Consider the following 55690-nt stretch of genomic DNA (forward strand, 5'->3'; position numbering starts at 1 on the left):
ACCTCGTTGAGGTTGATCGCCTTGGCCGAGCCGTTGGTGAGCTTGAGCTGGAAGCGGACGTACTCACGACCCGCCATCACGCCGGGGCCGTGACCGGTCTCGGTGGCCCGGTTGGTCTTGACGATCTCGAGGCGGACACCGTCGGGGTACTTCACCGGCGCGCTGAACTTCGCCGCGGGGGCCGTCACCGACGGCGTGGTGGCGCCACCGGAGCGCTTGACCTTGGGCACGGACTGCACCGGCTGGGGCAGCGGCGGCGCCACGGTGGCGGACGTCGTCGGGCTCTGCGAGGGCTCGGTCGTGGCCGAGCCCTTCGTCGTGGCCGACGAGGTGGCCGAGGCGCTCGGCGTGCTCGTGCCCGAGGAGGACACCGCACCGACGGCGCCGGTCCGGCTCGCGGCGGTCGGCGTCGTCGGGTCGGACGAGCAGCCGGACACGAGGGCGGCACCGACGAGGCCGACGGCGAGGGCAGCGGTGAGGCGACGCAGGGACATCAGTACGCCCCGGTCCCGCGCAGCACGGCCTTGGCGGTGCGGACGATGATCTGCAGGTCGAGCAGCAGCGACCAGTTGTCGACGTACCAGAGGTCGAGCCGCAGGGACTCGTCCCAGGAGAGGTCGCTGCGACCGCTGACCTGCCACAGACCGGTCAGGCCGGGCTTGACGCGCAGCCGGCGGGTGGCGTCGGCCTCGTAGCCGGCGACCTCGGACGGCAGCGGCGGACGCGGTCCCACGAGCGACATCTCGCCACGGATGACGTTGATGAGCTGGGGCACCTCGTCGATCGACAGACGGCGCAGGATCCGGCCCACCGAGGTGATGCGCGGGTCGCGCTTCATCTTGAACAGCACCGTGTTGCCGGCGTCGACCGCGGTGACCAGCTCGGCCTTGCGCTGCTCGGCGTCGACGCACATCGTGCGGAACTTGAGCATCTGGAAGGTCTCGCCACGGGCGCCGACCCGGGTCTGGCGGAAGATGACGCCACCGGGTGAGTCGAAGCGGATGGCGACCGCGATGGCGAGCAGGACCGGGGCGGCCAGGAGCGACAGGGTGATCGCGAGCACCAGGTCGACGGTGCGCTTGAAGAGCCGGCGGGCGCCGGACATGGCCGGGCGCTCCACGTGCAGCAGCGGCATCCCGGCCGAGGGGCGGATGCTCAGGCGCGGGCCGGCGACCTCGAACAGGCCGGGGGCGATGACGAGGTCGACCTCGCGCTCCTCCAGGCTCCAGGCCAGGCGGCGCAGGCTGGGGCCGCTGAGCTCGGGGTCGCTGGACACCGCGACGACCTCGGCGTCGAGCAGGTCGATGGCGTACATCGCCTCGTCGGGGTACCCGAAGACCGGCACCCCCTCGATCTCGGTGGAGAAGTCGCCCTCGGTGTGGATGCCAGAGACGCAGGCACCCACGACCTGCATGCCCTCGCCGGGAGCGCGGCGCAGCTGGCGGATGAGGGGGGCGACAGTGCGGACGTTGCCGATCACCACGGTGCGCTGGGAGTCGACCCCCACCTCGCGGCGGGCGAGCAGCCCGCGGCGCAGGAGGTGGCGGCCGAGGAGGCCGAAGAACAGCAGCGGCGGTGCCGCACTCAGGACGAGACCGCGGGCGATCTCGGCGTGCACGAGCCAGGAGAGGACGGCGACGGCCACGACGAGGGCCACCACGGCCCGGCCGACGGCACGGTACTCGTCGGCGGTGATGCCGAGGTAGCGCCGCTCGTACCCGTGGCACAGCAGCAGCGCGAGGTACCAGGCGCCCGGCAGCGCGAGGGCGGCGAGGCCGCGGTCCAGCAGCGGCGCGTCGCCGAGCGGCACGAGCGTGCAGAACACCCCGGCGAGCACGGCCACACCGAGGTCCATGGCCACGGCCCTGCGGCGGTAGCGCAGGTACCAGGACTGCTTGGCCGGGTGCTCCGGAGCGACCTCGGACCAGTCCTGCGTGCCGACCACCCCGGCCGTGCCGATCGCCTCGGCCGGCGTCCGGAGTCGACCGAGCCCGTCGTCCGACTGCGCCTCGACCGACGTCGGCTCCGACATCGACGACACGGAATCCGCCCCCGCGAGATCCGTCATGACTTGTACCCCTTGCCCATCCGTTTCGGCCGAAGGTAGACCCCCACGGTCCACCTGTTAATGGGTCATGGAGAACTCATCAACCGGCTTCGTCAGCCTTGCAGGACAACGGTTTCGACCTGTACGCCGCGCAACGGACGGTGTTCCACCCCAGGTGGTGTAGGGCCGTCTACGTAGACACCTCATACCGATGGTGGAGTTCGCGAACACGAACCGTTCGCCCGGCCCCGCACGGACGAACAGGCAGAGTGCAGCGGACGTTCGACTGACGTAGGCCTACGGATAAGGAACTAGTCCCAAAAATAGTCACTGCCCGCTCCGTGGGGCGGACAGCCGATCGCCCGTCCACCCCGTCAGGCCGGACCTCCGAGTGGCCTTCGGCGACCCGTGGGCGACTCTCGGCAGCCCTCAGGCCGGGCTGTGGAACTTCTGCTGGGCGGTCTGCAGGCCCTCGGTCACGATCATCTCGGCGGCGTCGGCGGCGCTGTCCAGCAGGAACGGCAGCTCCTTGCGCTCGGTCGGCGAGAAGTCGCGCAGGACGAAGTCGGCGGCGTCCATGCGACCGGGCGGGCGCCCGATGCCGACGCGCACGCGCAGGTAGTCCTTGGTGCCGAGCGAGGAGCTGATCGAGCGCAGTCCGTTGTGGCCGCCCTCACCGCCGCCCTTCTTGAGGCGGACCTCCCCCGCGGGGATGTCGAGCTCGTCGTGGATCACCACGAGGTGGTCGGGGTCGACGGAGAAGAACGACATCAGCGCCTTCACCGGTCCGCCGGACTCGTTCATGTAGGACAGCGGCACCCCGACGACCGCGCGCGGCCCGGGCGCACCACCGGGCAGCATGCCGATCCTGATGGTCGCTGCGACGGCCCGCGCCTTGTGCTTGGTGAGCGAGGCCGAGCCCCGACGGGCCAGCTCGTCGACCACCATGGCGCCCACGTTGTGGCGGTTCCCCGCGTACGTCGGTCCGGGGTTCCCGAGCCCGACCACCAGCCACGTCCCGTCTGCACTCACGGGCGTTGAGTATGCCGGAAGGCCGGGTCCGTGACGGACCCGGCCTTCCGGTGTGGTGCGGGGTGGAGCAGCCGGAGCGGCTCCGGGTGGCGCGGCGGCAGCCNCCGCGCCGGAGGGACTCAGGCGTCCTCGGAGTCGGCCTTCTCGCCGTCCGTGGACTCGCCCTCGGCACCCTCGGAGTCGCCCTCGGCAGCGGCGGCGTCCTCGTCGGACTCCTCGCGCTCGATACCGGCCTCCTCCTCGGCCTCGGCGAGCTCGGCCTCGAGCTCCTCCTGGGAGATCTGCTGGGTGATGTTCACGACGAGCGTCTCCTCGTCGACGACCAGCGTGGCGCCGCGCGGCAGGGTGACGTCGGACGCCTTGATCTGCGTGCCGGCTTCGAGGCCCTCGACGGAGACGACGACGTTCTCGGGGATGTGCGTGGCCTCGACCTCGAGCTGCAGGGTCTGCGAGTCCAGCGTGACGACGGTCTCGGGAGCGGCCTCGCCCTCGATGTGCACCGGCACGTCGACGGTGACCTTCTCGCCCTTGCGGACGACGACGAGGTCGACGTGCTCGATGACCGGCTTGATGGCGTCGCGCTGCACGTCCTTGGCCAGGGCGAGCTGCTCGTCACCGTCGATGACGATGGTGAGCAGGGCGTTGGCGGTCTTGAGCGCCATCATCGTCTCGTGGCCGGGGAGGGTGATGTGCACCGGCTCGGCGCCGTGGCCGTACATGACGGCGGGGATCTTGTGGTCGCGGCGGATCTTGCGCGCCGCGCCCTTGCCGAACTGCGTGCGCTTCTCGGCGTTGAGCGTGAGGTTGGTGTCAGACACGGGGACTCCTGGGGACTCGAGTATGCGGTGGGCCTCGACGCGGGGCGCAGCACGGAGACCACACCGCGTCGAATTACGGACGTGCCGGCCTGAGCCGTGCAGTGTCCCTCGCCGAGGCAACCCGGAGAGTCTAGGCGACGCCTGCGGGCAGAGGGAAATCCGCGTCGTCGGCTGCGGCGGTGGCCCGCGCCGAGCGTTCGCGGCGCAGCTCGCCCACCCGGACGGCCACCACTCCCCCGACGATGCAGACGCCTCCGAGCAGCTGCACGACGCCGGGCAGCTCCCCGAGCAGGACCCACGCGAAGAGCACCGCGAAGAGCACCTCGGTCAGCCCCACGAACGACGCGACCGTGGAGCCGAGGATGCGCGCGGCCGTGACCCCGAGGAGGTATGCCGCCGCGGCGGCCACCAGGGCCAGCTCACCGATGGCGACCCACCAGGGGACCTGCGCACCGCGCAGCACGACGTCCGTGGCGACGAAGTGCATGGGCAGGATCCCGACCGCACCGAGCAGGCCGAGGGCCACGGCACCGGCGCCCATGCCGAGCCCGGCGAGCGCAACCGGCGGAAGGTGGCTCTCCTCGGCCGCGAGGACGAAGAAGGTGGCCAGTCCAGCCGCAGCCAGCAGTCCCCAGCCCACGCCGACGAGGTCCGGCGCGGCCTGGCCACCGAGGTCGAGCACGAGCACCAGGCCCCCGATGGCCAGCACCACGCCGAGGCCGGTGAGGGCGCTGGGTGCGCGGCGGGTGCGGGCCCAGACGAAGAGGACGACGAGGACCACCCCGAGGTACTCGAGGAGCAGAGCGACCCCGACGTCGAGGCGCTGCACCGCGTAGAAGTAGGCGACCTGGCAGCCGGCGACCGCCACGGCGCCGTACGCGAGGACGGCGCCGAGGTTCTCGCGCACGAGGTGCCACCGGCCGCGCAGGGCGAGCACCGTCGGCACGGCGAGGACCAGCGTCGCGCCGGCGACCCGCAGGAGCACGATGGCCCCGGAGCTCCAACCCTCGACGAGCAGCGACTTGGCGAACGGGCCGCTGCTGCCGAACGTCGCCGCCGATGCGAGCGCGAGCCACAGGCCGACACCCTTCGACCGAGCCGCCATCTGTCTCCACCCTCATTCGCGTCAGGGGCAATCTGCCTTATGCTCCTGACGCTAGCGATCGCAGATGACAGGAGTCAAGATGCTGTTCGCCCATGACACCGAGGCGGCCCTGCGGGGGTGCGCCGCGCTGGTCAACACGGCGCAGACGCTGCCCACGGACACCGACGACCTGCAGACCCTCGACGAGCTCGATGCGTTCGTGCAGGAGTGGCAGTGGACAGGGTCGAGGGCCCACGACGCGGCTGAGCTCGAGGCGGTCAGGGCGCTGCGGCCACGCCTGCGCGAGCTGTGGGCCGTCGACACCGAGGGCGCGGTCGAGCTGGTCAACGCGCTGCTCGCCGAGGCGGACGCCCTGCCCCAGCTCGTGCGGCACGACGGGTGGTCCTGGCACCTGCACGCGACCCCGCCCGAGGCACCCCTGGCGACGCGGATGGCGGTCGAGGCGGCGATGGCGATGGTCGACGTGCTGCGCGCCGACGAGCTCGAGCGGCTGCGCACGTGTGCGGCCGACGACTGCGAGGACGTGGTGGTCGACCTGTCCAAGAACCGGTCGAAGCGCTACTGCGACGGCGGCTGCGGCAACCGCGCCAACGTCGCCGCCTACCGCGCGAGGAAGGCCGCGACCGACTGACCCGCGTCGGGCGCGGCGATGCCCGGGTCAGGCGTGGCCGTCGAACAGGCTCGTCACCGAGCCGTCCTCGAAGACCTCCTGGATCGCCCGGCTGATGAGCGGGGCGATCGACAGCGTCGTGAGCTTGTCGAAGTCGTGGGCGTCGTCGATCGGCAGCGTGTTGGTCACGATGACCTCCTGCGCGGTGCAGGCCTTGAGCCGCTCGATCGCCGGGCCGGACAAGATGGCGTGCGTCGCCGCGATGACGACCCCTGCGGCCCCGTCGGCCATCAGCGCGTCGGCCGCCTTGGTGATCGTGCCACCGGTGTCGATCATGTCGTCGACGAGCACGCAGATGCGGCCCTTGACCTCACCGACGACGCGGTTGGCGACGGTCTCGTTGGGCCGGTTGATGTCGCGCGTCTTGTGGATGAAGGCCAGCGGCGCGTGGCCGAGGCGCTCGGACCACTGCTCGGCGACCTTGATCCGACCGGCGTCGGGCGAGACGACAGCCAGCTTCTCGTGGCCGTACTTCTCGCGGACGTACTCCGACAGGATCGGCAGCGCCATGAGGTGGTCCACCGGACCGTCGAAGAAGCCCTGGATCTGTGCGGTGTGCAGGTCGACGGCCATGAGGCGGTTCGCCCCGGCTGTCTTGAACAGGTCGGCCATGAGGCGGGCCGAGATCGGCTCGCGGCCGCGGTGCTTCTTGTCCTGGCGGGCGTACCCGTAGAACGGCAGCACCACGGTGATCCGCTTGGCGGAGGCGCGCTTGAGCGCGTCGATCATGATGAGCTGCTCCATGATCGCCTCGTTGAGCGGGGCGGTGTGGCTCTGGATGACGAACGCGTCCGAGCCACGCACCGACTCCTCGTACCGCACGTAGATCTCGCCGTTGGCGAAGTCGTACGCGCTGGTCGGCACGAGCTCGGTCCCGAGCATGCTCGCGACCTCCTCGGCCAGACCGGGGTGCGCCCGGCCGGTGAAGACCATCAGGTTCTTCTCGGTGGTCTTGAGGATGCCGGTCACGCCTGGCCCTGCCCTTCCGTGGAGTTGTCGGTATGCCGCGTGGGCGCCTGCGCGTCCTGGGCCGCCTTCGCGGCGGCGTCGGTCTTCGTGCCTGCGCGGGCGCGGGCGACCCAGCCGTCGATGTTGCGCTGCCGGCCGCGGGCGACCGAGATCTGCCCGGGCTCGACGTCGCCGGTCACGGCCGACCCGGCGCCGACGTACGCGCCGTCGGCGATGGTCACCGGTGCGACGAGCACCGAGTTCGAGCCGACGAAGCTGTGCCTGCCGATCGTCGTGTGGTGCTTGGCGACCCCGTCGTAGTTGGCGAAGATCGTGCCGGCACCGATGTTGGCGCCCTCACCGATGGTGACGTCGCCGGCATACGTGAGGTGCGGGACCTTCGCGCCGTCGGCGATCTTGGCGTTCTTCGTCTCGACGAAGCCGCCGATCTTGCCCTTGGCTCCGAGCTCGGTGCCGGGGCGCAGGTAGCTGAACGGACCCACGGTGGCACCAGCGCCGATGACGGCCAGCACGGCCTCGGTGCGCTTGACCTCGGCGTCCTCACCCACCTCGGTGTCGGTGAGCGTGGAGTCCGGGCCGATGACCGCGCGGGCGCCGATGGTGGTCGCGCCGAGCAGCTGGGTCCCGGGCAGGACGGTCGCGTCGCGGCCGATGGTCACGTCGGTGTCGATCCACGTGGTGTCGGGGTCGATGATCGTGACGCCCTCGCGCATCCAGCGCTCGGTCGTGCGGCGGTTGAGCTCCTTGCCGAGCCGGGCGAGCTGGACGCGGTCGTTCACGCCCTCGGTCTGCCACAGGTCCTCGATGAGGTGGGCGCTGACCCGACCGCCGGCGCCGCGCGCGATGGCAAGGACGTCGGTGAGGTACTTCTCGCCCTGCGCGTTGTCGGTCCCGACCTTCGCGAGGGCCTCGCGCAGCACCGCAGCGTCGAACGCGTAGATCCCCGAGTTGATCTCGGTGATCGCCCGCTGCTCGTCGGTGGCGTCCTTCTGCTCGACGATCCCCTCGACGCCGCCGTCGGCGTCACGCAGGATGCGGCCGTACCCGGTCGGGTCGGACAGGTGCGCGGTGATCACGGTCGCAGCGCTGCCGGAGCCCACGTGCTCGGCCAGCAGCGACACCAAGGTGTCGCCCGCGAGCAGGGGCACGTCGCCATACGTCACGAGGACCGTGCCGTCGAGGTCGGCGGGGAGCACGTCGAGAGCGCACTCGGTCGCGCGGCCGGTGCCCTTGACCTCGTCCTGGTCGGCGATGACCGCGGAGGCGTCGACCTCGGTGACGTGCGCCGCGACGAGGTCGCGCTCGTGCCGGACGACGACCGCGAGGTGCTCCGGCTGCGCCGCGCGGGCCGCGGCGATCGCGTGCCCGACGAGGGTCCGACCCCCGATCCGGTGCAGGACCTTGGGGGTCGAGGACTTCATCCGGGTGCCCTCACCTGCGGCGAGGACGATGACTGCAGCGAGCCTGGGGGTGCCGTGGGGGACGTTCACGCGCGAGAGCTCCAGAGATCTGGTCGGGTGCGACGGGACGGGCGTCATGCTACCCGCCGGTCGGGCCCTGTCCTCTCCACGGCCGCCGGGGTCCGCACCCCTCACGGAGGGGTGCTCGTGACTCATCCTCGAGGCGCAGAAACCCTCACCATTCCGGACGAGGCCCCCTCTGCACCTGCTCGGGACACTGAGGCGTCCGGGAGCAGTCCCGTGGCGACGGCCCACCCGGCCGCCCACACCAACGTCGCAGAGCGGGGAACCCATGAAGACCGTGACCATCAACCGCTGGGTCATCCCAGCCCTCTTCGTCGCCCTGGCCGCCCTCTTCGCCACGGCACTCACCATGACGTCGGCGCAGGCCGCCGGCTCGATGACCGTCAGCGTGAAGCAGGCGAGCCTGGCCGACCATGCGGGCGACTGCCCCGGCAGCGTCACCGGCGCGCACTTCATCATCAACCAGATCGGTGCTGCTGCTCCCGACACGATCGAGGTCCTCCTCACGGACGGCACCTCGCAGACGGTGAGCAAGAGCAAGCAGTCCGGTCCGACGGCCCACTACGACGCCTTCTTCACCGGCACCTTGGTGAAGGATGCGACCGCGGTGGTCCCGGACACCTGGCGCGGCCAGTTCGTCCTCTCCAACTACTACTGCGGCGCGACCACCACCACGTCGACGACCTCCACCACGTCGAGCAGCTCGTCGACCACGTCCTCGTCGTCCACGACGTCGTCGTCGAGCACCACCTCGTCCTCGAGCACCACCACCGGGACTCCCACCCGGACGAGCTGACGCGACCCCTCGGTCCAGCGACGGCCGGTGCCACGCCCACGCGGCGGGTGCCGGCCGTCGCGCGTGCCAGACCCTCACGGGGCCGACCTGCCCGTGACCCAACTGCTGCTCGCTCGACCTGTTCGGCGTGCTCACCCGCACCCACTGACTGGTCCCTTCGGACGAGTTACGGCCCTTCGGGCCGTCCGGACTGTCCCCGTGGTGCGGATTGTCCGGGGTGCAGGCACAGTGAAAGACATGACGGATGTGGCGCAGGGGTCACAGTTCCGCCGCGACGAGCAGAGCGTCCCCGCGGCCGAGCTGGAGGGTTTGTTGCGCCGGAGCGCGCTCGGCGACACCACCGCCTTCGGGACGCTGTACGACCACACGGCCCCGAGGTTCTACCAGCTGTCGCTCGCCGTGACCGGCGACGCTCGCCGGGCGGAGGAGGCGACCCGCGCCGCGTACGCGCAGATCTGGGCCCGCTCCCGCGAGTTCGACGCCGCCACGCACCGCGCCCTCAGCTGGATGACGACGATCGTCTACGAGCTCGCCCGCAGCCTGCGCCTGGCTCAGACCGCCTGATCGACGCCGAGCTCGCCCAGCAGGGTCAGGACGCGTGACCTGATCTCGTCCCGGATGGGGCGGACCGCCTCGATCCCCTGACCGGCCGGGTCGTCGAGCACCCAGTCCTCGTACCGCTTCCCCGGGAAGTAGGGACAGGTGTCGCCGCACCCCATCGTGATGACGACATCGGACACCTGCACCGCCTGGGTCGTCAGGATCTTCGGCTGCTCGGCCGAGATGTCGATGCCCTCCTCGGCCATCGCGGCGACGGCCGAGGGGTTGACGTGGGCGCCCGGGGCAGAGCCAGCCGACCGCACCTCGACCGCTCCCCCGGACAGGTGCGTCAGGTAGGCGGCAGCCATCTGGGACCGCCCCGCGTTGTGGACGCAGACGAACAAGACGCTGGGCCGCGACCCCTCGCTCGGAGCCGCCGCGGCAGACCGCTCGCTCCACTCGACGCGGTCGTTCGACTCGACGCGGTCGTTCGGCTCGACGCTCATGGGTGGACCTTTCGGCTCGGGGTGGCGGTGAAGCGGCGGCGCAGGGCAAGGCTGACGTAGACGAGTGCGACGAGCGCCGGCACCTCGATGAGGGGGCCGACAACTCCCGCGAGGGCCTGACCGGACGTCGCGCCGAACGTGGCGATGGCGACGGCGATCGCCAGCTCGAAGTTGTTGCCGGCAGCGGTGAACGCCAGCGTCGTGGTGCGGGCGTACCCGAGACCGAGGCCCGCCCCGAGGGCGAACCCGCCGAGCCACATCACCGCGAAGTAGACCAGCAGCGGCAGGGCGATCCGGGCGACGTCGAGGGGGTTGGAGGTGATCGCCTCCCCCTGGAGCGCGAACAGGACGACGATGGTGAAGAGCAGGCCGTACAGCGCCCAGGGACCGACGCGCGGAAGGAAGCTCGCTTCATACCAGTCCCGCCCGCGGCGCTTCTCCCCCAGGCGGCGGGAGAGGAAACCGAGCACCAGCGGCACCCCCAGGAAGATCAGTACCGAGCGCGCGATGTCCCACGTGGAGGCGTCGATCCCGGTCTGCGACAGGCCCAACCAGCCGGGCAGCACCGACAGGTAGAACCAGCCGAGGAGGGCGAATGCGAAGACCTGGAAGATCGAGTTCAGCGCCACCAGCACGGCCGCGGCCTCACGGTCGCCGCAGGCGAGGTCGTTCCAGATGACGACCATCGCGATGCATCGGGCGAGGCCCACGATGATCAGACCCGTGCGGTACGCCGGCAGGTCCGGCAGGAAGATCCAGGCCAGCGCGAACATCAGCGCCGGTCCGAGCACCCAGTTGAGCACCAGCGAACCGAGGAGCAGCCGCCGGTCGCCCGTGACCGAGTCGAGCCGGTCGTAGCGGACCTTCGCCAGGACCGGGTACATCATCACGAGCAGTCCCACCGCGATCGGCAGGGACACCCCGTCGACCTCGACGGCGGACAGGGCCTCACCCAGGCCCGGCACGAGGCGGCCCAGCAGGAGGCCGGCCACCATGGCCAGTCCGATCCACACGGGCAGCAGGCGGTCCAGCGTCGACAGGCGACCGGTCGTCTCGTCGTGGTGGGCGGAGGTGGGCGTGGTGGTGCTCACTGAACGGTGCCTTCCGGGCGAGGGCCCGATGGAATGCCCGCCGGGGGCGCGGGCGTTCCATCGAGGTCTGTCGATATGGCGCGAGCGTGGCATCTGCATCGTCGTGTGTCAATATGGACACCCATCGATCCACCAGACGGGCGGCCCCGCGTGACGACCACCACCGCAGCACCGGCGAGCACCATCGACTCCGACGCCTGCTGCGGCACGCCGCCTGCCACCCTGCCGCGTGAGGACGCGCTCGCGATGGCGACGCTCCTCAAGGCGGTCGCCGATCCGGTCCGCCTCCAGCTCCTCGAGATCATCCGCAGCTCGCCGCGGCACGAGGCCTGCGTCTGCGACATGACGGAGGCGGTCGGCGTCTCGCAGCCGACGGTCAGCCACCACCTCAAGGTCCTCACCGAGGCGGGGCTGCTGACCCGCGAACGCCGCGGCACCTGGGCGTGGTTCACCCTCGTGCCCGAGCGACTCGGCGACATCCGCAGCATCTTCGACTGACCTGCCCGCGCGGCGCCGCGACCTGCATGCCGTGCTGCTGACGATCGCCGTCCCCAGCCTGGCGATCATGCTCGTCGAGGTGCTGTCACCTGCTCTCCTTGGATGAGCGCACCGCCGAACCCGCGCGACGCGGACGTCCTCCACCTGCTGCACGAAGGAAACCAAGCTCCAAGGACCGCGGCCTCGTCCGCCACGTCGGCCACGAGAATCCCGTAGGTCGATTCGTCGGCGGGCAGGGCTCAGTGCCCGCTCACCCTGTGGCGGGCAGGGAGCCGGGCAGACTTCGCCGCTGTTCTGGTCGACTACTCCGGGTGCTGTCGTGAGCGCCGTCGTGTTCTCGGTTGCGGGACTCGTGCAGCGCCTGGTCGTAGGAGCCGATGGTCATGTCCCACTCGACCCAAGGCTTGCTGCCCGGTTCGTGACGGACCTTCCCCGCGTACCGGTAGGTGTGCACGACCGTGTGGTGCGCCCGACACAACAACGCCGCATTGCCCAGGTCGGTCGGGCCACCATCGGCCCAGTGGACCAGGTGATGAGCATCAGACCAGGCCGCCGGCCTCGAGCACCCCGGGAACGTGCACCCACCATCACGCAGCCACAGATGGCGGATCTGGGCCCGGTCGAACAACCTGCGCGCCATGCCTTGGTCCAGCACCTCCCCCGCCGTGCCGAGCACCACCGGCACGACCTGCGCATCACACGCAAGGCGCCGGACGACGCCCACGCTCAGGTCCTGACCCTGCAGCGTCATCCCCGCACCACGACACCGCTGCGCCAACACCTCCAACGGCACCGTCACCACCAGCGACGTCTTCGCCTGCCTCGGCACCCCCTCCGGGGCGCCCACCGCCCGCACGACCAGGTCCAACAACGCATCCGCACGCCGCGCAGCCGGGGTCCGCACGTCCAGCTCCCCGGTGCCGGTGTCCCGGGCCGGCCTCGCCAACGCGTCGACCGCAGCATCCACGACCGCAGCACCCTCCTCGTCCAACATGAGCGTGTACCGCCACATCCCGACCGGACCCGGCCCCTTCACCAGCGACCGGTGCTCCCGCCGCACCTGCGCGTCCCGCTCCACCGACCCCTCGGACCGAGCCAGGTCGGCCGTGCGCCGCAACCCGGTCGCCAACGTCTTCTCATCCCACCCGCGATCACCCCGAGCCCCTCCCAGGAGCCCTGCCGTCGACTGCGCCAACCACCCCGGCTCGGCCAGACCACGGATCCCCCGGTGGAACCTGCACAGCTGCGCCGCCTTGGTCACCGACAAAGCGCCAGCACGGACCTCCGGCACAGGAGAAGACGCGTCCGAGACCGCATCGACGACGGCCTCGAGTCGAAGGTCCGGAGCCGTCGGGGCCTGCGTGGCCGCAAGCACCTGGGCGACCACCTCCGAGTCGAGCACGTCGCGGGTCGTCAGCGACGGCGCCACGGCCCGGACCCAGTCGACCTGGCCCCAGCCCTGACCCGTGCCGAGCCCGCGCTCCTTGGCCTCGGCCAGCACGGCGACGAACTGCGCACGAGCTGCCGCCACGACCTCGCCGAGCACTCCGAGGGCCTCGGCCACATCCTCGTCCTCCAGCGTCCAGAGCCGGTCGACAGCAGCATGGGCCAGCACCTGTCGCGCCACCGACGCACTCGTCACCACCGGACGGCCGAAGCCGTTGGCGGTGAGAGTCGCAACCCTCGGTGTGGACGTCATACGCAGAACGCTATCGGCGACCACCGACAACGCCTCCGCACCAATCCACAGACCCAATCACGTTGCCCAGCAACGCAACTCAGCGAGAGGTACCCAGACAGGACGGACGTTGTCCGCCCTCCGCATCGCTGACGCCGGACCAGCACGAGCGCGCAATCTCGTTGCGCGCCATACCCCTCTCCACCTAGCGTCGAGGGACAGGTCGCGAGCTCTCGGCCCGACCACCGGCCAGACGATCGAGGGGTGCCGTTGCCATGACGAGCAGGTTGACCGAGCTCTGCGTGGACGCCCACGACCCACTCCAGCTCGCCCGCTTCTGGGCCGGCGTCCTCGGGCGCCAGCTGTCCGACGCGCCGGGTGACGGCGTGGCGCTGCAGGCTGACGACGAGCCGGGCTTCCCCATCCGGTTCCTGCCCTCGGACCAGCCGAAGACGGGGCCGAACCAAGTGCACTTCGACCTGACCAGCACCTCGCTCGCGGACCAGCAGGCGATCGTGGCCCGGGCGCTGGAGCTCGGGGGGCGGCACCTCGACATCGGCCAGCTCCCCGAGGAGGGCCACGTGGTGCTGGCCGACCCGGAGGGGAACGAGTTCTGCGTCATCGAGCCGGGCAACAGCTTCCTCGCAGGCACCGCCACCATCGGGGCCCTGTCGTCGGACGGCTCGCAGGCCGTGGGGTACTTCTGGAGCAGGGCGATGGACTGGCCACTCGTGTGGGATCAGGACGAGGAGACGGCCATCCAGTCACCGCGAGGTGGTTCCAAGATCTCCTGGGGCGGACCGCCGGTGGCCGAGAAGCACGGGAAGAACCGCGTGCACTTCAACCTCCGCGCCACGGACGGTGACTCCGCGTCCGAGCTGGCGCGACTCGGCTCGCTCGGTGCGAGCACCGCCGGGACCGGCCAGTGCGGCGAGGGCTGGACCGCCATGACCGATCCGGACGGCAACGAGTTCTGCCTGCGCGCCGAAACCTCTCGGCTCCCCGGGTAGGAATCGAACCTACGTCGCTTGTCCTGATTCAAAGTCAGGCGGGCCCTACCAGCAGACCAACCGGGGAACGCCCCGCGGAGGGACCTGCAAAGGGTAGCCAATCGCCGCCATTCCCCCGACCGCCCATCCGCCCGGGACGAGTCCGTGGCGAACCCGGGCTGCGCCCGCGACGATCCCGGGGAGCCGGCCGCACGCCATACGGGTCGGGCGGCACGCTCCCAGGAGGCATGATGGAGCGTGTGAGCAACAGCCATGCCAAGCCCGCCTCCACGGCCGCGAAGTCGCGCATGACCGGCAAGCAGCGCCGTGAGCAGCTCATCGTCGTGGGCCGGAAGCTGTTCGCGGACAAGGGTTTCGAGGGGACGACGGTCGAGGAGATCGCAGCCAAGGCGAATGTCTCCAAGCCGGTGGTCTACGAGCACTTCGGGGGCAAGGAAGGCCTGTATGCCGTCGTCGTCGACCGTGAGATCGCTGCCCTCCTGGGCGGCATCACGGGCGCCCTGACCGCCGACCTCAACAGCCGCGAGACGCTGGAGCGCGCGGCGAGCGCCCTGCTCGACTACATCGAGAGCTCCACCGACGGGTTCCGGATCCTCGTGCGCGACAGCCCTCCCGGCCAGTCGACCGGGTCCTTCGCGAGCCTGATGTCCGACGTCGCCAGCCAGGTCGAGCACATCCTCGCTGCCGAGTTCAAGCGCCGGAAGCTCGACCCGAAGACCGCGCCCCTCTACGCCCAGATGCTCGTCGGCATGGTCGCGCTCACCGGTCAGTGGTGGCTCGACTCGCGCAAGATGAAGAAGGCCGACGTGGCCGCCCACCTGGTCAACCTCGCCTGGAACGGCCTGGCCAACCTCGAGGACAAGCCTGGGCTCGCCATCGCGCGCTCGACGTAGACCAGACCCCTACACCTGCTGGAACTCCACCCGGTTGCCCACGGGGTCAGCCGTGTGGAACCGCCTGGTCCCGGGGATCGCCTCGTCCCAGGTGATGTCTCCGCCCCGGGCGGCAAGGGTGGCGGCAAGCGCGTCGACGTCGCGGACCGCGATCGCCGGGTGTGCCTTCCGGGCCGGGGCGAATCCCTCCTCCACCCCGCAGTGCAGCTCGTGCGGCCCGACCCGGAACCACACCCCACCGCGGGCTGTGAGCGCAGGCGGCTTCGGGATCTCCGGCAGCCCGACCAGGTCGCCGTAGAACGCCCGCAGCGCGTCCTCACTACCGGCCGGGCACGCGACCTGGACGTGGTGCAGGCCCACGACGTGCGCACCTGCGTCCGGGGACGCCGCGGTGTCGCTGCGTCGGGCCACCGCGAACACCCGCCGGAACGCGAGGATCACGCCCACCGGGGTGCGAGGGTATGCAGCGCGCAGCCTCGCGTCGTAGTCCGCCAGGAACGCTGCACGCTCGGCCTCGTCCGTGAGGGCTTCGAGGACGGGGCGCAGCCCCGTGCCCCGCACCCACTCGAGCACGGGGTTGTCCTGCTCCCCCGCCGGGTCGAGCACGTGCTGGTACGTGGTCTCCCACCCGTCGACCTCGCACCCGAAGGCGCCGAGCTCGACCACGTACCGCGCGGGGTCGTGGACCGCGAGACGGTTCAAGGCGGGCGAAAGCCGTTCTTTGGCAGGGTGGTTCGCGGCGGACTCGCGCATCAGGGCGTGCGAGGGCGCGTCGTTGTTGCCGGGCACCTGCATCGCGAACCACCCTCCCGGGGCCAGCGCCGAGACCCACCGCGCGACGAGGTCCAGGTGCCCCGGCACCCACTGGAGAGTCGCGTTGGTGACGATGACGTCGGGCGCTGCGCCCAGGGTCGCCACGTCCCAGGTGGCGACGTCCGCCTCGACCCACTCGACGCGGCCGTCGACGTCGAGCTCCCGCGCCGCCTTCAACATCTCCGGAGAGTGGTCCACCCCGACGATGCGCGCGTCCGGCCAGCGCTGCGCCAGCCCGAGGGTCAGGGGGCCGTTGCCGCAACCGAGGTCGACGACCAGCGCCGGCGAGGTCGCCCTGACCCGGGCGAGGAGGTCGTCGAACGGTCGCGACCGGTGGTCGGAGAACTTGGCGTACTGCGTCGGATCCCAGACGGTGCTCATGCCGACCATTCTGCCTCCTATTTATCTTGATATCAAGATACTTGATGCGGGGTACAGTTCGGGGCATGAGCCCCCGAGGTGCAGGACCCGTCGTGCCGCCGGCCGACGACGTGGACCGCATCGTCGAGGCGTGGCGCCGCGAGCGCCCCGACCTCGACGTGGCCCCGCTCCAGGTGTTCTCCCGTGTCTCCCGGCTCGCCCGTCGCCTCGACCTCGACCGGGCCCAGGCCTTCGCCCAGCACCAGCTCGAGGGCTGGGAGTTCGACGTCCTGTCCGCCCTGCGACGGGCCGGCGACCCCTACGAGCTCTCGCCCGGCCAGCTCATCCGGCAGACCCTCGTCACCAGCGGCACCATGACCAACCGCGTCGACCGGCTCGAGCGCCGCGGCCTCGTCGGTCGCAGCCCCGACCCCACCGACCGCCGCGGGGTCATCGTGCGGCTGACCCCCGAGGGGCAGCAGGCCGTCGATGCAGCGATGTCCGACCTGCTGGACCGCGAGCGCACCCTGCTCGCCGAGCTGTCGGGCCAAAACCACGAGGAGCTGGCGGCGATGCTTCGCCGACTGCTCTCTCCCTTCGAGGTCTGAGCCGGCCGGTCACCGAGGTCCGAGCTGCCGGCCACCGACATCTGTGCCGGCCGGTCACGCCCCCGTGTAGTCGCCCTTGGTCCACGCCAGCACGGTGTCGGCCAACGGCGTCCAGTCAGGGTCGGCGTCGGTGCCGTCGTTGAGCATCCCCCACCCGTGGTCACGGGGTGTCGACACGAACTTCTTGACCTTCGCCGGTGCACTCTCGAAGGCCGCCTTCAGCTCAGCCGGCTGCACATCGGTGTCGCCCGGGGCGACTGCGAGCAGGAGCGGCAGCGTCGTCCGCGGAGCAGCGACAGCCGCGGTGTCGAGGCCCGGATAGCTGAACGGCCCCGACAGGTCGACCAGCGCGTCGGCACCCGACTGCTGCCCGACGGCCAGGGCGGTCACCCCGCCGAGCGAGGCACCCACGAGCGTCACCCTCGTCGCCCCCCGCGAGCGCGCCCAGTCGACGACGAGCCGCACCTGCGCGGCCGGATCGATGGCGAGGCCGCCCGTGCAGCGCGAACGCCCCCACCCGCAGAGGTCGACGAGCACCGCGCGCACCCCGCGCTCGGCGGCCCACGCCGCATACGCCGTCCACCCGCAGAACCCCACGGGGGTCGTCTGGTGCAGGTAGACGGCGACGACCGGCCCCTCCCCCAGGGTCGCGCCGGTCATCACGCTGCCGCCGGGATCGGCGATCTCCACCAGCTCGCCGCCGTCGACGGGCACCTTGCAGCGGTCGCTGACCGAGGTCGGCCCGGGGGTGGGCGTCGGGGTGGACGGGCGTGCCGTGGCACCTTCGGACGGACCAGACCCACCGCACCCCGCGAGCAGGACCACCGCCAGCACACCTGCCGGCACACCTGCCCGCCTCGCCGCCCAGCGCTGTTTCATATGTCAACATTGACATGTGCCCAGATCGCCGTCCACCCCCTCCGACCTCGGGTGCGCGATCCTCGGCCTCCTCGCGCGCGGGCCCCTCACGGGCTACGACCTCGCCCGCCGGATGCAGAAGCCGGTCGGCTATTTCTGGACCGCCACCCACAGCCAGATCTACCCCGAGCTCGCCCGCCTCGAACACGCCGGGCTCCTCGAGCACGAGGTCATCGAGGGGCGCGGCCCCCGCCCCACCAAGCGGTATGCCGTGACACCCGCCGGTCTCGACACCCTCCGGGAGTGGGTGGCGGGTGAGCTGGAACCGCAGCCGGTGCGGGACCTCGAGACCCTGCGGCTGTGGTCGATCTGGCTGGTGGACCCCGACGCGGCCCGCGACCTGGTGCGACAGGCCCGCACCCGGCACTACGACACCCTCGCCGCCTACGAGACCGAGCTGGCGGAGCTCGTCGACCACCCGCGCGCGCAGGACCGGACCGACCCGTGGTTCGCGAGCCGGCTGACGCTCCAGGGCGGCGTCCTCACCCGCCGCGCCGCCGTCCAGTGGTGCGACTGGATGCTCGCCGAGCTCGACCGCGCCTGAGGCGTCGGGTCAGCCGACGATCTCGGCGGCAGCCAGCCACTCCAGCTCGAGCGTCTCCCGCTCGTCGACGATCTCGCGCAGCTGGCTGTTGAGCTCGAGCACCTTGGCGTGGTCGGCGGCGGCCTCGGCCATCGCGAGGTGGATCTTGTCCTCGCGCTGCGCGAGCCGGGTCAGCTGCTTCTCGACCCGCGCCATGTCCTTGCGCGCCTCGCGCAGCTCCGCCGGGCTCGCACCCGCAGTGCCGGCCGCACCAGCGGTCGACGGCGTCGCATCGGCTCGCGCTGAGGCCGAAACTGCTTCTCTCGCAGCAGATTCGATCGCTGCGTGCCGCAGCTCGAGGTACTGGTCGACACCACCGGGCAGCTGGCGCAGCTTGCCGTCGCCGAGCAGCGCGACCTGGTGGTCGCAGGCGCGCTCGAGCAGGTACCGGTCGTGCGAGACGACGAGCAGGGTGCCGGCCCAGCCGTCGAGGACGTCCTCCAGCGAGGTCAGCGTCTCGATGTCGAGGTCGTTGGTCGGCTCGTCGAGGAGCAGCACGTTGGGCTCGTCCATGAGCAGGCGGGTCAGCTGGAGCCGACGCCGCTCCCCACCGGAGAGGTCGGAGACCCGGGTCTGCTGGCGACCGCCGGTGAACCCGAGCCGCGTGGCGAGCTGCGACGCCGAGATCTCCTTCGGCCCGAGCCGCACGTACTTGCGGACGTCCTCGATCGCCTCGATGACACGCCAGTCGGCATACCGCTCCAGCTCCCTGACCTCCTGCGAGAGGTAGGCCAGGCGCACCGTGATCCCCTGCTTGCGCTTGCCCGAGGCCAGCGGGAGCTGGCCGGCGATGGCACGCAGGAGCGTCGACTTGCCCGCGCCGTTGACGCCGACGATGCCGATCCGCTCGCCCGGAGCGAGGTGCCACGTCAGGCGGTCGAGCAGCACGCGGTCGCCGAGGGCGACGGTGGCGTCGATCAGGTCGACGACGTCCTTGCCGAGGCGGGTCGTCGCGAACCTCAGCAGCTCGACGTCGTCGCGCGGAGGCGGCTCGTCGGCGATGAGGGTGTTGGCCGCATCGATGCGGAACTTGGGCTTGGACGTCCGGGCCGGCGGGCCGCGGCGCAGCCAGGCGAGCTCCTTGCGGAGCAGGTTGTCGCGCCGCTCGGCGGTCACCTGCGCCATCCGCTCGCGCTCGGCCTTGGCGAGGACGTATGCCGCGTAGCCGCCCTCGAACGCGTTGACCGTCCCGTCGACGACCTCCCAGGTGTTGGTGGCGATCGCGTCGAGGAACCATCGGTCGTGGGTGATGGCGACGACGGCGTTGTCCGGCCGCGCCCGGTGCCGCACGAGGTGCTCGGCCAGCCACGCGACCCCCTCGACGTCGAGGTGGTTGGTCGGTTCGTCGAGGAACAGGACGGTCGGGTCCTGCACGAGCAGCCGCGCCAGCGCCAGGCGCCGACGCTCGCCACCGGACATCGGCCCGATCAGCGCGTCGAAGCCGCCGACCGACTGGGCGTCGATGCCACCGAGCAGCCCGGTGAGGACGTCGCGGATGCGGGCGTCGCCGGCCCACACGTGCTCGGCGAGGTCGCCGAGGACGACCTCGCGGACCGTCGAGGAGGGGTCGAGGACGTCCTCCTGGGCGAGCACGCCGACGCTCGAGACGCCTGCGCGGGTCACCCGGCCCGAGTCGACCTCGCGGTGACCGGCCAGCACTCGCAGGAGGGTCGTCTTGCCACCGCCGTTGCGGCCGACGATGCCGATGCGGTCGCCGCCGAGCACGCCGAGGGAGACCTCGTCGAGCACCTGGGCGGTGCCGAGGGCCAGGGAGGCGCGCTCGACACTGATGAGGTTCGCCATCAGCCGGGCCGCGGTCCGCTGATCTCGTGGGCGCCGTGGGCAGGGCCCGTGGCACGCCGGACGTCCTGCACCGCGCCGGAAGCGGTCAGCGACACCGCGAGGTCGAGGGCCGCCTCGTTGTTCTCGACGACGAACGCGACCGTCGGGCCGGAGCCGGACACGACCCCGCCGAGGGCGCCGAACTCCAGCCCCGCATCGAGCACGTCCCCGAGCGCCGGCATCAGGGAGATCGCGGCGGCCTGGAGGTCGTTCTGGAGCGCCTCACCGAGGGCGCGGGGGTCGCCGGAGCGCAGCGCCTGCATCATCTGCGGGCTCGACGACGGGTGCTTGACCGGCGTCTCGCCGCGCAGGCGGTCGCACTCGGCGTACACGGCCGGGGTCGACAGTCCGGTCTCGCTCAGGGCGAAGACCCAGTGGAAGCTGCCACGGGCCAGCACCGGGGCCAGGACCTCCCCGCGACCAGAACCCATCGAGGTCCCGCCGGACAGCAGGAACGGCACGTCGCTGCCGAGCTCGGCGGCGATCTCCTCGAGCTCGGTCCGCGGCAGGGCCAGTCCCCACAACCGGTCGCACGCGACGAGGGCAGCAGCGGCATCGGCCGAGCCACCCGCCATACCGCCCATCACGGGGATGTCCTTGCGGATGCTCACGTGCACGGGCTCCCGCACCTCGCCGACCTCGGCGAGCATGCGCGCGGCGCGCAACGCGAGGTTGCTCTCGTCGACGGGCACCCCGAGGGACTGCGGGCCCGAGACACCCACACCCCAGTCGTCGGCACCGACGACGGTGACCTCGTCGTAGAGGCTGACCGCGTGGTAGACGGTCGCCAACGGGTGGTAGCCGTCCTCGCGGGGAGCGCCCACCAGCAGCTCGAGGTTGACCTTGGCCGGGACCCGCACCGTCACGGACGACGGCATCACGGCGGCGGAGGACATGCCCGCAACCCTAACGGGGTCGGGCGCACCGCGCGGATCTGCGCATCCGCAGGGCATCCGCACGGGCGCGCAGGCGCGCGCCCACACATCTGCACAGAACCTTCACACGATCTCCGCCGCCCCTCCTCGTGCCCCTCCTACGCTCGAACCGTGAGCCACCCACCCAAGGTCCTGGTCGTCGAGGACGAGCCGACGATCGCCGACGCGATCACCGCGCGGTTGCTCGCCGAGGGCTTCGACGCCCAGCAGGTGCACGACGGACTGGTCGCCCTCGACCGCGCGGCGCAGTGGGACCCCGACCTCGTCGTCCTCGACATCATGCTGCCCGGGCTCGACGGCCTCGAGGTCTGCCGGCGCCTCCAGGCCACGCGGGCGGTGCCCGTCCTCATGCTCACCGCCCGCGACGACGAGACGGACCTGCTCGTCGGGCTCGGGATCGGCGCCGACGACTACATGACCAAGCCGTTCTCGATGCGCGAGCTCGTCGCCCGGCTGCGTGTCCTCCTGCGCCGGGTCGAGCGGGCCGCCGAGGCCCACGCCCCCGCCCCGACCGTCGTGGTGGACTGCCTGCGCATCGACGGAGCCCAGCGGCGGGTCTGGGCGGCCGGGACCGAGGTGCACCTCACGCCCACGGAGTTCGACCTGCTGGTCTGCCTCGCCGCCCGCCCGGGGACGGTGCTGTCCCGTGAGGCCCTCCTCGCCGAGGTGTGGGGCTGGGCCGACGCGTCCGGCACACGCACCGTCGACAGCCACGTGAAGTCGTTGCGCCGCAAGCTCGGCGCCGACCGCGTCCGCACCGTCCACGGCGTCGGGTACGCCCTCGAGGTCCGGTCGTGAACTACGACCTGCGGCCCCTCGACCGCGCCCGCTCCATCAAGACCAAGCTCGGCCTGCTCGTCGCGGTGACGATCGCGGTCGCCTCGGTCCTCGCCGTGGTCGGCACCCGCCTCGGCCTGTCGCCGTGGGCGACCGTGCCCGTGGCCGTGGCCGCAGCCCTGGTCGTCACCCAGCTGCTCGCCCGCGGGATGACCTCCCCGCTGCGGGAGATGACCGTGGCAGCGCAGCGTATGGCGCAGGGCGACTACTCCCAGCGCGTCCGCGCCACCTCGGGCGACGAGGTCGGCGAGCTGGCCCGCGCGTTCAACCGCATGTCCGCCACGCTGGAGCTCGTCGACCGGCACCGCCGCGACCTCGTCGCGAACGTCTCGCACGAGCTGCGCACCCCGATCTCGGCGCTGCAGGCCGTGCTCGAGAACCTTGCCGACGGCGTCTCCCAACCGGGCCCCGACGAGCTGCGGTCCGCCCTGGCCCAGACCGAACGCCTCGGACGCCTCGTGGGCGACCTGCTCGACCTGTCGCGGGTCGAGGAGGGCGTCACGCCCCTGGCCGTCACGACGGTCGACCTCGCCGACCTGCTCGACGACGCCGTCGCCCAGGCCCGCGTGGACGCGCTGCGCTACTCCGTCGTCGTCTCGCCGCCCGGCCTGGCCATCACCGCAGACCCCGACCGGCTGCACCAGCTCCTCGCGAACCTCCTCGACAACGCCGCCCGACACAGCCCTGCCGACGGCGAGATCCGCGTCGCCGCGACCCGGGACGGCGAGCTGGTGCGCCTCGACGTCGCCGACGACGGCCCGGGGATCGCTCCCGCCGAGCGCGGGCTGGTGTTCGAGCGGTTCACGACGAGCTCCACCCAGAGCAGCGGCACCGGGCTGGGACTGGCGATCTCGCGCTGGGTCGTCCAGCTCCACGGCGGCACCATCGCCGTCGCCGACAGCGACCACGGCTGCCGCATCCAGGTCCTCCTGCCCACCGACCCGACCCGACCGTCCCTGACCAAGGAGCCCGTCATGAGCACCCTGACCCCGCCGGCCCCTCCGGCTGCCCCGCCGCCGTCGGCTCCCGCCCGCGACACCCTCGAGTCGTACTGGCCGGACGACCACCACCGGCGTCCCGGGCTGGTCGGAGCCGCGGCGCTCGTCGGTGTCGTGGCGGCCCTGGTGCTGCCCGACCGCCGGGCTGGGCTGGGCACCGCCCTCGTCTTTGCCGCCATCTGCGGCGTCGTCCTCGCCACCCGCCTGCGACGCCGCGAGGGACGCCGGTGGGCCTGGCCCGACCTGGCCGACGTCGCGCTCGTCGTTCTCCTGCTGCTCACCCTCGTGCTGCGCGACGCCGCGTGGATCACCGTCCTGTGCCTCCTGGCCGCCCTGGCCCTCGTCGCCGTCGGCTCCACGCGCGCCACGTCGGTCCTCGGCACGATCGGCTCCGCCGCAGCCGTGCCGCTCGCGGCCCTGCGCGGCCTGCCCTGGCTGGGCCGCACCCTGCGACCCCGACACGGCACCCAGAGCTGGCTGCCGGCCGTGCGGACCGCACTGCTCTCCGCCGTCCTGCTGCTCGTCTTCGGGGCGCTGTTCGCCTCCGCCGACGCCCTGTTCGCCTCGTGGGTCGACGCGATCACCCCGGACATCACCTGGAACGACCTGCCCGCCCGCGCCGTGCTCGCCCTGTTCATCGCGTCCGGGACCCTCGCGGCCGCCTACGTCGGGCTGACCCGACCCGCCGTGGACCGCCTGCAACCGCGGCTGCGCCCGAGCCGGCGCGACTTCGAGTGGCTGGCGCCCATCGGCGTGGTCAACGCCGTCTTCGCCGCCTTCCTCGTGGCCCAGGCAACAGCGCTGTTCGGCGGCCACGACTACCTCCAGCGGACGACCGGGCTCACCTACGCCGACTACGTCCACGAGGGTTTCGGCCAGCTCACCGCTGCCACCGTGCTCACCCTCACGGTCGTCGCGTGGGCGAGCCACAAGGCCCCACCCTCGCGACGACGGGATGTCGCCCTCGGTGCGCTCTGCCTGATGACCATCGTCGTGGTCGTCTCCGCGCTGCACCGGATGAGCCTGTACGAGGAGGCCTACGGCTTCACCCGGCTGCGCCTGCTCGTCACCGTCTTCGAGGGCTGGCTCGGCGTGGTCGTCGTGCTCGTCCTCGTCGCCGGGGTCATCGGCGGCCGCCGCTGGCTCGTCCCGGTCGCGGTCCGCGCGGGCGCCCTCGGACTGCTCGGTCTCGCCCTGGTCAACCCCGACCTCTACATCGCCGAGCACAACCTGTCGCGCACCCAGGCCACCACGCCGGTGGACTACGCCTACCTCGGGAGCCTGTCCGCGGACGCCCTCCCGGCGATCGTGGCCTTGCCGGACGCCGAGTTCTCCTGCGCCATCGACGGCCTGGAGGCGCCGGGCGGCGGGGACTGGCTCGAATGGAACCTCTCCCGCCACAGGGCGGCGGACCAGCTCGCCGAGCGCACCTCGTCAGGCGTCACCTCGGGGACCGCGCCCTCAACAGGCACCTGCTCCACGACACCCTGAGCCCGCGGCAGTCCATCGCTGCCCCGCGGAACGGTCCGTCAGTCGCCCGGCGTCGTCGGTCCGAGGGCGGCACGGGCGGCGGCGATCGCGGCGAACTCGTCGATGCCGAGCTGCTCCCCCCGGGTCCGCGGGTCGACGCCTGCCGCCCGCAGGCACTCCTCGGCGCGAGGGGCCGAGCCCGCCCACCCGCTCAGCGCCGCCCGCAGCGTCTTGCGGCGTTGGGCGAAGGCTGCGTCGATGCACGTGAAGGTGTCGCGCCGGGAGGCGTCGGTGGAGGGGGCCGGCCGCCGTTCCAGCAGCACCAGCCCGGACTCGACGTTCGGGACCGGCCAGAAGACGCTGCGGGGCACCGTCCCCGCGAGCCGCACCGCGGCATACCAGGCCGCCTTGACGCTCGGCACGCCGTAGGCCTTGGACCCCGGGGCCGCGGCGAGCCGCTCCGCGACCTCGAGCTGCACCATGACGAGCACCCGCTCGATCGAGGGGAAGAGCTCGAGGAAGTTCAGCACCACCGGCACCGACACGTTGTAGGGGAGGTTCGCGACCAGGGCCGTGGGCTGGGGGTCGGGCAGCTCCCGCACCTGCATCGCGTCCGCCTGCACCAGGGTCAGCCGGTCCGCGTATGCCGGCGCGAGCCGGCCCACCGTGCCGGGCAGCGCCTGCGCGAGGGTCGGGTCCACCTCGACGGCCGTCACGTGCCCCACCTCGGGGAGCAGGGCCAGGGTCAGCGAACCCAGGCCGGGGCCGACCTCGACCACGACGTCGTCCTGCCCCACCCCGGCGAGCCGCACGATGCGCTTGACCGTGTTGGCGTCGACGACGAAGTTCTGGCCCCACTGCTTGGTCGGCCGCATGCCGAGCCCGGCGGCGATCTCACGGATCTGGGCGGCCCCGAGGTACCCGCTGCTCTGCTCCGCCATGGCGAGAACTCTAGGGGAGGTCGCCCCCTGCCCCGATCCGCGGCGTGCTGCCGACCAGCCCACGACGGGACGGCACACGACAGCGCCCCCGACCAGGAGGTCGGGGGCGCTGTCGACGACGCGGTCGACGCGTCGGAGCTGCGGTCAGGCTGCGTGGGCGCAGCCCCAGGGGCCGAGGCCCGCCTTGGCGTAGTAGCGGTTGGCCACGGTGATCTGCTCCGCCCGCGAGGCCAGGTCGGGACGCGACGCGAAGTCGTCGCCACCGTTGGCCATCCAGGAGGAGATGTCGAACTGCAGGCCGCCGTAGTAGCCGTTGCCGGTGTTGATCGACCAGTTGCCGGTCGACTCGCACTGCGCGATGCGGTCCCACATCGCGGCGTTCGACAGGTTGATGCCGGCACCGGAGGTGTTGCCCGAGCTGCGGGTGGGGGCGGGGGCGGGGGCGGGACGCGACTTGGTGCCGACGGCGACGACCTTGGCGACCGCCTTGTCGGTGACGACGGTGGAGAGCTTCTTCTTGCTCTCGACCTTGCCGTCGACCTTGGTGACGCGCCAGGTGGTGACCTTGGCTCCGGCCGAACCAGCCTTGAGCACCTTGGTCTGACCCTTGTAGAGGCTCGAGTCGTTCTTCTGCGTCACCGGGGCGGCGATGGCCTCGGTCGACTTCATCGACGACGTCGAGACGCGCAGGACGGCGATCTTCAGGCCCTTGGTGATGGCCTTCGTGGAGGTCGGGGAGACCCGGTCGTCGGAGTCCACCTTCACGCCGAGCTCCTTGAGCGCGGCACCGACCGTGGTGGCCGTGGTGGTCTCGGCGAGGTTCTTGCCGTCCACGCGGACGACGACGTCCTTCGGGGTCGTCACGGAGAGCGCCAGGCCCTCACGGCCCAGGCTCATCGAACGTGACGCGGAGAGCTTGGCGGAGTCGGCGCGGATGCCGAGCTCCTGCAGGGCCGCGTCGACCGTGGTCGCCGTGGTCCAGTAGTCACGCGTGGCGCCGTCGACGGTCACGGTGAGCTTGCGTCCGTAGCGGACGACGATCTTCTGCCCGTCGGACACCTTGGCGTCCGGGGCCGGCACGACGACGTCGTGCTCCTTGATGGTGATGTCCTGCTTCTCCAGGACGTCACCCACCGTGCCGCCGAAGGCGCGGACGGTGGAGGTCTTGCCGTCGACCGAGACGGTGACGGACTTGTCGAGGTGCGAGACGCCAACGGCTCCGGCGACGAGGGACGTCACCACCGCGGCTTGGGCGATACGCCGAACGGGACGGGTGATCACAATGCTCCAGTGGTCGATCTCCCCGGGCATCGGTGAGGGTGTCGCGCCCTGCCGGCAGGGGGTCCTCCGGCAAAGAAAGAGGGGCGCTCCGGGCCGCCGGTTCTCGACGGAATGAGCACCCCCGCTCGCGTCACCCGGGGGTCCGACCCCGGCCAACAGTCATCAACCATGACCGGCGACGCGCCAAAGGTCAACTTTTGATAACGGAACCTTCATCCTTTGGCCAAGGACATGCGGGACAGCTGTCACAGGAGTACCACGCCCGCAAGACACCCCGGTTGCGCCTCACCAGGGGCCGTAGACCGCCTCAGAGGTGTCGCTCAGCGACTGGCACAGGGTCGGCACCGCGACCCCCAGCACCCCCGCCATCGCGCGGACCGTGAGGGGCACGAGGTACGGCGCGTTCGTCGCCCCGCGCCACGGGGCGGGGGTGAGGTACGGGGCGTCGGTCTCGACCAGCAACCGGTCCAGCGGGGTCACCGCCAGGGCGTCGCGCAGGCCCTTGGCGTTCTTGAACGTCACGGTCCCGGCGAAGGACAGGTAGTAGCCGCGCTCGGCACACTCACGCGCCATCGCCATGTCCCCGGAGAAGCAGTGCAGCACCGTCGTCTCCGGGGCACCCTCCTCGGCGAGGATGCGCAGCACGTCGTCGTGCGCGTCGCGGTCGTGGATCTGCAGGGCACGACCCGTGCGCTTCGCGAGGTCGATGTGCCAGCGGAACGAATCCTGTTGCACCCCAACGCCCTCGGGACCGGTGCGGTAGTAGTCCAGACCCGTCTCCCCGATCACGCGGACACGGGGGTGCGCGGCCAGCTCCTCGATCTCCGCGTATGCCGCCGCGAGCTCACCGCGCTCGGCCAGGCGAGGGACCTCGTTGGGGTGCAGGGCCACCCCGCCGAGCATCGCCGGGTGCTGGTCGATGACGTCCACCGTGAAGCGCGCGCCCGGCAGGTCGCAGCCGATCTGCACCATCCGGTCCACCCCCACGGCAGCCGCCGCGGCGACCGCGGCGGCGACGTCCGGGGCGTCCTCGCCGTCCCGCGCGATGTCGAGGTGGGTGTGGTTGTCGACCACCGGGATGGGCAGCGGGTCGGGCGCGGTCGGCACCCGACCGTGACCACTGCGGGAGGACGTCTCCGGCGGCGTCATGTGGTCCCGCCCGGTCAGCTCTGCTCGAGCCGGGCGAGCTCGTCCTCGACCACCGACTCGTCGAGCTTGGTGAAGACCGGTGTGGGCTTGGTCACACCCGCCCCGACACGCACCGGACGGGACTCCCAGCGCGGCGTCGAGGTGTACTCGCCGGTGACGATCGGGTAGCTGCGCCCCTCGTCGCCGGCGTCGAGACCGGCCACGTCCTGCACCGCCGGCATGGGCATGAACGCACCCTCGCCACCGATGGCCAGGTGCACGGCGTTCGAGGAGTGCGGCAGGAACGGGCTCATCACCGTGTTGAGGTCGCTGACGCACTGCACCAGCGTGTGCAGCACCGTCGCGAGGCGGACCCGCTGGTCCTCACCCTTGAGCTTGAAGGGCTCGGTGTCGGTGACGTACTTGTTGACCTCACCGACCGTGCGCATCGCCTCGGCGACCGCCTGCTTGATCCGCTGGCGGGCCAGCAGGTCGCCGACGGTGCCGAAGGACGCGAGCACCTTGGCACGCACCGCCTCGTCGACCGGCTCGAGCGGACCCGGTTCCGGGACCTCGCCGAAGTTCTTGGCGACCATCGCCGCGGTGCGGTTGACGAGGTTGCCCCAGCCCGCGACCAGCTCGGAGTTGTTGCGCTGCACGAACTCGGCCCAGGTGAAGTTGGAGTCCTGGTTCTCCGGGCCGGCCGCACAGATGAAGTAGCGGATCGCGTCGGGGCCGTAGCGCTCGAGCACGTCGCGGATGCGGATGACGTAGCCGCGCGAGGTGGAGAACTGCTTGCCCTCCATCGTGAGGTACTCGCTCGACACGACCTCGGTGGGCAGGTTGAGCTCGCCGAACGCGCCGGGCTCCCCACCCTTGCTGCCGCGACCGGCATACCCGAGGAGCTCGGCCGGCCAGATCTGGGAGTGGAAGGTGATGTTGTCCTTGCCCATGAAGTAGTAGGACACGGCCTCGGGGTCGTTCCACCACTCGCGCCAGCGCTCGGGCTCGCCGAGGCGACGGGCCCACTCCACCGAGGCGGAGAGGTAGCCGATGACGGCGTCGAACCACACGTAGAGCCGCTTCGTCGGCTGGTCGCTCCAGCCCTCGAGCGGCACCGGGATGCCCCAGTCGATGTCGCGGGTCATCGCCCGCGGACGGATGTCGTCAAGGATGTTGAGGCTGAACTTGATGACGTTGGGGCGCCACGTGCCACTCGCCTCGCGCCCCTCGAGCCAATCGCGCAGCGCGTCGGCGAGGGCGGGGAGGTCGAGGAAGAAGTGCTGGGTCTCGATGAACTCCGGCGTCTCGCCGTTGACCTTCGACCGCGGGTCGATGAGCTCGGTCGGGTCGAGCTGGTTGCCGCAGTTGTCGCACTGGTCCCCGCGCGCCTCGGGGTAGGAGCAGATCGGGCAGGTGCCCTCGATGTAGCGGTCGGGCAGCGTACGGCCCGTGGACGGGGAGATGGCGCCACGGGTCGTCTGCTCGACCATGTAGCCGTTCTTCCAGACCTGGGTGAACAGCTCCTGCGCGACCGAGTAGTGGTTGGCGGTCGTGGTGCGCGTGTAGAGGTCGTAGGAGCAGCCGAGGTCGGCGAGCTCGTGGGCGATGATCGCGTGGTTGCGGTCGACGAGATCGCGCGCACTCACACCCTCCTGGTCGGCGAGGACGAGGATCGGCGTGCCGTGCTCGTCGGAGCCACTGACCATGAGCACGTCGTGACCGGCCATCCGCATGTAGCGGCTGAACACGTCGGAGGGCACGGCGAACCCGGCCACGTGGCCGAGGTGCCGCGGGCCGTTGGCGTACGGCCAGGCGACGGCGGACAGGACCTTCATGCGGCGACGACCTCGGTGCCCGGGCGGCGCAGGAGCGCGGCCGGGAGGGCGCGGGAGCATGAGACGACGGTTGCGGTGCTCACACCCGAATCCTAGGGGGCGGGGCCGGGCACACTCCCTGCTCCCCTGTGCGGCGCCATACCAGCCGTTGCCTCGTGTTCTTCCCGGTGGTCACAAATATTGCCGGTTATGCCTTACTTCGACGGGACGCAGGACTTACTGTGAGCGCGTGCGGCGGGGAGATGCCGCCTTTCCAGAGAGAAGAGACATGGCCAACCGTCTGCCCAAGGCTGCCGCGATCGTCGCAGCACTCATCGCCGTCCCGCTCGGAGCAGGTGCCGCGACCGCGGCCCCCGTCACCAAGCCAACCCCCTCGACCATCGAGTCTGCTTCCGAGGCCAAGGCCTTCGCGAAGCGCCTGCACGAGCGCTCGACCCCCCGCGTCTCCGCCAAGCGTGCCCCGCAGGCGCTCGCTGCCGCTGAGATGGCACGCCTCGCCGGCGCCGACCGCTACGCCACCTCTGTCGCGGTGTCCCGCGCGAGCTACGACGACAAGCAGCTCCTCGGCGGCACCGTCGTCGTCGCGTCCGGCACGGACTTCCCCGACGCCCTCGCCGGTGGCCCTGCCGCCGCCGGCATCGGTGGCCCGCTCCTGCTCGTCCCGGCGTCGGGCAAGGTCCCGGCCTCGGTGATGAACGAGATCGTCCGCCTCGGTGTCGAGTCCATCGTCGTCATGGGTGGCACGGGCGCGGTCAGCGAGGGCATCGAGGACCAGCTCGCCGCCATCGACGGCGTCGAGTTCGTCGACCGCCTGTTCGGTGAGGACCGCTTCGAGACGGCCGCGTTCGCGTCCTACTTCACGTGGCAGTTCGACGAGTCCGACCCCGACGCGGAGCCCACCCCGCCGTCGGTCGTCTACGTCTCCAGCGGCAAGACCTTCGCGGACGCCCTCGCCGGTGGCGCGGCCGGCGCGATCGCCGGGGCCCCGCTCCTGCTCACCAACCCCGCCGGCCTCCCGGACGTCACGTCGTTCGCCCTCGAGGACACCAACCCGACCGAGGTCCGCATCCTCGGTGGCACCGGCGCCGTCTCCGGCAAGGTGGCGACGCAGATCCGCGCGGCCCTGCCGAACACGAAGATCACCCGCCTCGGTGGCGCCGACCGCTTCGGCACCGCGGCGCTGACGTCGCAGAACCTGGGCCTGCCGACGCGTGGGGCCGTCATGATCGCCAACGGGACCACCTTCCCGGACGCCCTGTCCGCGTCGACCTCGTCGGCCGTCATCGGCGCACCCCTGCTGCTCGTCAAGCAGAACTGCCAGCCGGCGGCGACCCGCGCCGAGATCATGCGCCTCGACGCCTCCCTGGTCCGGGCCATCGGCGGCGCTGCCGTCGTGTCCGACGCCACGCTCGCCGGGAAGGCCTGCTGACCCGGCAGACACCACCTCGCACCACCAAGAAGGGCCCGGCAGCCGTCACGGCTGCCGGGCCCTTCGGCCAAGGAGACCGATGATCGCCGCACTGACCGGCGCAGGGCTGTCCGCCGCGGCAGGCCTCAACGCCTACATCCCGTTCCTGCTCGTGGCCCTGGTCGCGCGGTTCAGCGACGTCATCACGTTGCCGCAGTCGTACGCCTGGATCGAGTCGTGGTGGGCCATCGGCGTCGGCGCCGTGCTGCTGCTCACCGAGGTCGTCCTCGACAAGATCCCGGCTGTCGACACGGTCAACGACGCGGTGCAGACGTTCATCCGCCCGAGCATGGGCGGCCTGGTCTTCGCCGCCACCTCGGCCGCCGAGGAGGTCGACCGATCCACGTGGGTGACCGAGCACCCCTGGGTCGGCATCGTCCTCGGCGTCGTCGTGTCGGGACTGGTGCACACCGGGAAGACGGCCGCGCGCCCGGCGATCAACGCGGGGACGCTGGGTTTCGGCGCCCCCGTCGCGTCGACGGTCGAGGACGGCGCCTCGATCGGGATGAGCCTGGTCGCCGTGTTCCTGCCGGTCCTGGTCATCGTCCTGCTGGTCGCGCTGGCCGTCCTGCTGCTCTGGCTCTGGCGGGTGTCCCGCCGCCGACGGCGCCGCCGCGACCAGCGCCGTGCCCTCGCATGAGTCGTTCAGGGTTCGCGGACAGACTGGTCCCATGACGCTCGCCCCCACCCCGTTGTCGCGCCGTTCGCTGGTCACCGAGACGGTGCTCGTCCTCGGCGTGAGCCTGGGCGCGTCGGCCGTCTGGTCACTGCTGTCCATCGTCAACAAGCTCACCCAGCAGCGGGCGCTCAACCAGCAGACCACCGCGATGAACTCCTCGGTCACCCCCGACCGACCGTGGCTCGACCTCGCCTACCAGCTCGTGGGCATCGTCATCGCCCTCGTCCCGGTCGCCCTTGCCCTGCACCTGCTGCGCCGCGACCGCGCGGATGCCACCCGCGCCATCGGTGCCGACCTGCGCCAGCCCGGGCGCGACCTCGGACGCGGACTGCTCCTCGCCGCAGCCGTGGGGCTTCCCGGCCTGGCCCTGTATGCCGCCGCCAAGGCCTTCGGCCTCAACACCACCATCGCGGCCGCGAACCTTTCCGACCACTGGTGGACGGTCCCGGTCCTCGTCCTCGCAGCCGTGCAGAACGCGGTGCTCGAGGAGGTCATCATGGTCGGCTACCTCTTCACCCGGTGGCGCCAGGCCGGGTGGTCGGTGCCGGCCGTGATCGTCACGTCAGCCGTGATCCGGGGCTCGTACCACCTCTACCAGGGCTTCGGCGGCTTCGTCGGCAACATCGCGATGGGCCTGCTGTTCGGCTGGATCTACACCCGCACCAAGCGCGTCGGGCCGCTCGTCGTCGCGCACACCGTGCTCGACGTCGTCGCGTTCGTGGGCTACGCGCTGCTCAAGAACCACCTGTCCTGGCTGACCTGACCCGTCCGGGGGAGCCGCCTACTTGGGCAGCTCGATGATCTTCGACTTCGCCGGCGCCTCGAGGGCCGGGACCTTGTCCCACTCGCTGAAGTCGAGCTTGCCCGGGCTCTCCTTGGTGCCCTCGATCCGCAGCAGCGTCGCCTTCTCGTCCGCGGACACGATCAGCGCCGCGCCGTCGCCACCGACCTTCTCGGTGATCTTCCAGGCGTCCGCGCCGTCGACCGTCGTCTTCTCGACCGTCGCGTTGGCGCTCTGGAGCACCGACAGCCCCTTGTCCTCGAACATCTCGGTGAGCAGGCTCTTCAACGTCAGGTCGCCGAACTCCTTGGCCTGGGCGTCCGGCAGCACGACGAACCTGCCCTGCAGGTTCTTGGCCAGGTCGGCCCCCACCTGGTCGGCCCAGAACTCCTCCGTCGCCGAGAGGTAGTTCTGGCCGCCCACGGTGACGATGGTGACCTTGGAGTCGCCACCCTCGCTGAGCTCGAGGCTCTGGTTCTTCCCGTCGACGGTGCCGGCGAGGTCGATGACGAGCTTCTTGCCCTCGTTGGTCATCTCGCCGACGATGTGCGCGCTCTTGGAGGCCAGCGCCGTGGCCCTGGCCTTGGTGTAGAGCTCCGAGGCCGACGGCGCCTTGGCCTCGGTCGTGGCGCTGCTCGAGGACGAGCTCGACGTCGACGAGCTCGCAGCGGCAGCCGGCTCCTCCTCGGAACCGCAGCCGGCGAGCGCCAGCGCGACCGTCAACGGCAGGACACCGGCCACCAGAGCACGACCGGCACGGCAAGGACGATGGGACATGGCGAACCTCCGCACGATGGGAGGCGCCCCTTCCGCGTCCCCGGTGGGCGGCACCATACTCCCGAAATCAGGTCAGGCGCAGATATCCGTCATAGAGGGACTTCTTGGACAGACCGGTGGTCGCCGCGACGTCGGCGCAGACGTCCTTGAGCCGCTCCCCTGCGGCGACGCGCTCCCGTATGGCGGGCAGGGCCTCCTCGAGGGTGCTCACCTTCGCCGGCGCCCCGGCGACGACCACCGTGATCTCGCCGCGCACACCGTCGGCGGCCCAGTCAGCGAGCTCACCGAGGCCACCGCGGCGGACCTCCTCGTAGGTCTTGGTCAGCTCACGGCACACCGCCGCCCGCCGGTCCGGCCCCCAGGCGTCGGCCATCGCGCGCAGGCTCACCTCGATGCGGTGCGGCGCCTCGAAGAAGACCATCGTCCGGCGCTCGTCGACGAGGGCGGCGAGGGTGCGGGCACGCTCACCACCCTTGCGTGGGAGGAACCCCTCGAAGCAGAACCGGTCGACCGGCAGTCCCGAGACCGCGAGCGCCATGAGCACCGCGCTGGGGCCGGGCACGCAGGTGACCTTGATGCCGGCGGCGACGGCGGCGTCGACCAGTCGGTACCCCGGGTCCGACACGGACGGCATACCGGCATCGGTCACGACGACCACGCGCTCGCCGGCGCGCAGGCGCTCGACGAGGTCCGGGGTCCGGGACGCCTCGTTGTGCTCGTGGTAGCTGAGGACCGACCCGCCGGGGGTCACGCCGAGGTCGGCGCACAGACGGCGCAGGCGACGGGTGTCCTCGGCCGCCACGACGTCGGCGCCGGTGATCTCCTGCGACAAACGCGGTGCGGCGTCACGGGGGTCGCCGATGGGTGTCGCCGCGAGGACGAGGACTCCTGCCTTCGGCTGTGGTTCCACGGGTGTCATCCTGTCAGGCCCGGTGTGCATACGATGGCGCGCATGACCCGGACCGACGAGCTGCGATCACGGCTGCTCGGGTTCCGGCCCACCGACACGTTGTGGGGCTGGCTCGGGCCGCTGTTCTTCGCCGTCGTCGGCGGCATCATGCGCTTCTGGTCGCTCGACCGGCCGCACCAGCTCGTCTTCGACGAGACGTACTACGTCAAGCAGGGCGTCTCGATGCTGGAGTACGGCGTCGAGATGCGCGTGCCCGACACCATCAAGAAGCCGGACGAGCTGTTCACCGCCGGCACCCCGGACGTGTTCGGCACCGAGGGCGACCTCGTCGTCCACCCCCCGGTCGGCAAGTGGGTCATCGCCGCCGGCGAGCAGCTGTTCGGGCAGACGTCGTCGTGGGGCTGGCGCTTCTCGGTGTGCGTCCTCGGCACGCTGTCGATCCTCATGATCGGTCGCGCCGCGCGGCGCCTGTTCGGGTCCTCGCTGCTCGGCACCATCGCCGCCTTCCTCGTGGCCTTCGAGGGCCACCACTTCGTCCAGTCCCGGACCGGCCTGCTCGACCTCATCGTCATGTTCTGGGCGCTCGCGGCCTTCTGCGCGCTGCTCATCGACCGCGACCGCTCGCGCGAGATCCTCGCCGAGAAGGTCGCCGCGCTCACGCCGCGCCAGCTCGCCACCGGCCTCGGCCCGTGGCTCGGGTGGCGGCCGTGGCGCTGGGTCGCGGCGGTCTGCCTCGGCCTCTGCGCCGGCACCAAGTGGTCGGGCCTGTTCTTCCTCGTGGCCTTCGGACTGATGACGGTGTGGTGGGACCTCGGGGCCCGCCGGGCCGCCGGGGTGCGGCACTGGTTCTCGTCGATGATCGTCAAGGACGGCCTGTGGGCCGCCCTGCTCATGGTCGGCACGGCCACCCTGACCTACCTCGTCTCCTGGGTCGGCTGGTTCCGGTCGAACCTCGGGTACGACCGCCTCTGGGGCGCGGCCCACCCGTCCCGGGACACCCCGTGGATCCCCGACTCGGTCCGCTCCCTGTGGCACTACCACCAGGAGATCTACACCTTCCACGTCAACCTCCACGACAACCACCCCTACCGGACCAACCCATGGTCATGGGTGATCCAGGGGCGCCCCACCTCGTTCTTCTACGAGGGGCCCAAGCAGGGCGAGGACGGCTGCACGGTCGCCCAGTGCTCCAAGGCGATCACCTCGATCGGCACCGTCTCGATCTGGTGGCTCGGGGCCGCGGCGATCCTCGTGCTGCTCTGGTACTGGCTGTTCAAGCGCGACTGGCGGGCAGGCGGCATACTCGCGGGTCTGGCCGGCGGCTACCTGCCGTGGTTCAGCCTCGAGGAGCGCACCATCTACTCCTTCTACACGGTCGCCTTCGAGCCGTGGATCATCTTCGCCGTGGTGTTCGTGCTCGGCCTCGCGCTCGGCAAGCGCACCGACTCCAAGCGACGGCGCGAGATCGGCCTCTACGTCGTGGGCGCCTACTGCCTGCTGACGCTGGTGCTCTTCGCGTTCTTCTGGCCGATCTACACGGCCCAGGTCATCCCGCAGAGCCAGTGGTCGCTGCGGATGTGGTTCCCCAGCTGGGTCTGACACGGCAGGCTGGGCCCGTGACGCGGTTCGAGTTCGCCCCGGGAACCGTGGGCATGATGGTCGAGGACGAGGACGTCGCCCGCCTCGACGCGGCGAACGCCGTCCTGCGGGCCACCGTCCGCGAGGTCCGCGACGCCATGGGCGGGGTCTCGCCCGACGAGGTCCACGCCGAGCTCGTCCGCCTCCTCGCTGACCGCGTCGGCACCGGGTTCGTCGTCCGCGACGCGGACCTCCGGGCCGATGCCGAGGCGATCAGCGAGGGCACCCTCTTCGGGTGAGTTCAGCGCGCGAGCAGCACCTCGGTCAGCGCACCGAGCAGGGCCGGTGACACCTCGAGCGCCTGGAGCGTCCCGATCGCCGCCGCCGGCGACGGCGCGGTCCGGATCGCCTCGTACGCGGCGCCCTTGAGCTCGAAGCCCATCTGTGCCCGGTCGAGGATGGCGAACGCCGCGGCCACCGGGTCGCCGTCGCCGGCCCCGACCAAGACGGTGTCGTACGCGCGGTCCTGCGGCAGGGTGTCGTCGTGCCCCTCCACGTCGTGCACCGTCACGGCACCCGACGCGTCGTCGTACGAGATCCGCGTGCGGGCCCACCGCTGGTCGTCGCGGTCCTCGACGAGGGTGAACTCGCCGTCCGCGCCGGGCACCACGCGCAGCTCGATCCGGCTCGCCGGGTCGGTGCCGCCGCCGAGGGCGTCCGCCGGCACGACGGGCAGGATCGTCCCCGCCCGTGCCAGGACCGGTATGGAGCCGAGGTCGCGGTGCAGGTGCAGGACCCGTCCGCCGCGGTAGCGCATGCCGGTGAACAGGTCGACCCACTCCCCCTCCGGCAACCAGGCCTTGACCCGGCCGAGCCCGGTCTCGGCGTCCGCCGGCGAGGTGATGGGGGCGACGAGCAGGTCGGTCCCGAACATGAACTGGTTGGGCACCGTCCACGCGTCCGGTTGGTCGGGGTGCTCGTAGTACATCGGCTCGACGATCGGACGGCCCTCGTGGGCGCGGACGTTCATCGTCGCGAGGTAGGGCAGCAGCTGGTGCCGCAGCCGCAGGAACTCGGTCATCACCTGCTGGGCCCGGGTGCCGAAGCGCCACGGCTCCTTGGTGTTGAACGGGTTGAAGCCGGAGTGCAGCCGGTTGATCGGCGAGAAGACCCCGAGCTGGACCCAGCGGGTCGCGAGCTCGTCGTCCTTGTACCCCTTGAAGTGACCGCCGATGTCGTGGCTCCACCAGCCGTACCCGGCGTTCGAGGCGGTCGCGGTGAAGTACGGCTGGAAGTCCAGCGACTCCCACGTGATCATCGTGTCGCCGGAGAAGCCGATCGGGTAGCGGTGGCTGCCGATCCCCGCGTACCTCGAGAAGGTCAGCGGCCGCTTGCCCGCGCGACCCGAGTCGAGGAAGTGGAAGTGGTTGAGCAGCCACAGCGGGTCGAGCCCGGGGACACGCGTGACGCCGCCCTGCTGCCAGTCCAGCCACCAGAAGTCGACGCCCTCGTCCTCGAGCGGGTGGTGCAGCTCCTCGAAGTACGCCTCGAGGAAGTCGGGGTCGGTCGGGTCGAACGGCACCGGTGTCTCCGACGCCGGGTCGATCCCGACCCGCTTCGCCAGGGCCGCGTACGCAGCCTCGTGGGCGTGCACCCCCTCGGCCGGGTGGACGTTCAGCGAGGTCGCGAGCCCGCGCTCGTGCAGCGCGGTGAGGAAGGCCTCGGGGTCAGGGAAGAGCTCGCGGTTCCACGTGTAGCCGGTCCAGCCGCTGCCGTACCTCGGGTCGATGTCGACGAGGTGCCAGTCCATGTCGATGACCCCGACGGAGAACGGGATCCCCTCCGCGGCGAACTTGTCCATGAGCCCGAGGTACTCGTCGGCGGAGTAGGGGTGGTAGCGGCTCCACCAGTTGCCGAGCGCGTACCGCGGCAGCAGCGGCGTCGGGCCGGTCAGCGTGTAGAGGACCTCGAGCGCACGGCGGTAGTCGCGGCCGTAGGCGAAGACGTAGAGGTCGAGGTTTCCCTTGCGGCGCGGAGTGATCCAGCCGTCCTCGGTCAGCAGGACGGACGCTGAGTCGTCGACCATCGCGATGCCGTCGTGCGCCATGATCCCGTCCTCGAGCGGGATCGCGCCGTCGACGTCGTCCAGGGTCCGGGCCGTGCCGCCGAGGTTGGGTGACGCGACGCCATACCTCCACACGCTGTCCTGCGAGTGGAAGCCGCCCTTGGCCCACACGGACAGGCCCTGGGTCGTGAACTCGCCCCCGTCGTAGGTCAGGTGGAAGCGCTCGGTGCTGATCTCGATGAGCCCGCCCTCCCCCTCGGCACCCGGCTCGCTCTCGGTCACCGTGAAGTCGCACGGCGGGAACGCCCGGTTGAGCACCGTCTGCGAAGCGCGGTCCTCGAACTCGCCCGTCGGGCTGTACTCGAGTCGCACGAGCCCGGCGTCCAGGACGGTGATCCGGTGGTGCTCGCCCTGCACGATGTTCGCGGGGTCGGCGATCGGGTGGGTGTCGAGCCGGAAGTGCTCTTTCACGGGGCTCCTGTTCGGAGTGGGCGACAACGGAGTGGCCCACTCTTCCGAGCGATGTGACGACAGACAAGCCCACCGGGCTCGAGGTGGACTCAGACCGAGCCGGCGTCCACCGAGGCCGGGTCGTTCAGCGGCAGGTTGAGGGTGAATGTCGACCCGAAACCCTCGACCGAGGCGGCCGACACGGCACCACCGTGCTGGCTCGCGATGCCGCGGACGATCGACAGCCCGATGCCGGTGCCCTGGATCGCCTGTCGCTGCGCGCTGCTGGAACGGAAGAAGCGGCTGAAGAGCTGGTCCTGCTCGTCCTCGGGGATGCCCATGCCGGTGTCCGACACCGACAGCATCGCGTTGGCCCCGCTGTGCGAGACCCGCACGGTGACGCTGCCGCCGTCGGGGGTGAACTTGATGGCGTTGCTCAGCAGGTTCATGACGAGGCGCTCGAGCTGTTCGGGGTCGGCGAGCACCGGAGTCGCCTGGCTGCCGACCTCCAGGTTCATCCGCAGGCGACGGTTGCGCAGCAACGGCGCCACCCCCTCGAGCGCCCCCTTGGCGGTGTCGCGCAGGTCGTGGGGGCGCAGGGTCGGGGCCGAGGCGCCGGACTCCAGCCGTGAGGCCGTCAGGAGGTCCTCTATGAGCACCATGAGTCGCTGGCCGTTGCGCCGGATTCGGCCGAGCATGTCGCGCTGGTCCGCGTTCACGTCGCCGCCGACACCGTCGAGGAGCATCTCGGTGTAGCCGACCACGCTCGTGACGGGGGTGCGCAGCTCGTGGCTGACCGAGGAGACGAACGTGGACTTGGCGTCGTTGAGGCGCTGCAGCTCGCGTACGGCGTCGCGTTCCTTGACCAGGGCGGCCTCCAGCAGCGCACGGGCTCCGTGCTGCTCGGTGGTGTCGACGAGCTGCGCGGTGAACATGAAGTGCTCGCCGTCGCGGTTGAGGGGTGACAGCACCAGCTCGACCCACCGGGACGGGTCGTCGGCGAGCTGGACCTCGCCACGCCACCCGTTGGTGGTCTCGGCCATGATCGCCAGCATGCCCTCGCGGACGTCCTGACGGCCGGGCTCGAGGAAGTGTTCCAACCAGTCGGCGTCGGACACGAGGTCCGAGCGCTCCTGGCGCAGCAGGCGGGCCGCGACGTCGTTGGCCTCGATGGCGACGGGGTAGGCGTCCTCGCACTTGAGGATGAACATGCCCAGCATGGCGTCGGCGAAGCCGTGCCGGAAGACCTGCTCGCTCTCGCTCACGCGCGCCAGCAGCGCGCGCCGCTGCATCACGGTGAGCGACAGCGGCAGCACGGTGAAGGCGCACACCACCAGGAATCCCTGGGTCAGCGAGGCGACCGTCTCCGGCCGGACCAGCTTGCCGCTGGGCTCGAGGGCGAAGGGACCCATCGCCTGTGCCGTGATCGTGATCGCGAGGAAGCCGACGACGAGCAGCTGGATGCAGGTGGTTCGCAGGGAGTTGCGCAGTGCGCTCCAGACGAGCACGGGGATCGCGGTGTACGCGACCGGCTGGCCGTTGCCCAGGCCGAACACGACCGAGGTGCTCACGACCACTCCGACCCACTGGATCACCCGCTCCCACCGTGGTCGGGGCACGAACCCACCGGTGTCGAGGAAGAGGGGCACCACGACGAGCAGCGCCGCCAGGTGCTGGGCCCCGACCGTGCGTGCGGTGGGGAAGAACGGCGACGGCGTGAAGGCGGTGGCGCTGAGTCCACCGATGATTCCCGCGATGCCCGCGCCCACGCTTGCTGCGAGCAACAGGCGCCAGAAGTCGTTCATCGTGCGCAGACGGCGACCCGGACCGCCGAACCCCAGCATGAGCAGTGCGACGACGGCTGCCTCGGCCATGTTGGCCACCGCGAACCCCCCGGCGCTCAGCGGCGGGCGTCCGCCGATGATGTTGACGACGAAGCAGGCCAGACCGACACCCGCCACCACCGCGACTCGCCGGCGACCCCTGGCCAGGAGCACTGCGCCGACGCTCACCCCCGCCGCGGGCCACCATGCCGCGACGGTGGAGCCGGGCGGCGAGAAGTGGACGGACGTCAGCATGAGCACGAAGACCAGGGCAAGCAGGGTCACGCCGACGACGACCTCGCGCGTCTGGTCCGGGATTCGGGACCAGCGACCCCGGAGGCCGTCGATGGTCATGTCAGCGCTCCCGCTGCAGCGGCAGGTCGGGGATGACGACCGGGGCCGGCGGCGGCAGCGTCGGCCGCTCGGTGAGCAGCTGCGCGACCACGGCCATGATGTGGGCAGGGCTGAACGGCTTGGTCACGTAGTGGTTGGCTCCGGCCAGGAGTCCCGCGTCGATCTCGAACGGTGACGTGCGCGAGCTGACGAGGATCACGGGCACGTGGACCAGGCGACGCTGGCGCCGGATCCACCAGCACACCTCGATGCCGCTCAGGCCGGGCATCTGCACGTCGAGCAGGATGACGTCGGGGGTCAGGGTCTCGAGCATCCGCACCGCCTCACGGCCGTCCTCGGCGAGAGCGGTCTGGGCGCCGGTCCGGCCGACGGCCAACGACAACAGGTCGCGGATGTCCGCGTCGTCGTCGGCGATCAGTGCGAGGGGCATGGCTCCGGATTCTCTCATCGGGGGTGCGGGGACGGGCTCGAGATGGCGGGGGGATTTCCATCACGAGCCCGTCCCGGGCAGGGGCGGCATCGAGGCGTGCAGGGGTATCGCCTCGTCGCCGCTCCGGGGATTCCCTCGAGCCGACCGGGGGACGTCGTCTCGAGCTCGACCGCGGAGTGGACCGGCTCGGAGAGTGCAGGGGGGTCTCTCCGAGCCGGTCCGGTCCTCAGGGTCCCGCAGGGGGGAAATCCGAGACCCTCTTGACCGGCACCATCCGGCGCCGAGGCCAATTCTGCGTCGGCGGGTGTGAAGGACGCGATGAGCAACCCGTGAAGTGCCGTGAAGATGGCGTGAAGATCGACGAAAGCACTGGTCATCACTGGTCACGGACCGCCACCGCCACCGACCACCGGCCTACCGAGGCAAAACGTGGGACACAGGGGCGACCTGCGACGAAGTTGGTACGCGATGTCCGTTCTGTCTCTAGACTTCCCGACATGGCTCGGCTCATGGTGGTCGATGACGAGGCGCAGATCGTGATGGCGCTGACCCGCGGTCTCGAGCGGGAAGGGTACGACGTCGACGTGTCCCGCAACGGCCTCGACGCCGTCTCCCTGGCCGCATCCGGTGCACCGGACCTGATCGTGCTCGACCTCAACCTCCCGGACATCGACGGCATCGAGGTCCTGCGACGAATCCGCTCCTGGAGCGCGGTACCCGTCCTCATCCTGTCCGGGGACGGGGAGGAGGAGCGCAAGATCGCCGCCCTGGACGAGGGCGCGGACGACTACCTCGAGAAGCCCTTCAGCCTCGGGGAGCTCCGGGCCCGGGTGCGCGCCCTGCTGCGGCGCGCCGGCGCCGCCCCGGACTCCGCCGTCATCAGCACCGACGGGCTCGACGTGGACCTGGCCATGAAGACCGTGGAGCTCGACGGCGCAGCGATGCGCCTCACCCCGACCGAGTGGCGGCTGCTGGAGCTCTTCGTGTCGCAGCCGGGCAAGCTGCTCACCCATCAGTGGCTGATCGCCCGCATCTGGGGTGCCGGGCACGGCGACGAGACCGTCCAGACCCTGCGTGCCCACCTGCGCTCCCTGCGCGCCAAGCTGGGGGACGACTCCAAGGAGCCCCGCTTCATCCGCACCGAGACGCGCATCGGCTACCGCTGGGTGCCTCCGGTCGCCACCAACGCCCCTGCGGGAGGTGCGAGCAACCATGGCGGCTGAGCCCGTGGACCACCGGGTCCGCAACACCCTCGCCGCCCTGCGCGGCTACCTCGAGCTGGCGAGGGAGGCGGCGGCAGGCAACGCCGGCCGGCCCGAGGACGTGGGCCGTGACCTCGAGGACGCCTTGGTCTCGTTGACCAGGCTCGAGCTCCATCTCGGGGTCCACGCCGACGACGGCACCGCCGGCCATGGAGAACCGGCCAGCGACGGAGCGACTCCCGGCGACCGCTGAGCCCCGGGCTCAGAGCTGGGTGGCCGTCGCGAACCGCTCGGGCAGGGGCAGGTCCGGCGCCTCGGAGCGGATGGCCCGTGCCACCACGGTCAGCAGGGCCCGCGTCTGGAACGGTTTGCGGACCACCGCGAAGGCGCCCGCCTCGAGCGCATCGACCTCGATCTCGCTCTCCACGGACGCCGTGAGCATGACCGCGGGCACCGTGGACCCGGCGCTGCGCATGGAGCCGAGCACCTCCATGCCGTCGACGTCGGGCATCCGCAGGTCGAGGATGAGGCAGTGGGGGTCGACGGTCGCGAGCGCCGCGAGCGCGTCGGCGCCGTTCCCTACCGTGGTGACCTGGGCGCCGACGTAGGAGAAGGTGCGCTCGATGAGGACGCGGATGTCCTCGTCGTCCTCCGCGATGAGGACGCGAACGTCCTGGCTCCCCACAGTCCGCGCTCCCCTTTGTCCTCGATCACGGCTTTTCTGCGCCCCGGAGAATTGTCACACAGCACGCAGCGACCCACAGAAGTTCGCTAACGGCGTCCGGCCTCTGGACTCCCTCACCCGGTCCCCGGCGCCACCACCGCCCGGAGCAGGCCGTCCAGCACGGCCCGGGTGTGCGGCTCGTCGAAGACCTCCGCGACCCAGGCGTGCGCGTCCTGCCTGCTCGGCGACCGGGGGTTGGGGCGGAGCCAGTCCGACGACGCCGTGGCCGTGATGTGGCCGAGCTGGGCGATGAGCATCGTGAAGTGGCCGCGACGACGGACAGCCCCTGGGCCGCCCGCGGCTCGGTAGGACTCGACCAGGGCTCGGGCCCGAGCCGGGTCGGACCGCCCGAACTCGAACACGACCGCCGCGAGCTCCATGCTCGGGTCGGCCGGACCGCTCTCCTCCCAGTCGATGACGCAGAGGCCACCGTCCGGAGTCGGCAGCAGGTTGTCGGCCCACAGGTCGCGGTGGCAGGTCCGCAGCACCTCGGGCGCCTCGATCCAGCCCTCGAGGGCGACGAGCTCGTCGCGCAGCCGCGCGAGGTCGCCGGCAAAGGGCGCCCCAGCGGCGGCGAGCTCCTCGACCAGGTCGTCCCAGCGGGCCGCACCCACGGGCTCGTGCGACCACGGGTCGGCGGGGCCGTCGGCCGGGACGTCCAGCCGGTGGATCGCGGCGACGACCTCGCCGACGGCTGCGGGGTCGAGCAGGGGATCCGGCGGACCGAGGTCCACCCAGGAGTGCACCCGGACCAGCTCGGTCGCGCCGACCCGGCCGAGGACGGCGCCCTCACGCGTGCGACGCAGCTCCGGCGTCGGCACGCCGGCAGCGTGGGCCGCCTCCTGGAAGGCCGCGGACGCGGCAATGCCCGGCTCGCTCACCGCACCGAAGGCGACCTTGACGGCCCAGGCACCCTCGGTGGTGTCGAGGCGCCATACCTCCCCCTGCTTGCCGCGGGCCACGGGACCGGTCGACGACGACCGCACCCGACCCAGGTCGAAGCAGCGCGCGACCTCGGCGGAGTCCACGCACCCACTGGAGCACACGGACCACCCCGTGCACCAGCGCCGCCCACGGGCGGGCGGAGGGTGCTAGAGCTCTTGGGCGTCCTTGCGCTCCCGGTCGGAGCCGATGGTCACGGTCCAACCGGTGCCGCACGCGAAGCACTTGAACCCGGGGTTGTCCCGCCGGATCGAGCTGCCCTGCCCACGGTTCGCGACCTGGACGACCGTCGTCTTCTCGCTGCCGCACGAAGGGCAGTGCACGAGCTCGTCATCGGCTCGGGCCATGGACTCGGCGCGGGACTCGCTCTCGCTCTCGGACTGCCTCGCCCCCCACGACATGGAGGCCCGGGGGTCGGAGGCCCTGTTCTGGCCCTTGTCCTCCGGGACGCTTGAACGGTGCGGCGTCATGACGACTCCACAGACATGCGCAGGACGAGCGAGTGCAGGGTGTCGCGCAGGTCGCCGAGGTCCTCACCGCACAGTCCGGTCTGGTCGACGACGTCGTACTGCGCGCGGGAGGCGTCGAACTCGAGCGCGCGACCCTTCTCCGTGAGGGCGACGTTGACGACGCGGCCGTCGCCGCCGTCGACACGGCGGTGCACCAGCCCGGCCTTCTTAAGGCGCGCGACCATGGGGCTCAGCGCGTGCGGGGTGAGCTGGAGCCGTCCGGCGATGTCGCCGATCGGGCGCCCGTCGGACTCCCAGAGCACGAGCATGACGAGGTACTGCGGGTACGTCAGGCCGATGCTCTCGAGCAGGGGCCGGTAGGCGCGGGTGATCTGGTTGGTCGCCGCATACAGGGCGAAGCACAACTGGTCGTCGAGGCGAAGATTGGTGGGTGTGGTCACTGACGCTCCTAGGGACAGCACCGAAATATAGATCACGCGCGATGCTTTTCCCACATCGGCGCAGGCTGCGCTGCTGCGACCTCGGGTCGGCGAGGGTCACAAGTGGGTCAACTTCTGTCCCGACATGCGTCGGGACGCTTCCCCTCTCGACCCCTCGGGCTCCACACTGAGCCTGCCGCCGACGCGGGATCAGCATCCGGGGGGATGGCTGATCCCGCGGCGGCACCATCATGTCCGGGCCGCGCGACCGGCAGGCTCAGCGAGCTGGGCCGAACTCCGGGATGACGACAGCCGTGGGTGCGCGCAGCGCGGTCGGGGCGGTGGAGCGGCTGTACCGGTACTGGGCGATCACGCCGGAGATGTGGGCCGGCGTGAAGGGCTTGGTGACGTAGTGGTTCGCGCCGGCGAGCAGTCCGGCATCGATCTCGAACGGCGACGTGCGCGCGCTCACGAGCACCACGGGGACGTGCGCGAGGTGGCGCTGGCGGCGGATCCACCAGCACACCTCGATCCCGCTCAGCCCGGGCATCTGCACGTCGAGCAGGATGATGTCGGGGTGCAGGGACTCCAGGAGGTGCACGGCCTGTCGACCGTCCTCGGCCAGGACCGGATCCAAGCCCGATCCCTGCGCCGCCATCGCCAGCACGTCGCGGATGTCCGAGTCGTCATCGGCGATCAGTGCCTGCGGACGTGCGCCCTGGGCCTTCACCCGTCGGTCGCGCGACGCGCGCAGGAGAGATCCGCGGCCCTCGAAGGAACCAGTGATGACATCGCGACCACGCCTCCCTCGACGCTGCTGACAGGAGACACCCGAATCTACCGTCGCGCCCCGCGTCGTGAGGCGGTAATGGCGAATCCGCCACCGCCGACACCGAAACGAGATGCGCAGGTGCCACCGACCGCACTCTCGTTGCCCTGCTCCGGCTCCCTATAGTCGCCACATGGACGTTCTGGCCGCCGCCGAGAAGCTCCTCGCCGCGACCGGTGACACGACCGCCCTCTGCCCCCGCTCCTGCGATCAGGTGACGTCGTGAGCGGCCACAGCCACACGGGCCCTGCAGGCCATGCCGGTGGCGCCCACCGGTGGCGGCTCCAGCTCGCGTTCGTCCTCGTCGCAGGGTTCTTCCTCGTCGAGCTCCTCACCGCTCTGACCTCGGGGTCCCTGGCCCTGCTGTCCGACGCCGGGCACATGGCTGCCGACGTCGTCGCCCTCGGCGCCGCCCTCGTGGCGACGCGCATCGCGACCCGCAGGGACACCACCGGCAGGCGCACCTTCGGGTCCTACCGCGCTGAGGTGTTCGCCTCCGGCCTGGCCGTCCTGCTCATGCTCGGGGTGTCGGTGTACATCGCCGTCGAAGCACTGCGACGCCTCGGCGACAGCGCCGAGGTGGCCTCCACCCCGATGCTGGTCGTCGGCGGCCTCGGCCTGGTCGTCAACGTCATCGCCCTGCTGCTCCTGCGCGGCGGCGCCGGGGAGTCGCTGAACGTCAAGGGCGCCTACCTCGAGGTCGTCGCCGACACCGTCGGGTCCGTCGGCGTCATCGCCGCGGGCGTCCTTGTCGGCGCCACCGGCAACGCGTGGTGGGACACCGCGATCGCGTTGGCGATCGCCGCCTTCGTCGCCGTCCGCGCCGTCCTGCTCGGACGGGAGGTGCTGGCCGTCCTGGGCCAGCACGCCCCGAACGGGCTCGCCCCCGACGACGTCACCGACGCACTGGCCGCGGTCCCCGGCGTCACCGACGTCCACGACCTGCACGTGTGGACCCTCACGTCCGGCATGAACGTGGCCACGGCCCACCTCATGACCGGCGCCGGGGCCGACGCCCACACCGTCCTGGACGACGCCCGGTCGGTGATGCGCACCCGGTTCGGCGTCGAGCACGCCACCCTGCAGGTCGAACCCGACACCCACACCGGGTGCAAGGAGGTCACGTGGTGACCACCCGGGCCGCGTGACCGGCTGACGCGGCCGGGGAACCAGGGAACCCCGCCTGTCCGGCGTCGAGACGCGGTCAGACGGGGTTCCGATGGGGTGGAGCTGAGGGGATTCGAACCCCTGGCCTTCTCATTGCGAACGAGACGCGCTACCAACTGCGCCACAGCCCCTTGATGCGGACGAAACGATAACACCAGCACCGCCGTTGACGGAAAACGGCACCCGGTATGGCGCGGCTGCACCTGCGAGGGTCCGTCCCGACCGTGGGTGGACAAGGCGTCGGACCGGGTGCGTCGGCAGCAGACGGCCGGAGCGGACGGCTGGAGCGGACCAGGTGGGGACGGGCAGGCTCAGCCGCCGGCGACGCGGCGGACCGGCTCCTGCTCGTACCGGGCGTACTCGGTGTCGGCGTCGCCCACGAGGTCGGCAGAGGTCGGCGCCGGGCGGGTCGCCCGCGACTTCATCGTGTACGTGGGGCGTGGGACGGGCACCGGGTCCCAGGTGAGCGGGATGTCGTCCTCATCGACCAGCGGTCGGGGCGCGACGACGGCTGCTGCGGCCGGGACGGCCTCGGCCGGAGCCACCGGGGCGGGCGCGGGTGCGGGTGCAGCGAGGCCGCGCTCGACCTCCTGCACGTCGTACAGCTCGCCACGGACCCGCTCCGCGACCGGCTCACCCTCGTCCAAGGACGGCGCAGAGGCACCGACGGACGGACTCGAGGAGTGGGCGGGCGTCGTGGCCTCACGGCGCGCGCCACTCTGCGAGGCGGGACGAGCACCGGCGTTGGGCGCGTGGCGGGGGGCCGAGCGCTCCTCGCGCCCGCGGGCAGGGCCGTTGTCGGCGCGACGCGCCTCGCGGCGGGCGGACTGCTCGGCGGCGACGGCCTGGCGGAGCCAGACGACCGCCCCGGCGGCCACGGCCAGCGGCACCAGGACGCCGAACCACGGGACGACGCCGAAGGCCGCCAGCGGCAGGGCGACGACGAAGGCGGCCAGTGCCGCGAGCAGCGTCAGGCCGCGGACCGCGCGAGCCGGGCGGACGACCGCTTCCGACTCGACGTCCCAGCTGTGGCCGTCGTCGTGCGCGCCGTCGGTGGCGGGGTCCCAGCCGCCGGAGAGCTCGGCGGGAGCCGCGCCCGGCGTGACGGCACCGGCCGGGGTCATCGTGAAGGTCGTGGTCTCGGCGCGCTTGACGAGGACCTGGGCGCGGACCGAGCGGGCCGGGCTCACGGCATACGAGGGACGCGCGGGAGTGGAGAGGTCCGTGACGGGCAGCGGGGAGCGGCGCTCGAGGACCCGCATGGTCTCGGAGAACTGGTCGACGGACTGGGCGGTGGCGAGGTGCTCGCGGCGACGGACCCAGTACTGCACGAAGTAGGCAGCCCAGACGGCGATGATGACGAGGAAGATGAGACTGCTGGGCTGCACGGACACGACGTTATGTCCCGTGTGCGGGACCCTCGGGGACGTGGGGCGGTGTGTCGCCAATGTGACTGGTGTGATTGGTGTGCAATCGCTCCACGAGCGTCTGGCCGGCGAGGTCCTCGACCGTCAGCGCGAACGTCCGGTGGTCGCGCCACTGCCCGTCGATGTGCAGGTATGCAGCCCGCTGACCTTCGTCGCGGAAGGCCAGCTTGCGCACGACCGCAAGGCTGTTCGCGTTCTCCGGGCGGATGTTGACCTCGAGCCGGTGCAGCCCCATCGGGCCGAGCGCATGGTCGCCCGCCAGCGCCAGGGCGAGCGGCACGATGCCGCGGCCGGCGACCGAGCGGTCGATCCAGTAGCCCGCCGAAGCCGACAGCAGCGATCCCCAGGAGATGCCGAACAGCACCACCTGGCCGACGATCCGGCCCTCGGTGCGGATGGTGAACGGCATCATCCGGCCGGCCCGGCCCTCGCGGTTGTAGTGGCGGACGAGGCCGCCGAAGGACACCGGGCGGGGGTCGCTCTCCGGGGCCGTGGCCTCCCACGGCCCGAGCCACTCCCGGTTGAGCGAGCGGACCCGCATCCAGTCGCGACGGTCGCGGCGTCGCAACGGGTCGAGCAGCACGTCCTGGCCCGCCCCGGTCCGGCCATGCAGCTCGACGGGCCAGGCAGCCATCAGGCGGTCCGCACCGACATCAGTGGTCGCCGCCGCGGATCTGCGAGAGGGCGTGCCGCAGAACGGGTTCCAGCACGGCGAGCCCGTCCTTCACCCCGCCGGTGGAGCCGGGCAGGTTGACCACGAGCGTGGACCCGGAGATCCCGGCCAGGCCGCGCGAGAGCATGGCCGTCGGGACACCCGCGCCCACGCCGGCGGCCCGGATCGCCTCGGCGATGCCGGCGACCTCGCGGTCGAGCAGCGGCCTGGTCGCCTCGGGCGTGCCGTCGGTGGGCGACAGCCCGGTCCCCCCGGTCGTCAGCACGAGGTCAGGGCTCCCGGCCAGCGCGGCCTCGAGGGCCTCGGCGACGCTCGGGCCGTCGGGGACGACCGTCGGCTCACCGACGTCGAACCCCCACTCGCGCAGGGCCGTCACGATGAGCGGGCCACCGCGGTCGGGGTAGACACCGTTCGCCGCACGGGTCGAGCAGGTGATGACGACGGCACTCGGGGCGTCGGGCACTCCCCCGGTGGCCTGCGTCGGGTCGCTCATCGCTGCTCCACCCAGTCGCCGGAGCGGCCGCCGGACTTGGCGGTGACCCTGACATCGGTGATGCGCGCGTGCTTGTCGACCGCCTTGACCATGTCGATGAGGGCGAGGGCTGCGACGGCGACCGCCGTCAGGGCCTCCATCTCGATGCCGGTCCGGTCGGCGGTACGGACGGTCGCCACGATGTCGACGCCGTCGTCGGCCACGTCGAGGTCGACCGTGATGCCGTGGACCGCGATCGGGTGGGCGAGCGGGATCAGCTCCGGGGTGCGCTTGACCGCCTGGATGCCGGCGATCCGGGCCACCGCGAGCGCATCGCCCTTGGGGACGTCGCCGTCACGCAGGGCATCGACAGCCTTGCGGGACAACAGGACCCGGCCGGCTGCACTGGCCTCGCGGGCCGTGACCTCCTTGGCCGACACGTCGACCATGTGGGCCGACCCGTCGTCGCGGACGTGGGTCAGGCGGCTGCTCACTGGCCGTCCCTGCCGAGCAGGGGGAGGCACTCGAGCGAGTCACCCTCGTCGACCTCGACGACGTCGGGCGGGATGACCGCGAGCGCGTCGGCAGCGGCGAGGGCGCCGAGCATGTGCGACCCCTGGCCACCGGCCAACCGGGCACGGTCGTCGTCGAGGATCACGCGCACGAACTCCATCTTCCCCGGCACGGACCTGAAGGACTCGGCTGCGACTGCCGGCACGTAGCCCGGGGGGAACGACGGCTCGGGCCGCCCCGCCATCGCCCGCAGCGCCGGTGCGACGAAGACGTGGAAGGACACGAGGGCGCTGACAGGATTGCCGGGCAGGGTGAAGACCGGCACCTCGTCGTCGCCGAGCACCCCGAACCCCTGCGGCATGCCGGGCCGCATCGCCACCTTGTCGAACTGCACCGTCCCGACCCGGGACAGCACCTCCTTGACGGTGTCGAAGGCCCCCATCGAGACGCCGCCGGTCGTGATGATCGCGTCGGCTCGCACGAGCTGTCCCTCGAGGGTGTCCATCAGGGTGCGGGCGTCGTCAGCCACTCCCCCGACTCGGTACGGCGTGGCCCCCACCGAGGTCACGGCGGCCGTGAGCATCACCGAGTTGGAGTCGACGATCTGGCCGAACCCGGGCTTCTGCCCGACCTCGACGAGCTCGTCACCGGTGGAGATCACGACCACCCGGGGGCGGGGGACGACGCGGACCCGCGAGACCCCGGAGGCGGCGAGCAGGGCGATCTGGCCGGGGCCGAGCAGCGTGCCGCGCCGGAGCACGACGACCCCCTCCTCGACGTCCTCGCCGACCTCGCGCACGTGCTGGCCCACGACGGAGGCCGCCCTGATGGCGACCTTGACCACGCCACCGTCGGTGTTCTCGACCACGACGACGGCGTCGGCGCCCCGCGGCATCGGGGCACCGGTCATGATCCGCATCGTCTGGCCCTGGGCCAGGGACAGGGCGTTGGTGTTGCCGGCCGCGATGTCGTTGACGACGGGCAGGACGACGGGGTGCTCGGCACTGGCGCCCACGACGTCCGCCGCGTGCACGGCATACCCGTCCATCGCTGAGTTGGTGAAGCCGGGGAGCGACCCGCGCGCGGTCACGTCCTCGGCGAGGACGCACCCCTGGGCGTCGAGCACACCCTGCTCGAACGGCCTGATGACCTTGACGGTCTCGAGGATCCGGGTGAGGTGCTGCTCGACGGAGATCACTTCGAGGAGGCCTTCGCGTCGCGGCGGTCAGCCGCGAACTCGTCGAGCCAGCCACCGAAGTCGGCACCGAGCTCGGCGTGGTCGAGGCCGAGGCGGACGACCGCCTTGAGGTAGTCGAGCCGGTCCCCGGTGTCGTAGCGGCGGCCGCGGAAGACGACGCCGTGCACGCCCCCACCGGGCTCGGAGGACGCGGCCAGCGTCTGGAGGGCATCGGTCAGCTGGATCTCGCCACCCCGACCGGGAGGCGTCTGCTCGAGCACACCGAAGACGGACGGGTCGAGGATGTAGCGACCGATGACCGCGAGGTTGCTCGGGGCCTCGGAGGGGTCGGGCTTCTCGACGAGCCCGGTGATGCGCACGACGTCCCCGTCGACCTCGTCGACCGCGGCGCAGCCGTACAGGTGGACCGACTCCGGCGGCACCTCCAGGAGGGCGACGACGCTGCCGCCCTTCTCCTCACGGACGCGGAGCATCTCCTCGAGGAGGTGGTCACGCGCGTCGATGAGGTCGTCGCCGAGCAGGACGGCGAACGGGTTGTCGCCGACGTGCTCCTTGGCGACGTGGACGGCGTGGCCCAGACCCTTGGGCTGGCCCTGGCGCACGAAGTGCACCTTCATGGCAGCCGACTCACGGACCCGCTCGAGGCGGAAGGTGTCGCCCTTGGCCTCGAGGGCCTGCTCGAGCTCCCACTGGTGGTCGAAGTGGTCCTCCAGCGCCGCCTTGTTGCGCCCGGTGATGATCAGGACGTCGTCGAGCCCGGCTCGGACCGACTCCTCCACGACGTACTGGATCGCGGGCTTGTCCACGACCGGGAGCATCTCCTTGGGCGTGGCCTTGGTGGCCGGGAGGAAGCGGGTCCCGAGTCCAGCTGCGGGAATCACGGCCTTGGTGACAGGTCGGGCGGGCTGGCTGCTCATGCGTCCCACCCTATTCGGCCCGGGCCCTCGCGGCTCGACCACCGGTGCGGGCACGATGGTTCCCGTGGACAAGGTCACCGTGCGGTCGAGCCTGCGTGCGCTGCGTCGCGACCGGGTGCCGGGGCGGGACCGTGCCGCGGACGCCGAGGCCCTCGCGCTCGGCGCCCTCCAGGCCGCCCGCGAAGCCGGCGTCGGCCGCGGTGACTGGGTCGCGGCATACGAGGCCATGCCGACCGAACCCCCCACGCAGGGGTTGGTCGAGGCGTTCCTGGCCCGCGGGGTCCGGGTCATGGTCCCGGTGACCCTCGAGGACTGGGACCTGGACTGGCGCGAGGTGGGCAGCGAGGTGCCGCTGGGGGTCGAGGCGGTCGGGCGGGCGGTGGTCGTCTTCGTCCCGGCCCACGCCGTCGACACCCGCGGCACCCGCATCGGGCAGGGCAAGGGCTGCTACGACCGGGCCCTGCCCCGCACCGCCGCCACCCTCGTGGCCGTGGTGCACCCGTGGGAGCTCCTCGACGAGGACCTCCCGCACGAGGCCCACGACCGGGCCGTCGACGCGGTCATCGCCGCCGGCACCGGCCTGCGCCGGTTGGACGGACGCTAGTTCGTGCTGCCCGGGACGAGGACGAGCTCGTCCCCGCCGGCCTCGTCGACCGCCTTGCTGGAGAAGGGCCAGTCGTAGAGCTCGTTCTTCGCCCACGCCTTCGACTGGTCGTTGTAGTGGTCGGAGAACGCGTGACCGCTGTTGCCCGTCTGGTTGACCCAGCGCGAGCGGTCGAGGTTCGAGAAGTCGACGACCATCCGCATCGACGGCGCCCAGTTGACCTTGAACGCCTTGGAGCGGTTGGCGTCGTCGAGGCCCTGGCTGGCGTCCCAACCGTTGGCGTTGACGATCGCGGAGCCACCGGGGAGCTCGATGGGGCCACGGTTGAACAGCGTGCGGACCAGGCCGGGCACGTCGTCGCCGCCGAGCACCTGGTGCTCGAGGGTCAGCGTGTGCAGTTGCCCCCACTGCCAGTCCGAGGGGTCCTTGCCGAGCTCGCGGGTCAGGTCGAGGCGGGCGTCGACCAGGGCCTTGCGCAGGATCTCGGACTGGCCCTCGGCCACGCCGGCGGTCCGCTTGTCGTCCCACCACGCCGACCGCGGCTTGGTGAGCAGCTGGGTCATGGCCTGCATCCACTGGCCGCCGCCGTTGGCGCGCAGGTCCTTGGGCAGCTCGTCGTTGAACGTCAGGTCGAGCAGGCTGGACCACACCGCGTTGTAGTAGGCCGCGGCCGCTCCGGCGTCGCTGCCACCGACGGGCATCGTGTAGTCCCAGTCGCGCAGGAGGTCCTGGGCCTGCTTGGTGAAGTCGTCGCCGCCGAGGTCCACCTTGAGCAGCGCCTTGACCAGCGTCGGGGCGAACTGGCTGCGGGCGTCACCCTGGATCTGCGACATCGCCGCAGGGGTGACCCTGGTGTTCTTCTCCAGCAGCGTGCGGATGCGCTGGCTGCGGAAGCCGTAGTCCCATTCGGTCGTGAGGAACGGCGAGCCGCTCTCGGTGACCGCCTGGTTGGCCGCGACGATGAACCCCTCGCTGGGGTTGAGCGTCCACGGCATCTCCTCGAACGGCACCGTGCCCTTCCAGTCCCACGAGGAGACCCAGCCCGGACGGATCCAGAAGCCGGGCGCGCTCTCCATGTACCGGCTGCGGATCGGTATGGAGCCGGGGGCCTGGTAGCCGATGTTGCCGGCGGTGTCGGCGTAGAGGAGGTTCTGCGACGGGACGGCGAAGTCACGAGCCGCCTCGCGGAACTGCTCGAAGTTCTGGGCGGTGTTGAGACCGAAGATCGCGTCCGCGGTCTGGTTGACCTCGATGCCGGTCCACTGGAGGGCGACCTCGTAGTCACCGGGACTCGTGCGGCCGTTGACCGGCGGGCTGTCGCCGGCCTCGGCCACCTTGTCGAGGGCATCGGACAGCAGCGGGCCGTGGGTGGTGCTGCGCACGGTGATCGTCTGCTCGCCCCCACCGCCGATCTTGATCGTCTCGGTGCGCATGGTCAGCGGCTCCTGCTTGCCGTCGCGCAGGTAGGTGCTGCCACGCACCTGCTCGAGGAAGAAGTCGCTGACGTCGGGACCGAGGTTGGTGAAGCCCCAGCCGATCGACTGGTTGTGGCCGATGACGACACCCGGCAGGCCCGCGAACGAGTAGCCGGCCACGTCGAACGGGCAGCTGCTGTTGACCGACCGGCAGTGCAGGCCGACCTGGTACCAGATGCCGGGGATGCTGACGCCGAGGTGAGGGTCGTTGGCGAGCAGGGGCTTGCCGGTGCTGGTCCGCGAACCGGCCACCACCCAGGAGTTGGAGCCGATGCCGTCGCCGCGTCCCATCGTGACCGGGACCGAGTCCAGGGCCTTGGCCACCGCGGCATACGCCTGCTGCGCAGCCGGGCTGGTCTGGGCGGCGAGGTCGGGGTCGGACTTCACCGGGGACTTCACCGGGGACTTCACCGGGGTCTTCGCGAACGGGAGCGCGCTGTTGGCCGAGCCGTTGGTGGCGTTCGAGGTCGTCGAGGACCAGTCGCGGCCGGAGAGGATCGGCTTGTTCGTGGCGTAGGGGTAGGGCGGGTAGAGCTCGTTGATCTGGCTGAGCGACATCGTGCCGGCGAGGCGGGCGCGCATCAGCTCGTCGCTGTAGTCGCCACGCAGGTCCCAGGCCATCGCCTTGAGCCACGCGAGGGAGTCGGCCGGCGTCCAGTCCTCCACGCGGTAGTCGGGCACCTGCTGGCCGAGCACGACGTACTCCAGCGCCATCTTCGAAGGGCTGCCCTGCTGGTGGATGTAGGCGTTGACGCCGTCGGCGTAGGCCTGCAGGTAGCGGCGGGTCTCGGGCTTGAGAGTCGGCAGCTCGGCCTCGGCGACGCGGCGCCAGCCGAGCGTCCGGATGACGCGGTCGGTCTCGAGGCCGCCCTCGCCGACGAGCTCGGACAGGCGCCCGGAGGTGATGTGGCGCCGCAGGTCCATCTCGAAGAAGCGGTCCTGGGCGTGGACGAAGCCCTGCGCGCGGAACAGGTCGTCGGCAGTGTCGGCGTAGATCTGGGGGATGCCCTGGTCGTTGCGGACGACGTCGACCTTGCCCTGCAGGCCGGGGACCCTGACCTCCCCCTCGGTGACGGGGAACGGACGCCTCACCCACGTCACCGCGAGAACCGCGACTATTCCGAGGACGACGACCAGGAGGGCCGCCACGGCGATGGCTATGCGGCGGGCAAGAATGACGCGGGACACCCTGCGAGACTATCCGCACCACTGACAGGGAAAGGACGTGACGGGCCGTGCACGCAGGACTCCCCGGACTCGCGCCCGGAGGCCTGTCCGGTGCGGTGCCGAGCGGGTGGCCCGGGCTCGTGGCCGACACGGGGAGCACCGGTTTCACGCTCCACGACCTCACCCCGGCACTGCTCATCGGGTCGCTGGTCCTGCTCGTCTCCGTCGCCGCCGTCCGCCTCTCGGTGAAGTCGGGGCTGCCGTCGCTGCTCATCTACCTCGGCATCGGCCTCGCCATCGGTGAGGCGGGCTTCGGGATCGAGTTCGACTCCAACGAGCTCACCCAGGTGCTCGGCTACGCCGCCCTCATCCTCATCCTGTCCGAAGGTGGGTTGAGCACCCGGTGGGAGGGCATCCGGCGGTCGGTCGGCCCCGCGGCGATCCTGTCCACCGTCGGCGTGGTCGTCTCGGTCCTCGTCGTCGCCCT

55 protein-coding genes and 2 tRNA genes (2 of these 57 cut by a window edge) are annotated in these 55690 nt (G+C 71.4%); 20 read left to right on the plus strand and 37 right to left on the minus strand.

Going from position 1 to position 55690, the window contains the following annotated elements; translation table 11 throughout:
* From ABD286_RS11630 to ABD286_RS11650, 5 genes are all read right to left on the minus strand, one after another.
* A protein-coding gene (locus ABD286_RS11630; protein WP_344193547.1) for a DUF4352 domain-containing protein crosses the window boundary here: on the minus strand, positions 1-494 show its 5' portion. It extends 226 nt beyond the left edge of the window; only the first 494 of its 720 coding nucleotides appear in the window; its start codon is at positions 492-494; its stop codon lies beyond the left edge, outside the window.
* Positions 494-2068 carry a sugar transferase gene (locus ABD286_RS11635; protein WP_344193549.1) on the minus strand — a complete coding sequence of 525 codons (1575 nt, stop codon included), beginning with the start codon at positions 2066-2068 and terminating at the stop codon, positions 494-496. The genes ABD286_RS11630 and ABD286_RS11635 overlap by 1 nt, the downstream gene beginning before the upstream one ends.
* A gap of 408 nt (positions 2069-2476) precedes the next feature.
* Complete coding sequence (pth, locus tag ABD286_RS11640) at positions 2477-3079, minus strand: aminoacyl-tRNA hydrolase (protein ID WP_344193551.1); 603 nt, start codon at positions 3077-3079, stop codon at positions 2477-2479.
* A 119-nt stretch (positions 3080-3198) separates the two neighbouring features.
* The gene (locus tag ABD286_RS11645) at positions 3199-3897 is read right to left on the minus strand and encodes a 50S ribosomal protein L25/general stress protein Ctc (RefSeq protein WP_344193553.1); all 699 of its coding nucleotides are present in this window, start codon (positions 3895-3897) and stop codon (positions 3199-3201) included.
* A 130-nt stretch (positions 3898-4027) separates the two neighbouring features.
* Entirely contained in the window at positions 4028-5002 is a 975-nt protein-coding gene (locus tag ABD286_RS11650) for an EamA family transporter (RefSeq protein WP_344193555.1), read from the minus strand.
* Positions 5003-5081: 79 nt separating this feature from the next.
* Between ABD286_RS11650 and ABD286_RS11655 the strand changes: the two genes are divergently transcribed.
* The gene (locus ABD286_RS11655) at positions 5082-5633 is read left to right on the plus strand and encodes a CGNR zinc finger domain-containing protein (RefSeq protein ID WP_344193683.1); all 552 of its coding nucleotides are present in this window, start codon (positions 5082-5084) and stop codon (positions 5631-5633) included.
* A gap of 27 nt (positions 5634-5660) precedes the next feature.
* Here the strand turns inward: ABD286_RS11655 and ABD286_RS11660 are convergent, their stop codons facing one another.
* A complete protein-coding gene (locus ABD286_RS11660) occupies positions 5661-6641 on the minus strand; it encodes a ribose-phosphate diphosphokinase (RefSeq protein WP_344193557.1) in 981 nt (326 codons plus the stop codon).
* A complete protein-coding gene (gene glmU, locus ABD286_RS11665) occupies positions 6638-8131 on the minus strand; it encodes a bifunctional UDP-N-acetylglucosamine diphosphorylase/glucosamine-1-phosphate N-acetyltransferase GlmU (protein ID WP_344193559.1) in 1494 nt (497 codons plus the stop codon). The genes ABD286_RS11660 and glmU overlap by 4 nt, the downstream gene beginning before the upstream one ends.
* Before the next feature lie 262 nt (positions 8132-8393).
* On the opposite strand from glmU, the gene ABD286_RS11670 reads away from it, so the two are divergent.
* Complete coding sequence (locus ABD286_RS11670; RefSeq protein WP_344193561.1) at positions 8394-8921, plus strand: hypothetical protein; 528 nt, start codon at positions 8394-8396, stop codon at positions 8919-8921.
* A 237-nt stretch (positions 8922-9158) separates the two neighbouring features.
* Positions 9159-9485 (plus strand): sigma-70 family RNA polymerase sigma factor, encoded by a 327-nt coding sequence (locus ABD286_RS11675; protein ID WP_344193563.1) that lies wholly within the window; start codon positions 9159-9161, stop codon positions 9483-9485.
* Here ABD286_RS11675 and ABD286_RS11680 read toward each other — a convergent pair.
* Together ABD286_RS11680 and arsB are read right to left on the minus strand one after the other, a co-directional pair.
* On the minus strand, positions 9473-9967 hold the full coding sequence (locus ABD286_RS11680; protein WP_344193565.1) for an arsenate reductase ArsC: 495 nt from the start codon (positions 9965-9967) through the stop codon (positions 9473-9475). The two genes, ABD286_RS11675 and ABD286_RS11680, sit on opposite strands and share 13 nt — an antisense overlap.
* On the minus strand, positions 9964-11058 hold the full coding sequence (arsB, locus tag ABD286_RS11685; protein WP_344193567.1) for an ACR3 family arsenite efflux transporter: 1095 nt from the start codon (positions 11056-11058) through the stop codon (positions 9964-9966). Before arsB ends, ABD286_RS11680 begins: the two co-directional genes overlap by 4 nt.
* Before the next feature lie 150 nt (positions 11059-11208).
* On the opposite strand from arsB, the gene ABD286_RS11690 reads away from it, so the two are divergent.
* Positions 11209-11556: an ArsR/SmtB family transcription factor gene (locus tag ABD286_RS11690; protein WP_344193569.1), complete on the plus strand. Its 348-nt coding sequence runs from the start codon at positions 11209-11211 to the stop codon at positions 11554-11556.
* Positions 11557-11806: 250 nt separating this feature from the next.
* Here the strand turns inward: ABD286_RS11690 and ABD286_RS11695 are convergent, their stop codons facing one another.
* A complete protein-coding gene (locus ABD286_RS11695) occupies positions 11807-13255 on the minus strand; it encodes an HNH endonuclease signature motif containing protein (RefSeq protein ID WP_344193571.1) in 1449 nt (482 codons plus the stop codon).
* A 254-nt stretch (positions 13256-13509) separates the two neighbouring features.
* Between ABD286_RS11695 and ABD286_RS11700 the strand changes: the two genes are divergently transcribed.
* Positions 13510-14244 (plus strand): VOC family protein, encoded by a 735-nt coding sequence (locus ABD286_RS11700; protein WP_344193573.1) that lies wholly within the window; start codon positions 13510-13512, stop codon positions 14242-14244.
* Here ABD286_RS11700 and ABD286_RS11705 read toward each other — a convergent pair.
* Positions 14233-14311, minus strand: a tRNA-Gln gene (locus ABD286_RS11705). The genes ABD286_RS11700 and ABD286_RS11705 overlap by 12 nt on opposite strands.
* 220 nt (positions 14312-14531) lie before the next feature.
* Here ABD286_RS11705 and ABD286_RS11710 point away from each other — a divergent pair.
* Complete coding sequence (locus ABD286_RS11710; protein ID WP_344193685.1) at positions 14532-15137, plus strand: TetR/AcrR family transcriptional regulator; 606 nt, start codon at positions 14532-14534, stop codon at positions 15135-15137.
* 9 nt (positions 15138-15146) lie between these two features.
* Here ABD286_RS11710 and ABD286_RS11715 read toward each other — a convergent pair whose 3' ends face one another.
* Positions 15147-16331 carry a methyltransferase domain-containing protein gene (locus ABD286_RS11715; RefSeq protein WP_344193575.1) on the minus strand — a complete coding sequence of 395 codons (1185 nt, stop codon included), beginning with the start codon at positions 16329-16331 and terminating at the stop codon, positions 15147-15149.
* A gap of 65 nt (positions 16332-16396) precedes the next feature.
* Here ABD286_RS11715 and ABD286_RS11720 point away from each other — a divergent pair, with 65 nt between their 5' ends.
* Complete coding sequence (locus ABD286_RS11720; RefSeq protein WP_344193577.1) at positions 16397-16918, plus strand: MarR family winged helix-turn-helix transcriptional regulator; 522 nt, start codon at positions 16397-16399, stop codon at positions 16916-16918.
* 54 nt (positions 16919-16972) lie between these two features.
* Here ABD286_RS11720 and ABD286_RS11725 read toward each other — a convergent pair whose 3' ends face one another.
* A complete protein-coding gene (locus tag ABD286_RS11725) occupies positions 16973-17764 on the minus strand; it encodes an alpha/beta hydrolase (RefSeq protein ID WP_344193578.1) in 792 nt (263 codons plus the stop codon).
* A gap of 49 nt (positions 17765-17813) precedes the next feature.
* Between ABD286_RS11725 and ABD286_RS11730 the strand changes: the two genes are divergently transcribed.
* Positions 17814-18380, plus strand: coding sequence for a PadR family transcriptional regulator (locus ABD286_RS11730; RefSeq protein WP_344193580.1), 567 nt, complete (start codon positions 17814-17816; stop codon positions 18378-18380).
* A 9-nt stretch (positions 18381-18389) separates the two neighbouring features.
* Here ABD286_RS11730 and ABD286_RS11735 read toward each other — a convergent pair whose 3' ends face one another.
* Positions 18390-20222 (minus strand): ABC-F family ATP-binding cassette domain-containing protein, encoded by a 1833-nt coding sequence (locus tag ABD286_RS11735; protein ID WP_344193582.1) that lies wholly within the window; start codon positions 20220-20222, stop codon positions 18390-18392.
* The gene (locus ABD286_RS11740) at positions 20222-21157 is read right to left on the minus strand and encodes a 4-(cytidine 5'-diphospho)-2-C-methyl-D-erythritol kinase (RefSeq protein ID WP_344193584.1); all 936 of its coding nucleotides are present in this window, start codon (positions 21155-21157) and stop codon (positions 20222-20224) included. The genes ABD286_RS11735 and ABD286_RS11740 overlap by 1 nt, the downstream gene beginning before the upstream one ends.
* Positions 21158-21307: 150 nt before the next feature.
* On the opposite strand from ABD286_RS11740, the gene ABD286_RS11745 reads away from it, so the two are divergent.
* Positions 21308-21994 (plus strand): response regulator transcription factor, encoded by a 687-nt coding sequence (locus ABD286_RS11745; RefSeq protein ID WP_344193586.1) that lies wholly within the window; start codon positions 21308-21310, stop codon positions 21992-21994.
* A complete protein-coding gene (locus tag ABD286_RS11750; RefSeq protein ID WP_344193588.1) occupies positions 21991-24522 on the plus strand; it encodes a DUF4153 domain-containing protein in 2532 nt (843 codons plus the stop codon). The genes ABD286_RS11745 and ABD286_RS11750 overlap by 4 nt, the downstream gene beginning before the upstream one ends.
* A 38-nt stretch (positions 24523-24560) precedes the next feature.
* Here ABD286_RS11750 and rsmA read toward each other — a convergent pair whose 3' ends face one another.
* The 4 genes from rsmA to metG all read right to left on the minus strand — a co-directional run bounded on the left by rsmA (position 24561) and on the right by metG (position 29689).
* Positions 24561-25442, minus strand: a complete 882-nt coding sequence (gene rsmA, locus ABD286_RS11755; protein WP_344193590.1) for a 16S rRNA (adenine(1518)-N(6)/adenine(1519)-N(6))-dimethyltransferase RsmA — start codon at positions 25440-25442, stop codon at positions 24561-24563.
* 144 nt (positions 25443-25586) lie between these two features.
* The gene (locus ABD286_RS11760; protein WP_344193592.1) at positions 25587-26753 is read right to left on the minus strand and encodes a resuscitation-promoting factor; all 1167 of its coding nucleotides are present in this window, start codon (positions 26751-26753) and stop codon (positions 25587-25589) included.
* A 255-nt stretch (positions 26754-27008) separates the two neighbouring features.
* Positions 27009-27872, minus strand: a complete 864-nt coding sequence (locus tag ABD286_RS11765; protein ID WP_344193594.1) for a TatD family hydrolase — start codon at positions 27870-27872, stop codon at positions 27009-27011.
* Between the two features lie 14 nt (positions 27873-27886).
* On the minus strand, positions 27887-29689 hold the full coding sequence (gene metG / locus ABD286_RS11770; protein ID WP_344193596.1) for a methionine--tRNA ligase: 1803 nt from the start codon (positions 29687-29689) through the stop codon (positions 27887-27889).
* Positions 29690-29957: 268 nt separating this feature from the next.
* Here metG and ABD286_RS11775 point away from each other — a divergent pair, with 268 nt between their 5' ends.
* From ABD286_RS11775 to ABD286_RS11785, 3 genes are all read left to right on the plus strand, one after another.
* Complete coding sequence (locus tag ABD286_RS11775) at positions 29958-31118, plus strand: cell wall-binding repeat-containing protein (protein WP_344193598.1); 1161 nt, start codon at positions 29958-29960, stop codon at positions 31116-31118.
* A 79-nt stretch (positions 31119-31197) separates the two neighbouring features.
* Positions 31198-31797: a DUF4126 domain-containing protein gene (locus tag ABD286_RS11780; protein ID WP_344193600.1), complete on the plus strand. Its 600-nt coding sequence runs from the start codon at positions 31198-31200 to the stop codon at positions 31795-31797.
* 31 nt (positions 31798-31828) lie between these two features.
* Complete coding sequence (locus ABD286_RS11785) at positions 31829-32599, plus strand: CPBP family intramembrane glutamic endopeptidase (protein ID WP_344193602.1); 771 nt, start codon at positions 31829-31831, stop codon at positions 32597-32599.
* 18 nt (positions 32600-32617) lie between these two features.
* Here ABD286_RS11785 and ABD286_RS11790 read toward each other — a convergent pair whose 3' ends face one another.
* On the minus strand, positions 32618-33394 hold the full coding sequence (locus ABD286_RS11790) for a hypothetical protein (RefSeq protein WP_344193604.1): 777 nt from the start codon (positions 33392-33394) through the stop codon (positions 32618-32620).
* A gap of 67 nt (positions 33395-33461) precedes the next feature.
* Positions 33462-34304 (minus strand): 16S rRNA (cytidine(1402)-2'-O)-methyltransferase, encoded by an 843-nt coding sequence (rsmI, locus tag ABD286_RS11795; protein ID WP_344193606.1) that lies wholly within the window; start codon positions 34302-34304, stop codon positions 33462-33464.
* Between the two features lie 42 nt (positions 34305-34346).
* On the opposite strand from rsmI, the gene ABD286_RS11800 reads away from it, so the two are divergent.
* Positions 34347-35903: a dolichyl-phosphate-mannose--protein mannosyltransferase gene (locus tag ABD286_RS11800; protein WP_344193608.1), complete on the plus strand. Its 1557-nt coding sequence runs from the start codon at positions 34347-34349 to the stop codon at positions 35901-35903.
* Positions 35904-35920: 17 nt separating this feature from the next.
* Positions 35921-36181 carry a hypothetical protein gene (locus ABD286_RS11805; RefSeq protein WP_344193610.1) on the plus strand — a complete coding sequence of 87 codons (261 nt, stop codon included), beginning with the start codon at positions 35921-35923 and terminating at the stop codon, positions 36179-36181.
* 2 nt (positions 36182-36183) lie between these two features.
* Here the strand turns inward: ABD286_RS11805 and ABD286_RS11810 are convergent, their stop codons facing one another.
* The 3 genes from ABD286_RS11810 to ABD286_RS11820 form a co-directional block, all read right to left on the minus strand.
* Positions 36184-38418: a glycoside hydrolase family 31 protein gene (locus ABD286_RS11810; RefSeq protein WP_344193612.1), complete on the minus strand. Its 2235-nt coding sequence runs from the start codon at positions 38416-38418 to the stop codon at positions 36184-36186.
* Positions 38419-38507: 89 nt separating this feature from the next.
* Positions 38508-40574: an ATP-binding protein gene (locus ABD286_RS11815; RefSeq protein WP_344193614.1), complete on the minus strand. Its 2067-nt coding sequence runs from the start codon at positions 40572-40574 to the stop codon at positions 38508-38510.
* A 1-nt stretch (position 40575) separates the two neighbouring features.
* Entirely contained in the window at positions 40576-41004 is a 429-nt protein-coding gene (locus tag ABD286_RS11820) for a response regulator (protein ID WP_344193616.1), read from the minus strand.
* 497 nt (positions 41005-41501) lie between these two features.
* Between ABD286_RS11820 and ABD286_RS11825 the strand changes: the two genes are divergently transcribed.
* Together ABD286_RS11825 and ABD286_RS11830 are read left to right on the plus strand one after the other, a co-directional pair.
* A complete protein-coding gene (locus ABD286_RS11825; RefSeq protein WP_344193618.1) occupies positions 41502-42227 on the plus strand; it encodes a response regulator transcription factor in 726 nt (241 codons plus the stop codon).
* The gene (locus tag ABD286_RS11830) at positions 42217-42459 is read left to right on the plus strand and encodes a hypothetical protein (protein ID WP_344193620.1); all 243 of its coding nucleotides are present in this window, start codon (positions 42217-42219) and stop codon (positions 42457-42459) included. Before ABD286_RS11825 ends, ABD286_RS11830 begins: the two co-directional genes overlap by 11 nt.
* Positions 42460-42468: 9 nt before the next feature.
* Here the strand turns inward: ABD286_RS11830 and ABD286_RS11835 are convergent, their stop codons facing one another.
* From ABD286_RS11835 to ABD286_RS11855, 5 genes are all read right to left on the minus strand, one after another.
* Entirely contained in the window at positions 42469-42891 is a 423-nt protein-coding gene (locus tag ABD286_RS11835; RefSeq protein ID WP_344193623.1) for a response regulator transcription factor, read from the minus strand.
* Between the two features lie 113 nt (positions 42892-43004).
* A complete protein-coding gene (locus ABD286_RS11840) occupies positions 43005-43958 on the minus strand; it encodes a phosphotransferase (RefSeq protein WP_344193625.1) in 954 nt (317 codons plus the stop codon).
* A 63-nt stretch (positions 43959-44021) separates the two neighbouring features.
* A complete protein-coding gene (locus ABD286_RS11845; RefSeq protein WP_344193627.1) occupies positions 44022-44342 on the minus strand; it encodes a hypothetical protein in 321 nt (106 codons plus the stop codon).
* A complete protein-coding gene (locus ABD286_RS11850) occupies positions 44339-44782 on the minus strand; it encodes a MarR family winged helix-turn-helix transcriptional regulator (protein ID WP_344193629.1) in 444 nt (147 codons plus the stop codon). The genes ABD286_RS11845 and ABD286_RS11850 overlap by 4 nt, the downstream gene beginning before the upstream one ends.
* A gap of 256 nt (positions 44783-45038) precedes the next feature.
* Entirely contained in the window at positions 45039-45491 is a 453-nt protein-coding gene (locus ABD286_RS11855) for a response regulator (RefSeq protein WP_344193631.1), read from the minus strand.
* Between the two features lie 321 nt (positions 45492-45812).
* Between ABD286_RS11855 and ABD286_RS11860 the strand changes: the two genes are divergently transcribed.
* Entirely contained in the window at positions 45813-46721 is a 909-nt protein-coding gene (locus ABD286_RS11860; protein ID WP_344193633.1) for a cation diffusion facilitator family transporter, read from the plus strand.
* Between the two features lie 94 nt (positions 46722-46815).
* Here ABD286_RS11860 and ABD286_RS11865 read toward each other — a convergent pair.
* From ABD286_RS11865 to galU, 7 genes are all read right to left on the minus strand, one after another.
* Positions 46816-46888, minus strand: a tRNA-Ala gene (locus tag ABD286_RS11865).
* A gap of 180 nt (positions 46889-47068) precedes the next feature.
* Complete coding sequence (locus ABD286_RS11870; protein WP_344193635.1) at positions 47069-48145, minus strand: hypothetical protein; 1077 nt, start codon at positions 48143-48145, stop codon at positions 47069-47071.
* A gap of 10 nt (positions 48146-48155) precedes the next feature.
* On the minus strand, positions 48156-48818 hold the full coding sequence (locus tag ABD286_RS11875) for a GNAT family N-acetyltransferase (protein WP_344193637.1): 663 nt from the start codon (positions 48816-48818) through the stop codon (positions 48156-48158).
* A gap of 19 nt (positions 48819-48837) precedes the next feature.
* Complete coding sequence (locus tag ABD286_RS11880; RefSeq protein WP_344193639.1) at positions 48838-49350, minus strand: MogA/MoaB family molybdenum cofactor biosynthesis protein; 513 nt, start codon at positions 49348-49350, stop codon at positions 48838-48840.
* A complete protein-coding gene (moaC, locus tag ABD286_RS11885; protein WP_344193688.1) occupies positions 49347-49778 on the minus strand; it encodes a cyclic pyranopterin monophosphate synthase MoaC in 432 nt (143 codons plus the stop codon). The genes ABD286_RS11880 and moaC overlap by 4 nt, the downstream gene beginning before the upstream one ends.
* Before the next feature lie 41 nt (positions 49779-49819).
* Complete coding sequence (glp, locus tag ABD286_RS11890) at positions 49820-51040, minus strand: molybdotransferase-like divisome protein Glp (protein WP_344193641.1); 1221 nt, start codon at positions 51038-51040, stop codon at positions 49820-49822.
* A complete protein-coding gene (gene galU / locus ABD286_RS11895; RefSeq protein WP_344193643.1) occupies positions 51037-51957 on the minus strand; it encodes a UTP--glucose-1-phosphate uridylyltransferase GalU in 921 nt (306 codons plus the stop codon). Before galU ends, glp begins: the two co-directional genes overlap by 4 nt.
* A 64-nt stretch (positions 51958-52021) precedes the next feature.
* Here galU and ABD286_RS11900 point away from each other — a divergent pair, with 64 nt between their 5' ends.
* A complete protein-coding gene (locus ABD286_RS11900; RefSeq protein WP_344193645.1) occupies positions 52022-52561 on the plus strand; it encodes a 5-formyltetrahydrofolate cyclo-ligase in 540 nt (179 codons plus the stop codon).
* Here ABD286_RS11900 and ABD286_RS11905 read toward each other — a convergent pair.
* On the minus strand, positions 52558-55224 hold the full coding sequence (locus ABD286_RS11905; protein WP_344193647.1) for a penicillin acylase family protein: 2667 nt from the start codon (positions 55222-55224) through the stop codon (positions 52558-52560). The genes ABD286_RS11900 and ABD286_RS11905 overlap by 4 nt on opposite strands.
* 47 nt (positions 55225-55271) lie before the next feature.
* Between ABD286_RS11905 and ABD286_RS11910 the strand changes: the two genes are divergently transcribed.
* Positions 55272-55690: the beginning of a potassium/proton antiporter gene (locus tag ABD286_RS11910; protein WP_344193649.1), read on the plus strand. It continues 1297 nt past the right edge of the window; 419 of the gene's 1716 nt are visible here — the first part of the coding sequence; its start codon is at positions 55272-55274; its stop codon lies beyond the right edge, outside the window.

The organism is Pedococcus aerophilus (genome assembly GCF_039532215.1).
In the GTDB taxonomy this organism is placed as follows: Bacteria; Actinomycetota; Actinomycetes; order Actinomycetales; family Dermatophilaceae; genus Pedococcus; species Pedococcus aerophilus.

What these genes read in the sequence shown, in the direction of transcription:
- ABD286_RS11635 (WP_344193549.1), bottom strand. Translation starts at nt 2,068, where the DNA reads ATGACGGATCTCGCGGGGGCGGATTCCGTGTCGTCGATGTCGGAGCCG.
- ABD286_RS11650 (WP_344193555.1), bottom strand. Translation starts at nt 5,002, where the DNA reads ATGGCGGCTCGGTCGAAGGGTGTCGGCCTGTGGCTCGCGCTCGCATCG.
- ABD286_RS11655 (WP_344193683.1), top strand. Translation starts at nt 5,082, where the DNA reads ATGCTGTTCGCCCATGACACCGAGGCGGCCCTGCGGGGGTGCGCCGCG.
- ABD286_RS11670 (WP_344193561.1), top strand. Translation starts at nt 8,394, where the DNA reads ATGAAGACCGTGACCATCAACCGCTGGGTCATCCCAGCCCTCTTCGTC.
- ABD286_RS11675 (WP_344193563.1), top strand. Translation starts at nt 9,159, where the DNA reads ATGACGGATGTGGCGCAGGGGTCACAGTTCCGCCGCGACGAGCAGAGC.
- ABD286_RS11680 (WP_344193565.1), bottom strand. Translation starts at nt 9,967, where the DNA reads ATGAGCGTCGAGCCGAACGACCGCGTCGAGTCGAACGACCGCGTCGAG.
- ABD286_RS11695 (WP_344193571.1), bottom strand. Translation starts at nt 13,255, where the DNA reads ATGACGTCCACACCGAGGGTTGCGACTCTCACCGCCAACGGCTTCGGC.
- ABD286_RS11700 (WP_344193573.1), top strand. Translation starts at nt 13,510, where the DNA reads ATGACGAGCAGGTTGACCGAGCTCTGCGTGGACGCCCACGACCCACTC.
- ABD286_RS11710 (WP_344193685.1), top strand. Translation starts at nt 14,532, where the DNA reads ATGACCGGCAAGCAGCGCCGTGAGCAGCTCATCGTCGTGGGCCGGAAG.
- ABD286_RS11715 (WP_344193575.1), bottom strand. Translation starts at nt 16,331, where the DNA reads ATGAGCACCGTCTGGGATCCGACGCAGTACGCCAAGTTCTCCGACCAC.
- ABD286_RS11720 (WP_344193577.1), top strand. Translation starts at nt 16,397, where the DNA reads ATGAGCCCCCGAGGTGCAGGACCCGTCGTGCCGCCGGCCGACGACGTG.
- ABD286_RS11735 (WP_344193582.1), bottom strand. Translation starts at nt 20,222, where the DNA reads ATGGCGAACCTCATCAGTGTCGAGCGCGCCTCCCTGGCCCTCGGCACC.
- ABD286_RS11740 (WP_344193584.1), bottom strand. Translation starts at nt 21,157, where the DNA reads ATGTCCTCCGCCGCCGTGATGCCGTCGTCCGTGACGGTGCGGGTCCCG.
- rsmA (WP_344193590.1), bottom strand. Translation starts at nt 25,442, where the DNA reads ATGGCGGAGCAGAGCAGCGGGTACCTCGGGGCCGCCCAGATCCGTGAG.
- ABD286_RS11760 (WP_344193592.1), bottom strand. Translation starts at nt 26,753, where the DNA reads ATGCCCGGGGAGATCGACCACTGGAGCATTGTGATCACCCGTCCCGTT.
- ABD286_RS11765 (WP_344193594.1), bottom strand. Translation starts at nt 27,872, where the DNA reads ATGACGCCGCCGGAGACGTCCTCCCGCAGTGGTCACGGTCGGGTGCCG.
- metG (WP_344193596.1), bottom strand. Translation starts at nt 29,689, where the DNA reads ATGAAGGTCCTGTCCGCCGTCGCCTGGCCGTACGCCAACGGCCCGCGG.
- ABD286_RS11775 (WP_344193598.1), top strand. Translation starts at nt 29,958, where the DNA reads ATGGCCAACCGTCTGCCCAAGGCTGCCGCGATCGTCGCAGCACTCATC.
- ABD286_RS11780 (WP_344193600.1), top strand. Translation starts at nt 31,198, where the DNA reads ATGATCGCCGCACTGACCGGCGCAGGGCTGTCCGCCGCGGCAGGCCTC.
- ABD286_RS11785 (WP_344193602.1), top strand. Translation starts at nt 31,829, where the DNA reads ATGACGCTCGCCCCCACCCCGTTGTCGCGCCGTTCGCTGGTCACCGAG.
- ABD286_RS11790 (WP_344193604.1), bottom strand. Translation starts at nt 33,394, where the DNA reads ATGTCCCATCGTCCTTGCCGTGCCGGTCGTGCTCTGGTGGCCGGTGTC.
- ABD286_RS11800 (WP_344193608.1), top strand. Translation starts at nt 34,347, where the DNA reads ATGACCCGGACCGACGAGCTGCGATCACGGCTGCTCGGGTTCCGGCCC.
- ABD286_RS11815 (WP_344193614.1), bottom strand. Translation starts at nt 40,574, where the DNA reads ATGACCATCGACGGCCTCCGGGGTCGCTGGTCCCGAATCCCGGACCAG.
- ABD286_RS11820 (WP_344193616.1), bottom strand. Translation starts at nt 41,004, where the DNA reads ATGCCCCTCGCACTGATCGCCGACGACGACGCGGACATCCGCGACCTG.
- ABD286_RS11825 (WP_344193618.1), top strand. Translation starts at nt 41,502, where the DNA reads ATGGCTCGGCTCATGGTGGTCGATGACGAGGCGCAGATCGTGATGGCG.
- ABD286_RS11830 (WP_344193620.1), top strand. Translation starts at nt 42,217, where the DNA reads ATGGCGGCTGAGCCCGTGGACCACCGGGTCCGCAACACCCTCGCCGCC.
- ABD286_RS11845 (WP_344193627.1), bottom strand. Translation starts at nt 44,342, where the DNA reads ATGACGCCGCACCGTTCAAGCGTCCCGGAGGACAAGGGCCAGAACAGG.
- ABD286_RS11875 (WP_344193637.1), bottom strand. Translation starts at nt 48,818, where the DNA reads ATGGCTGCCTGGCCCGTCGAGCTGCATGGCCGGACCGGGGCGGGCCAG.
- ABD286_RS11880 (WP_344193639.1), bottom strand. Translation starts at nt 49,350, where the DNA reads ATGAGCGACCCGACGCAGGCCACCGGGGGAGTGCCCGACGCCCCGAGT.
- moaC (WP_344193688.1), bottom strand. Translation starts at nt 49,778, where the DNA reads ATGGTCGACGTGTCGGCCAAGGAGGTCACGGCCCGCGAGGCCAGTGCA.
- galU (WP_344193643.1), bottom strand. Translation starts at nt 51,957, where the DNA reads ATGAGCAGCCAGCCCGCCCGACCTGTCACCAAGGCCGTGATTCCCGCA.